The following is a 57,004-nucleotide window of genomic DNA, read 5'->3' as shown; positions in this document are numbered from 1 at the left end:
GCGACTGGCAGGCCGGCGGCAGGCTTGTCGATCGCGCTCTATCGCATCGACGGCGACATGCGGACGCATCTGAAAACGGCGGTCACCAATGTCGACGGCCGCTGTGACGCGCCGCTGTTGGCCGGCGCGGAATTCCGCATCGGCGAATACGAGCTGGTCTTCGCCGCCGGCGATTATCTGCGCCGGCAGGGGACAAAGTTGCCGGAACCGGCCTTCCTCGACAGGGTGCCGATCCGCTTCGGCATGGCCGAGCCGGTGCACTATCACGTGCCGCTGCTTGTCTCGCCCTACGGCTATTCGACCTATCGGGGGAGCTGAGACATGGCCAGGTCCAACACACGCAGCGAAATCCGCTTCATCCTCAATGGCGAGGATGTTGTCCTGACCACGGTGGCGCCCGACGAGACCCTGCTCGACTGGCTGCGGCTCACGCGCTCACTGCGCGGCACCAAGGAAGGCTGCGCCGAGGGCGATTGCGGCGCCTGCACCGTGCTGGTCGGAAGGCTCTCAGGCGGCCGGCTGGTCTATGAAAGCGTCAATGCCTGCATTCGTTTCCTCGGCTCACTCGACGGCACCCATGTCGTGACCGTCGAGCATCTGCGCGGCGACGGCGAAAAGCTGCATCCGGTGCAGCAGGCGATGGTCGACTTCCACGGCTCGCAATGCGGCTTCTGCACGCCGGGTTTCGTCATGTCGCTTTATGCCCTGTGGATGCGGTCGCCGGACCCGTCGGACGCCTCCATCGAGAAGGCGCTGCAGGGCAATCTCTGCCGCTGCACCGGCTACGAGGCGATCGTCCGCGCCGCTCGCGCCATTTCCAGCTACGGCAAGGCCGCAAAGGATCCGCTGGCGGCGGAGCGCAAGACGATTATGGCGAAGCTTGCGGCCATGAAAGACGGTTCGCGCATCGAGATCGGCTCGGGCAAGCAGCGGCTGGTCGTGCCTGCCGATGCCGATGATCTGGCTAGCGTGCTCGACAAGGAGCCGGGCGCCACCATCGTTGCCGGGTCGACCGATGTCGGCCTGTGGGTGACCAAGCATATGCGCGATATTGCGCCGGCGATTTTCATCGGTAATCTCGACGGGCTGTCGACGATCTCCGAAGACAACGGCATCCTCTCGATCGGCGCCGGCGTCACCTATACCGAAGCCTTCTCGACGCTGGCCAAACGCATCCCTGCGCTAGGGCCGCTGTTCGATCGCATCGGCGGCGAGCAGGTGCGCAATATGGGCACGATCGGCGGCAACATCGCCAATGGCTCGCCGATCGGCGACACGCCGCCGCCGCTGATCGCACTCGGCGCGCGGTTGACGCTGCGCCGGGGCAACAAGCGGCGGACGATCCCGCTGGAAGACTTCTTCATCGCCTATGGCAAGCAGGACCGGCGGCCGGGCGAGTTCGTCGAGGCCATGCATGTCCCGGTGCCGGGCAGGGACACCAAATTCGCTGTCTACAAGATCACCAAGCGCCGTGACGAGGACATCACCGCAGCACTCGGCGCGTTCCTGCTGACCCTGGCCAGGAACGGCACGGTGGCGGAGGTGCGCGTCGCTTATGGCGGCATGGCTGCAACGCCCAAGCGGGCTTTCAGCGTGGAAAAGGCGTTGCTTGGCAAACCTTGGATGGAAGAGACGGTGCAGGCGGCAATGGCCGAGTACGCCAAAGATTTCACCCCGCTGACCGACATGCGCGCTTCGGCCGAATACCGGGCGCTGGCGGCGCGTAACCTCCTGCTGCGCTTCTTTGCCGAGACCAGCGGCACCAAGGCGCCGATCCAGGTATCGCGGCACGAGGCGGCTTGATGACCAAGCACGCTCCCAACCTCAAGGCGCAGAAGATAGCCGGTGGCGTTGCCACCGACCAGCGCCATGATTCCGCGCACAAGCATGTCAGCGGAACGGCCGTCTATATCGACGATATGCCTGAACCATCAGGCACGCTGCATGGCTGCCTCGGACTTTCGACGGCCACCCACGCCACCATCGCCAGCATGGATCTGTCGGCGGTGCGCGCTGCACCCGGTGTCGTCGACGTGCTGACGGCCAGCGATGTGCCGGGCGAAAACGACATTTCGCCGACCGGCCGCCACGACGAGCCGGTGCTGGCCGACGGCAAGGTGCAATTCTTCGGCCAGCCGATCTTCTGCGTCATTGCCGAAACGCGCGAGCAGGCGCGCCGCGCCACAAGGCTGGCCAAGGTCGAATACAAGGAATTGCCCTTCGTCGCCGACATCGGCGTCCTTGATCCCCGCAAGGACAAGCTGGTCACGCCGCCGCTGACCCTGAGGCGCGGCGATGCCGCCGCCGCGATCGAAAGGGCGCCGCGCCGGCTCAAAGGGCAGATGCGGGTCGGTGGCCAGGACCATTTCTATCTCGAAGGCCAGATCGCCATGGCCATTCCTGGCGAGGATCAGGACGTCACGATTTATTCCTCGACCCAGCATCCGAGCGAAGTCCAGCACATGGTCAGCCATGCGCTGGGCGTGCCGAGCCATGCCGTCACGGTCGAAATCCGCCGTATGGGCGGTGGCTTCGGCGGCAAGGAGACGCAAGGCAACCAGTTTGCCGCGCTCGCGGCGATAGCTGCCAAGAAGCACCATCGCGCCGTGAAAATCCGGCCCGACCGTGACGACGACATGATCGCCACCGGCAAGCGCCATGACTTCCTCGTCGATTACGAGGTCGGCTTCGATGACGAGGGCAATATCCTCGGCGTCGACTTCATGTTCGCGGCGCGCTGCGGCTTCTCGGCGGACCTGTCAGGCCCGGTCACCGACCGCGCGCTGTTCCACTGCGACAATACCTATTTCTGGCCGGCGGTGCATGCGCAGTCGGCGCCGCTCTACACCAACACCGTGTCTAACACCGCCTTCCGTGGCTTCGGCGGGCCGCAAGGCATGGTCGGTGCCGAACGCGTCATCGACGAGGTCGCCTTTGCTGTCGGCAAGGACCCGCTCGAAATCCGCAAGAAGAACTTTTATGGCACCTCAGATCGCAACATCACGCCCTATCACCAGGTGGTCGAGGACAATATTATCCACCGCATCGTCGCCGAGCTGGAGACGAGTTCGGACTATGCAAGACGCCGCCGCGTCATCGAGGCCTTCAACGCCAACAGCCGCTTCATCAAGCGCGGCCTGGCGCTGACGCCGGTCAAGTTCGGCATCTCCTTCACTGCCACGCACTACAACCAGGCCGGCGCACTGGTGCATGTCTACACCGACGGTTCGGTGCATCTGAACCATGGCGGTACCGAGATGGGGCAGGGCCTTTACGTCAAGGTGGCGCAGGTCGTGGCGGAGGAATTCCAGATCGACCTCGACCAGGTGAAGATCACCGCGACGACAACCGGCAAGGTGCCGAACACCTCGGCCACCGCCGCGTCTTCCGGCTCCGACCTCAACGGCATGGCGGCCCAGAATGCAGCCCGGCAGATCAAGGAGCGGCTGACCAATTTCGCCGCCGAAAAATACCAGGTGCCGCGCGATCAGGTGCTGTTCCTGCCCAACCGGGTGCGCATCGGCAACCAGGAGATCGCCTTCGCCGACCTCGTCAGGCAGGCCTACATGGCCCGCATTCAGCTCTCGGCGGCGGGCTTCTACAAGACGCCGAAAATCCACTGGAACAGGGATAAGGGCGAGGGTCGTCCCTTCTACTATTTCGCCTATGGCGCCTCGTGTTCGGAAGTCTCGGTCGACACGCTGACGGGCGAATACATGGTCGAGCGCACCGATATCCTGCACGAGACCGGCCGCTCGCTGAACCGCGCCATCGATCTCGGCCAGGTCGAGGGTGGCTTCATCCAGGGCATGGGCTGGCTGACGACGGAGGAACTGTGGTGGGACGACAAGGGCCGGCTGCGCACCCATGCGCCGTCGACCTACAAGATCCCGCTCGCCTCGGACCGGCCCAAGATATTCAACGTGACGCTGGCCGACTGGCCGGAAGCGCATGAGCCGACGGTGCACCGTTCCAAGGCGGTCGGCGAGCCGCCGCTCCCGCTGGGCATGTCGGTTCTGCATGCGCTGTCTGACGCGGTGGCGAGCGTTGCCGACCACAAGGTCTGCCCGCGCCTCGATGCCCCCGCAACACCGGAACGCGTGCTGATGGCGATCGAGCGACTGAAAGGCGAGGCCAAGACCGGCGCCTGAATCAGGCCCCAGAGTCGGGACCCAGAGACGGGCAAGCGTGCAATTTCTGCCGGAAAACTCTATATTTCCCACTTGGGAATGCGAATGATGACCTCGAACGTGCAAAGCCTGAAGGACTTCCTTGCTGGCCATGGCCGCCTCGCGCTGGTCGAAGTGGCGGCGACCAAGGGCTCGACGCCGCGCGAGACGGGCGCTTTCATGCTCGTCTCGGGCTCGGCGATTTTTGGTACGATCGGCGGCGGCCAACTCGAATACATGGCGATCGACAAGGCCCGGCAGCTCCTTTTCTCCCCCCTTGAGGGGGAGATGGCCGCGAAGCGGTCAGAGGGGGTCGGTAGAGGAAGCACGCGACCTAAGAAAATGTTGAGCACTGCCGCGGCGACCCCACCCGCCGGCTTCGCCACCACCCTCCCCGCGAGGGGGAGGGATGTCAGCGCCACTCTCGACATTCCGCTCGGGCCAGAGATCGGCCAGTGCTGCGGCGGCAGGGTCGAGGTGCTAATCCGGCTGGTTGATGCGACGCTGGCGCAAGCGTTGGTTGCTGCCGCGGAAGCCGAGGAGGCGCAGCTGCCTCATGTCTACATCTTCGGCGGCGGCCATGTCGGCCAGGCGCTTGCGTCGGCGGTTGCCCTGCTGCCGGTGCATGTCGTCGTCGTCGAGACGCGGGCGGAGGCGCTGGAGGGCATGCCGAACACTGTCGAAACCTGTCTGACGCCGATGCCAGAGGCGGTTGTGCGCAAGGCTCCAGCGGGGGCCGCCTTCGTCATCCTCACCCACGACCACGCGCTGGATTTCCTGATCGTCGCCGAGGCACTGAAACGCCGGGATGCTGCCTATGTCGGCATGATCGGCTCGAAGACGAAAAAGGCGACGTTCAGGAACTGGTTCCTGAAGTCGGCGGGCGGCAGCGAGGCGGAATTTGCTCGCCTCGTCTCACCGATCGGCGGCGATGCCGTCAAGGACAAGCGTCCGCAAGTGATTGCGACCTTGGCGGCGGCCGAGATCATGACGGCGCTGGTCACCAACGCCGTCGCATCAGCCGCTCCGCACCCCGCCCCTCGTGGCAAGGCAATGGCCGGCTGACGGCTAATATGCCGCCGAGTGGCATATTCGTGCAGGCGCTTCCATAGCGTGCTGCTCACATCGGCCGCTTCAGGCCCAGATGTTCGCGCAGCGTGCTGCCTTGATAGTCCGTACGGAACAGGCCGCGCCGCTGCAGGTCCGGGACGACAAGCGCGGCGAAGGTATCGAGTTCGCCAGGAAAATAAGATGGCATGACGTTGAAACCGTCTGCCGCGCCGCCCTCGAACCGTGCTTGGAGTTCGTCGGCGATCTGGGCCGGCGTGCCGACGATCCGCCAGTGGCCGCGCGCGCCGGCGAAGTGGCGCGCAAGCTCGCGAATGGACAGATTGTCGCGGCGTGACTGCTCGATGACGAGAGCTTGCCGGCTCTGCATCCCTTCGCTGGCCGGCAGCTCCGGCAATGGCCCATCGATGGGATAGCGCCACAGATCGGAGATGCTGAGATAGCTCGAAAGCAACGCGACGCCGACATCGTCGGGGATCAGCTCCTGCAGCTCTTCATGTTTTGCCCTAGCTTCCGCTTCGGTTGCCGCCACGATCGGCGCGATGCCCGGCATGATCTTGATGTCGTCCGGCTCGCGCCCATAGGCCGCCAGACGGCCCTTGAGATCATCGTAGAAGGCCTTGGCTTCCTCCAATGTCTGCGCCGCCGTGAACACCACGTCAGCGGTGCGGGCGGCAAGGTCCCGGCCCGCATCGGAGGCCCCTGCCTGAACCATCACCGGTGCGCCTTGCGGCGAACACGGCAGATCGAGCGGATCGCGCACCGAGAAATTCTGGCCGTCGTGGCCGAGCCCGGAAGCCCCATCGAGCTTGCCATGCCAAAGTGCGGTAACCACGGCAGCGAATTCACGTGCGCGCTCGTAGCGGTCTGCATGCGGGCGCAGGCCGGTCGAGCCGAAATTGGCGGCTTCGATGGGGCTGGCGGAGGTGACCAGGTTCCAGCCGGCGCGCCCGTTGCTCAGATGGTCGAGCGACAAGAAGGTTCGCGCCAGCCCGTAAGGTTCGTTGTAGCTCGTCGATGCCGTGGAGACGAGGCCGATGTGGCTGGTCTGGACAGCGAGTGCGGCAAGCAGGCTGATCGGCTCGAAGCCGATCGAGCGTGACGTCTGGCTGGCGATATTGGCATTGGCCTCGCGCACGCCGGCGGCATCCTCGCAGAAAAGCATATCGAACTTCGCAGCTTCTGCCGTCCTCGCCAGATGGACGTAATGGTCGATGTCGACCCCCGCCGTCACATGCGCCTGCGGATGGCGCCAGGCGGCGATGTGATGGCCTGTCGCCCACAGAAAGGCGCCGAGCTTCATCTGACGGGCGCTCATTGTCTCTCCTCCCCGGCCAGTCCGAGATGGGAGCGCAGCGTGGCGTTGCGATAATCAGGGTGAACAAGGCCGCGTCGGCGAAGCTCCGGCAGCACGCGGTCGACGAAATCGTCGAGCACAGACAGCACCGGCGGCATGAGCATGTTGAAGCCGTCGCAGCTCTTCGATCGGAAGGACTCTTCGAGCCTGTCCGCGATCACGTCCGGCCTGGCGGCCATGTCAGCACCCGGTGCGACGTTCATCAGCACCTTTATCGCGCCCGGACCGCGCCCGAACGCAACCGCGCGGCGCTTCACATCGTCAGCCTTCGCGCCCGCCACCGATGGCTCGTCCAGCAGGATGACATCGGCGACGCGGGCGCCGATATCCATGTCGGGCTCCGACAGGCCTGATAGGACGAGCACCGGCGCATCCTGTGGCGAGCGCGCTACGTTCAGCGGGCCACGCACGGAGAAGAACTCGCCCTTGTGGTCGAGCAGGTGCATCTTTTCGGGATCGAAGAAGCGGCCGCCGTGCTGGTCGAACAGCAGGGCATCCGGATCCCAGCCTCGCCACAAGCCTTGCACGATGCCGATGAATTCCTCCGCGTGCCGGCGGAAATCGTCGCGGGAAAAGCCTTCCGGCCGGCTGAAATTGGCCGCCTCGCGCGGATCCTGGGCCATGGTCGCGTTCCAGCCGGCACGGCCATGGCTGATGACGTCGAGCGATGCGAAACGGCGCGCGAGATTGTAAGGCTGGTGGGCGACCGTCGATGCCGCGGCGACGAGGCCGATCTTGTTGGTCACCGTCGCCAGCGCTGCCAGCAGGGTCGTCGCTTCGAAGGGCACCTGCCGGTTCGATGCGCCGCCGCCCGGTGCTGAATCGGCAAGCAGCACCATATCCAGCCCGGCTGCTTCGGCTTTTTGCACGAACCGGGCCAGAAGGCTGAAATCCGGACGGGCGGACATAGGCACTTCGAAAGGAGCCTCTCCCGGAAACAACGAAACGGCGAGACACATCGTGGCACCGTTGCGGCGGTCGTTTGAGCCACGCATCATTTGCCTGCCAGAATATCCTTGATCAGCCGTTGGCAACGCTCGGCCATGAAATCGAGCAGCAGCCGCACCTTGGGATCCTGCAGCTTCTTGTGCGGGTAGACGGCAGCGAACTGCACCGGCGTTGGCGGCGTGTCGGACAGGATCACCTTCAGCCGCCGGTCGCGGATGAACGGCTCGACCTCGAATCGCGGCTTGTTGATGATGCCGCGGCCGGATAGCGCCCAGCCGGTCAGCACGTCGCCATCGTCGGTGTCATAGGGTCCGTGCACCTCGAATTTCCGCGGGCCGTCGGCCGTCTGCAGCGTCCACACATATTCGCGCGCGCCGGCATAGCGCAGCATCAGGCAGTCGTGCTTCTTGCCGATCAGTTCCTGCGGTTCACTCGGTTCGCCGCGCGTCTCCAGATATTTCGGCGCTGCCACCAGCACCCGTTCGCACTCCATGATGCCGCGCATCCTGAGGCTGGAGTCCTCGATGATGCCCAGCCGGAAGGCGACGTCGATGCCTTCCTTCATGATGTCGACATTGTGGTCTGAAAGCCTTAGCCGCACCTCGATATCAGGATATCTGTCGTGGAAATCCGGGATTCCGGATGCCACCAGCCGCCGGCCGAGGCCGAGCGGCGCCGTCACCTTGATGGTGCCGCGCGGCTGGCCGGACAAAGCGCTGACCGCGGCTTCCGCCTCGGTGACCGCCTCAAGCACCTGCTTGGCGCCGGAATAAAACACCGTGCCATGCTCGGTCGGCATCAGCTGCCGGGTCGTGCGATTGAACAGCCTGACACCAAGGTGTTTCTCGAGCTCCTTGATGCGGTTGGAGGCGACCGCCGGCGAGATGCGCATGTCGCGCCCTGCCGCCGACAGGTTGCCAAGCTCGACGACGCGGACGAAAACGGCGATGTTGTCGAGATAGGCCATGCGGGTTCGTGGCTCTCATGCGGCTGCGTGAGATGACCTTAGTATTTTCCATTTTTTTTTGAAAGTCATCGTGCGCCTCGGCCCTTTCCGTTTGCGCGCCAGCCCGTAAAGTCACTCAATCGGCAGGGACGACTTTTCAATGATGGATTTCGCGATTTTCTGGGATTGGCTGAGCTTCGCCATGCGCTGGCTGCATGTCGTCACCGGCATCGCCTGGATCGGCTCGTCCTTCTATTTCGTCGCGCTCGATCTCGGCTTGCGCCAGCGCCCGGGCATGCCTGCCGGCGCCTTTGGCGAGGAATGGCAGGTGCATGGCGGCGGCTTCTACCACATCCAGAAATATCTGGTGGCGCCGGCCGAAATGCCCGAGCACCTGACCTGGTTCAAATGGGAATCCTACGCCACCTGGCTGTCTGGCTTCGCCATGCTGTGGATCGTCTACTATGCCGGGGCGGACCTGTTCCTGATCGATCCCAATGTGCTTGCCATGTCGGTGCCGGTCGGCATCTTGCTGTCGCTGGCGACGATCGGCGTCGGCTGGGTGGTCTACGATCTCTTATGCCGTTCGCCACTCGGCAAGAGCGACACCGGCCTGATGCTGGTGCTCTATGGCGTGCTGGTGTTCATCGCCTGGGGCCTCACCCATCTGTTCACCGGTCGCGCCGCCTTTCTGCATCTTGGCGCCATCACCGCGACGATCATGTCGGCCAATGTCTTCATGGTCATCATCCCGAACCAGAAGATTGTCGTTGCCGACCTGATCGCCGGCCGCAAGCCCGATCCCAAATACGGGAAGATCGCCAAGCAGCGCTCGCTCCACAACAACTACCTGACGCTGCCGGTGTTGTTCCTGATGCTGTCGAACCACTATCCGCTGGCCTTCGGCACCGAGTTCAACTGGGTCATTGCCTCGCTGGTGTTCATCATCGGCGTGCTGATCCGGCACTATTTCAACACCGTTCACGCGCGCAAGGGCAATCCGACCTGGACCTGGCTGGCCGCCGCCGTCCTGTTCGTTGTCATCATCTGGCTGTCGACCGTGCCCAAGGTGCTGACCGGGGAGGTTAGAGCGTCCTCGATGGCACAGGTCTACGCCGCTTCCGCGCATTTTCCGGCGGTGCGCGACACGGTACTTGGCCGTTGCTCTATGTGTCACGCGCAGGAGCCGTCCTACGAGGGCATCTATCACGCACCGAAAGGTGTGATGCTCGACACGGACGCCGGCATCGCCCAGCAAGCCCGCGAGATCTACCTGCAGGCCGGCCGCAGCCACGCGATGCCGCCCGCCAACATCACGGAGATTACCGGCGAGGAACGGGCGCTGCTGGTGGCATGGTTCGAGGAGGCGCGGAAATAGCATGACCAGCATACTCTTGCGCGGCCGCACGCTGTCCTTCCTGCGCTGGCCTGAAACCGTCGACGACCATTCCGCCTGGCGCTACGAGGACGACGGCGGCCTGCTGATCCGCGATGGCAAGATCGTTGCATCAGGCGCCTATGCCGATGTCGAGGGAAAGGCGGGCGAAGGTGCAAAAAAGATCGACCACCGCCCGCATCTGCTGCTGGCGGGCTTCATCGACGCTCATGCGCATTTTCCGCAGATGCAGGTGATCGCATCCTATGGCGCGGAACTGCTCGACTGGCTGAACACCTACACTTTTCCGGAGGAAACCAAATTCCGGAACGCGCAGCATGGCCGCCGCATCGCCAGGCTGTTCCTCGACGAGGTGGTGCGTCACGGCACCACGACGGTCGCAGCCTATTGCTCGGTCCACAAGGAGTCGGCCGAAGCGTTCTTCGCCGAGTCGCATGACCGCAACATGCTCAACATCGCCGGCAAGGTGATGATGGACCGCAACGCACCGGAGGGCGTGCTCGACACGCCGCAATCGGCCTATGACGACAGCAAGGCACTGATCAAGGAATGGCACGGCAAGGGGCGCCAGCACTATGCCATCACGCCGCGCTTCGCCATCACCTCGTCGCCCGAGCAGTTGGAGATGGCTGGTGCGCTCTGCCGTGAACATCCCGATCTGCACATGCAGACGCATCTGTCGGAAAACCACGCCGAGATCGCTTATACGCTGCAACTCTACCCGCAGGCGCGCGACTATACCGACGTCTACGAGCACTATGGGCTGCTGGGACGCAAAAGCTTGTTTGGCCACTGCATCCATCTGTCGGAACGCGAGACGGATGCGCTGTCGGGTACGGGCTCGGTGGCGGTGTTCTGCCCGACCTCGAACCTGTTCCTCGGTTCGGGCCTGTTCGACTACCAGCGCTACCGCACGCGTGACAAAGCCCTCCGGATCGCCGCCGCCACCGATGTCGGCGGCGGCACCAATTACTCGATGCTGCGGACCATGGACGAGGGTTATAAAGCGATCGCGCTGAATGGCGAGAAGCTCAACCCGTTCCAGTCGTTCTGGCAGATCACCCGCGGCAATGCCGAGGCACTGTCCGTCGCGGAAAAGATCGGCACGCTGGACGAAGGCAGCGATGCCGATATCGTCGTGCTCGACGCCCGCGCCACACCGGCGATGCGGCTGCGGATGGAGACAGCCGACACGCTGGCGGAGGAATTGTTTCTGCTGCAGACGCTCGGCGACGACCGTGCCGTGCGCGAGGTCTACATTGCCGGGCGGGCGGCCAAGACGGATATGGCGGTTTAGTTATCCCACACGTCCCGGCTTGACCGCGCGGCAGCCATCGGTCAAAGCGTGCGGCAACGTTTGACAGGGGAACGACATGGCCGTTGCGGACGATATCGCTCTGATCGAGAAACAGGAAGCCACGCTTGTCTTCCCGGCCTTCGACGAGGCCGTCGCCTTCAAGATTGGTTCGGCGATCCGCGACCGGGCGCTGGCCGAGAGCCTGCCAATTATCGTCGACATCCGCACTTTCGACCGGCCTTTGTTCTACGCGGCCATGCCGGGCTCGAACGCCTCCAACCCGGACTGGGCGCGGCGCAAGATCAACGTGGTGCGGCGGTTCCTGAAAAGCACCTATCGCATGGTGCAGGAGCAGCAGCGCCCTGACCGCAGCTTCAAGGTTGGCGAGGGGCTGGACATATCAGACTATGTGCTGGCCGGCGGCGGCTTTCCCATAGCGGTCAAGGGCGCCGGCGTCATCGGCGTGATCGCGGTTTCGGGGCTGCCGGAGCGCGAGGACCACGGCGTCGTTGTCGATGCGCTTTGTCAGCATCTGGGTGTCGACGGGCGCGAACTTGTATTGCCGCCGGAAGAAAAATGACAGAGATCGATCCCAAGACCTTCCTCGCCGCTATCTTCAATGCCGCTGTCGCCGCCGCCGATCCGGAAAGGACCATCAGGGATCATTTGCCGGCAAAACCAAAGGGCCGCACCATCGTCATCGGCGCCGGCAAGGGCTCGGCGCAGATGGCGGCGGCCTTCGAAAAGGTGTGGGACGGGCCGATCGAAGGGCTGGTCGTCACCCGCTACGGCTATGGCGCGAAGTGTGAGCGCATCGAGATCATCGAAGCCGCACATCCGGTTCCGGATGCCGCCGGCCTCGAAGCTTCGCGCCGGCTGCTCGAAAAGGTGCAGGGGCTGACGGCGGACGATCTGGTCGTGGCGCTCATCTCCGGCGGTGGCTCGGCGCTGCTGCCGTCGCCTGCCGACGGTCTGACGCTGGCCGACGAGATCGCCGTCAACGAGGCGCTGCTCGCTTCCGGCGCGCCCATCGCGGCGATGAACGCCATCCGCAAGCATGTCTCCACGATCAAGGGCGGCAGGCTGGCCGCAGCCGCCTATCCCGCCAAGGTGGTCTCGCTGGTTGTGTCAGACATTCCGGGCGACAATCCGGCGCTGGTTGCCTCCGGCCCGACCGTTCCGGATGCCGGCAGCCGTCAAGAGGCGCTGGCGTCGATCGCCGCTTATGGCATGAAGCTGCCGGCCACTGTCATGGCGCATATCAATTCGCCGGCCGCAGATGCGCCGCGCGCCGACGATCCGCGTTTTTCCCGCAACGAAGTGCATCTGATCGCATCGGCCGGCGTGTCGCTGGAAGCGGCGGCGATTGAAGCCAGGCGCCATGGTATCGAGGCGGTTATCCTTTCCGATTCCATCGAGGGCGAGGCACGCGAGGTCGGCAGCGTCCACGCCGCGATCGCCCGCGAAGTGGCGACGCGCAACCGGCCATTCCGGAAGCCGGTGCTGATCCTGTCGGGCGGCGAAACCACGGTGACCTTGCGAACAAAAGGCAAGGGCGGCCGCAACAGCGAATTCCTGCTTGCCTTCGCCATCGGCATCAGCGGCGCGCAAGGCATCCATGCGCTGGCCGCCGACACCGACGGCATCGACGGTTCGCAAGACAATGCCGGCGCCTTTGCCGATGGTTCGACGGTTTCGCGGATGCGGGCGGCAGGCGTCGATGCCAAGGCGATGCTTGCCGGCAACAATGCCTGGACGGCGTTCAATGCCGTCGGAGATCTTTTCGTGCCCGGCCCGACCGGGACGAATGTCAATGATCTCCGGGCCATATTGATCCGGTGAGCAGTTTGCAGCCAAGTGGAATCACTCGGCGTCGCAGAAATGCGGTTAAAACAAACACCCAGAGCGGGATGCCCGATGCATTTGAACGCATTCCGCTCTGGGTTCAGGCCACCATCAGCTCCTTCACCGTCTTCATGTCCCGCAGGAACCGCTCGCGTTCGGCCTGCTTGTCCGCCGGCTCGCGAATACGCAGAATGAAGGACGGGTGGATGGTGACGAATACACGCAAGCCATCGTCGCGCTCCACGACCGCGCCGCGCATCTTCATGATCGGCACGACCTTGCCGAGCAGCGACTGCGCCGCCGTTGCGCCGAGCGCCACCGCCAGATTGGGCTTGATCAGGTCGAGTTCCTTGTCGAGCCACCAGCGGCAGGCCTGAACCTCGCCGGCATTCGGCTTGGAGTGGATGCGCCGCTTGCCGCGCGGCTCGAACTTGAAATGCTTGACCGCGTTGGTGACATAGACGTTCAGCCGATCGACGCCGGCATCGTCCAGAATCGCGTCGAAGACCTTGCCGGCCGGACCGATGAACGGCTTGCCCGCCAGATCCTCCTGGTCGCCAGGCTGTTCACCGACGAAGATCACCTTGGCCCTGTCAGGCCCTTCGCCGAACACGGTCTGCGTCGCGTTGCGCCACAGCGTACAGCGGCGGCAGGCCTTCGCCGCTTCGCTGAGCTCGGGAATGGTGCTTGCGTCGTCACCTTCCGCCGTCTCAGGCAATTCACACTTGGACCAGCGTCTTGCCTGCACCTTGGCGTGGCGTGGCGGGGGATCTCTCGTCATCCTGGTGATCATGGCTGATGCGGCCTTGTCCGCTGCTGCGATCAGATGCGCAATGAGCGAAGCCGCCGGGAGGTTCCGTCGAAATTGGACCTTGATCCCGAAAAATGGAAAACCGGTTTTCGGAAAAGACCATGGTCGGCAAGGGTGGCCCGCTCGGCCTCCTCCAGGCGAACAGCCGGCGATGCGCTGCCTCACACCTCGTGCAGATAGAGGTGGTAATCCAACTCGCCGACCGTGCGCGCCACCCGAAGATATTCGGATTGCTTGATCGCCACGAATGTCCGGTGCAGGTCTTCGCCCAGTGCTTCTTTGAGGAACGTCGACGCCTTTGCCGCCTCGATCGCGGCGCGCCAGTCCACCGGCATCGTCGTGCGCGTGATTGCCGATTCGTAGCCGTTGCCGGTGGTCTCGGGTCCAGGATCGAGGCCTTCGTCGAGACCCCTGGTGATGCCGGCCAGCACCGTCGCCGCGACCAGATAGGGGTTGGCGTCGACGCCCGACGGCCGGTGCTCGATGCGCCGGTTTTTCGCATCGCCCGCCGGCACGCGCAGCGCCACCGAGCGGTTGTTGACGCCCCAGGTCGGCGCCACCGGGGCATAGGATTGCGAGACGAAGCGCCGCCATGAATTGGCATGCGGCGCAAACACCAGCATCGATTCCGCCATGGTCTGGATGAGACCACCGAGACCGCGTAGCAACGGCAAGGACCAGGTCTCGCCGTTGGCCTCGGTGAAGACGTTCTTGCCGGCATCGTCCAGCAACGAGACATGGAAGTGCATGCCGGAGCCGGCATATTTCTCGATCGGCTTGGCCATGAAGCAGGCGGTGACGCCATGGCGGCGCGCCTGCGCCCGCACCAGCCGCTTCAGCATGACGAGATCGTCGGCCGCCCGCATCACATCCTTGCGGTAGTTCAGCGTCAGTTCGTACTGGCCGGGCGCATATTCGGAAATGACCGTCTCGGCCGGGATGCCCTGCATCTTGGCCGCGGCGTAGATGTCGGAAAACAGCGGCTCCATGCCATGCAGATGGTCGACGGAATAGACCTCGGTCTTGGCCGAGCGGCGACCGTCGAGCACGGCATTGGCGGGCTGCACCTTGCCGTCGGCGTCGCGCTCGTTGGCAAGCAAAAAGAACTCGAGCTCGAAGGCGCCGGCCGGATGCAGGCCCTTCGCGGCCAGGATGTCAACTTGCCTCGCCAGCGCCAGCCGCGGATCGGAGGACATCGCCTGGCCGTCGAGATGGTACATCGCCATCAGCACCTGGCCGCGCGGCGGCTGCGTGCCGAACAGCGGAACCAGCGTACCGGGAATCGGCCATGCCCGCAGGTCGCCGTCGCCGGTCGTCCAGATCAGCCCGGTTTCGTGCACGTCCTCGCCCGTGATGTCGAGGCCAAGGATCGAGATCGGCATATGCCGGCCGCCCTGGAAGATGCTCATCAATTCGTGCCGGCGCACGATCTTGCCGCGCCCGACGCCGTTGGCGTCGGTCAGCACGATATCAAAGGCCTCGATTTCGGGATGGGCGTCGAGAAAGGCTTGCGCCTCGGCGGGCGTCGAGCCGGAAGGGGAGGCGATGATGGCGTTCAAAGTGTGCTTGGGCGCTTCTCTCATGCGCAAGCTTGTCTCATGCCGCGAGCCTCGCCGCAACCGCACCGAAGGCGTTGATCAGGCGGTTGACCTGGGCGGCACTGGTCGCCGGCGAGATCAGCATCATGTTGTGGAACGGCGCGATCAGCACGCCGCGATTGACCAGCGCGACATGGATCGCTGCTTCGAGCTCCGGCGCATGCGCTGCCTCCGCCTCGCCGCCATTCCTCAGCGGGCCGGGTGCGCAGATGAACTCGACGCGGGCACCGACGCGGGCGACATGCCAGGGCAGGCGGTAACGGTCGATGGCGGCGGTCAGCCCGGCGTCGAGCCGTCGCGCCAGATGGTCCATTCGGGCATAGTTCTCATCAGTCATCACCTCTTCGAGCGTGGCGCGCATCGCCGCGAATTGTAGCGGATTGGCCGACAGCGTCGTGCCCATGCCGGAATAGCCGGGCTCTTTGCTGCTGTTGTAGGTGGCATAGCGCGCGGCGGTGTCTTCACTCATGCCCCAGACGCTGGCCGGCACACCGCCGGCAATCGGCTTGCCGAGCACAAACAGGTCCGGCTCCAACCCATATTTCTTCGTATAGCCGCCGGGGCCGGTCGAGATCGTATGCGTCTCGTCGATCAGAAGCAGGGTGCCGGCCGCGCGGGTAAGGCTTCGCAGCGCGTCGTGGAAGCCAGGGTCAGGCAGCACCATACAGGAATTGGTCAGCACCGGCTCGGTGATGACACAGGCGATATCCTTATCCCGTAGGGCCGCCTCGAGCGCCGGCAGATCATTGAATTCGACGATCTTCGTTGCCTGCGTCAGATCGCGGAATTCGCCGGCCAATCCCGGCCGGTTGGCCGGTCTGCCACCGACCAGCCGCACCATCGTCTCGTCGACCGAGCCGTGATAGCAGCCGTTGAAGACCAGGATCTTTTCCCGGCCGGTGATGGCGCGGGCGACGCGCAGCGCAAAGCGGTTGGCATCGGTGGCCGTCGTTGCGATCTGCCAATACGGCAGGCCGAAGCGCTGTTGCAGCAGCAGGCCGATGGCAAGTGCATCTTCGGAAGGCAGCATGTAGGTCAATCCGCGTCCGGCCTGCCGGCGGATGGCGCGGGCGACCGGCGGCGGCGAATGGCCGAACATCGAGCCCGTATCGCCGAGGCAGAAATCGTCGAGCCGGTTGCCGTCTATATCGATGATGGTGGCGCCCTTTGCGCTGTCGACCAGAATCGGAAAGGGCGTCGGCCAGTCGTTCATCCAGTGCATCGGCACGCCGCCGAGGAAGCCGGGCAGGCCATTGCCGACCTTCGCCGCCGATTTCGGCCGCGCCTTGCGGAAGATTGCAGCTTCGGTTTCGCGCAAATCGGCGACGCGGGCAGTGCTGATACCACCGATGGACGTCTTTGAATGGTTGATTGTATGCATGAGGGCCCTCTCATGCGTCACTCTAGCCAATCGGCATCCGGAACCGCAATTGGCCGCGCGGCTGCCCTGCATTGGCTCAGCGGTCGCAGTGAAGAGGCCTGGCGCTTGACCTGACGACATCATCCAGCATCAATGCGCGTAGGGTTTGTGGCTTGGGGGAAGAAGGATGCGGACAATCTTCTGTGTAACGACGCTGCTGTTGTCGGCCGGCTCGGCCTTCGCAACCGGTGGCATCTGGTGCTCGGCCGAGGATGCGGCGGTGAAATTCCAGGTCGAAGCCGGTGTCACCAGAGGCATGGGCGGTCCAACATTCAATTTCCGCGGCGACCTCGAAATTCTCGGCAGGCCCGTTGGCGACGATATGCGCAAGACAGTGTTCGAGGACTCCAACCTCACGCAATACTGGCTCGACGACAAGGAACTGCGGCTGCTCGTCTATCGCGAGCACGAAGTCGCAAACACCTACAGCTCTGTCGAGCTGACGATCGTGACCGAGGCCGTCGAGGAAGGCGACGAAGGCACCTACGACGGGCGCTATTCGCTCGCCATCTATGAGGGCACGGCTGACACGGGCGGCGATGGCATGCCTCCAGCGTTGACCGGCAAAGTATCCTGCGGGGCCGAGTAGGCCTTTCGATCTTGCATGTCAGTCCGCCTGCATCGAGGCGATGGCGCGCCGCATCAGGTCGAGAAACACCAGCCGCTCGTCCTCGCTAAAGCTGGCCAGCGCAGTCTCATTCTGAGAACGCGCCGCCTGTGTCGCCGGCTCGCGCAGAGCGGTGGCTTTCGCGGTGAGATGGATCGACTGGGAGCGCCCGTCGTCGGGATGCGAGCGCCTTTCGATCAGCCCGTCCCGCTCCATGCGGATCAGCGTGTTGGCCATGGTCGCCTGTTCCACGTCGAGCCGCTGCACGAGTTCGCGCTGCGTCAGGCCGTCTTCCTCCCACAAAGCAAGCAGCGTCATGAACTGGGCCGGCGCCAGTCCGAGTGGCCGGATGCGCTGTTGCAGCCCGTTGGCGAACAGCCGCGCCATGTGGTTCGCCAGGAATCCGGCGGACCGTTCCTTCTGAAATTTCATAGCGCCGAAATAGCAGTTGAATAGCATGCTATGCAATGATATATAGCTTGCTATGGAGATGCGGATGAAAACGAGGATTCACGCAGCCACCGGCGCCATTGCGCTCATCACGGTATCGGCCTTCTGGCTGTCGACGGTGACGGCCGAGCTGTTCGGCGATGCGGCGACGATCGCAACGGTCAAGACCTGTGTGCTGGCCGGAATGGCCGTCCTCATCCCGGCAATGATCGGTGCCGGGGCATCCGGTTTCTCGCTAGGCAAAGGCTGGAAGAGTCCCGTCGTCGCGCGCAAGAAGCGGCGCATGTGCATCATTGCGGCAAATGGGCTGCTCGTGCTCGTGCCCTCGGCGTTCCTGCTCAGCAATTTTGCCGGTTCGGGACGCTTCGACACCATATTCATGATCTTCCAGGCGATCGAACTGGCGGCCGGCGCCGTGAACATCGCGCTCCTGTCGCTCAATATGCGCGATGGGCTGTCGCTGCGGCGAAAGGCTATTCCGGCCGCCTTGCGGGCGAGGTGAGCTCAGGCCGAAATATCGATGACGCCGCAGTCGCCTGCAGCGCTGCCGAAGGCGACGCGCCGCTCTTGCCTGTCCCACATCATGGAGGTGATGGCGCCCTTGCCCGGTCGGCGCAACAGCACTTCCTTGGCGTCGGTGAAGCGCACCGCCATCACCATGCCGTCGTCATAGCCGACGGCGACGACATCCTGGCTCGGATGACAGGCGACCGAGGTCACCATGGCGTTGCCGCGGGTGCCGAGCTCCAACGGCGCCTTGCCCATCGGTCCGTCCTTGCCCGAAAACGGCCAGACGATCGCCGCCGGCGCGCCGGAACTCGCCAGCCATTTGCCTTTGGCGCTCCACGACAGGCTTTTGACTTTGCCGGGATAGCCGGTCATGCGCATATGCTTGCCGTCGGCGAGCTTCCAGCCGTGCAGCGCATTCTCCTGCATGGTGGTGACGACAAAGGCGCCGTCCGGCGAGAAGGTGATGCCGGTGTGGGCGCCGGCCCATTCGAGCTCGACCGGCTTGCCGTCGGCGGCCGGGAAATGCAGCGTCGCGCCATTGTAACGGGCGACGCCAAAGCGCATGCCCTTGGGCGAGAACGCCAGCCCCTCGACCGAACGCGGATGCGAAAATTCCCTGGTCTTGCCGTCGGCGAAACGCACGAAGGCAATCTTGCCCGAGGCATAGGCGACAGCGCCTTGTGGTCCGGCAGCGACGCTGGTGATCCATTTCTTGCCGGCGCTTGCCAGTTCCGCGGCATTGCCGCCGGCGGTAACGGAAAACACTTTGCCGTCCTCGCCGCCGGTGATCAGCCGGTCGTTGGCCGCATCATGGAACGCGGCGAGCAGCCCGTCATTGGCCTGCACCGTCTTGTGGCCATGATCGAGCCGGTGAACGGCGCCGTCGGCCAGCGCAAAGTGCGGCACGTCGTCGAGAAAGACGGCGGCGATGCAATGTCCCTGGAGATCAAGCGGGGCGACGGTCGGCATGAGAGACTATTCCATTCGAGATCGTTGTGGTCGCCTTGCCGCCGCAGAGGAATCATTAGCGTGGTTAGGTGCGACGCGGCCTTCTCCCCTTGTGGGAGAAGGTGGATTGGCGCGTAGCGCCAAGACGGTTGAGAGGTGCTGGACGGAGCGCGGCCGGTGCCACGCTGGAACACCCCTCATCCGACCGAGCGTCGCTCGGCCACCTTCTCCCACAAGGGGAGAAGGAAAGAAGGGGCAGCGCTAACGTTATAAGGTTTGGAAATCAAGCTGCCTGGCAGGCGTCGAAGCTCTTCTTCAGCCGCTCGGCGTCGAGCTCGCGGCCGATGAAGACCAGCCGGCTCTCGTGCTTCTCGCCGTCCTTCCAGGCGCGCTGGTGGTCGCCCTCGATGATCATGTGCACACCCTGGATGACGTAGCGGTCGGCATCGCCCTTGAGGGCGATGATGCCCTTCAGCCGCAGGATGTTCGGGCCTTCCATCTGGGTGATCTTCTCGATCCACGGGAAGAACTTCTTCGGGTCCATCTCGCCACCGCGCAGCGACACAGATTGCACCGTCACGTCATGGATATCCGAAGGGTGCGCGTGATGATGGTGGTCATGCCCGTCATGATCATGGTGATGATGGCCGTCATGGTCATGATGGTCGTGATCATGATGATCATGATCGTCATGCGCCTCGAGGAAATGCGGATCGTTCTCCAGAGCCCGGGAAAGATCGAAGGCGCCGCGGTCCAGCACCTCGGACAGAGCCAGGCCGGCGCGCGTGGTGCGATGGATCCTGGCCGCCGGGTTGATCGCGCGGATCGTCGCCTCGACTTTGCTCAGTTCCTCCGGCGTGACGAGATCGGTCTTGTTGAGCACGACGACATCGGCGAATGCGATCTGATCCTCGGCTTCACGGGAATCCTTCAGCCGCAACGGCAGGTGTTTGGCGTCGACCAGCACCACCACCGCGTCGAGCCTGGTCTTGGAGCGCACGTCGTCGTCCATGAAGAAGGTCTGCGCTACCGGCACTGGATCGGCCAGGCCGGTCGTCTCGACCACGATGGCGTCGAAGCGGCCCGGCCGGCGCATCAGGCCTTCGACGACGCGGATCAGGTCGCCGCGCACCGTGCAGCAGACGCAACCATTGTTCATCTCGTAGATTTCCTCGTCGGATTCCACGATCAGCTCGTTGTCGATGCCGATTTCGCCGAATTCATTGACGATGACGGCATAGCGCTTGCCGTGGTTTTCCGAAAGGATGCGGTTGAGCAGCGTCGTCTTGCCGGCACCGAGATAGCCGGTGAGAACGGTTACGGGAATCTGCGTCTGTGCGTCGCTCATGGCATTGGTCATGTTGGGCCTCGAAAAGGATTGTTGGGCTCCATATAGGATGCGCGCCCTGCTTTTGCACGTGGCAAACCGATGGGCCAAAACAGGTCACCAACATTGCCGAACTTTCATTTGGCGCTGGCTGGTCTCACTGCCTAGATAAGAACAAGGCAGCTTGCTCGAAAGAACCAGAAGAGGCGCCGGATGTCCGACGAATCGTCCTTCTTGCCGTTGAGCCGGCGTCAGGCGCTCGGCTTCATCGCCGTAACCGCGGGCGGCGGCGTCTTTCTGCCGGGCATCGCGCTGGGCCAGCAGGCTTCGTCCTATGCGGGGCTTGCCCTGTTCAACGATGGCGCCGGTGTCTGCGCCATCACGCCGCAAGTGACCGAGGGTCCGTTCTATTTCGATCCGAAGCTGGAACGTGCCGATGTCACCGAAGGCAAGGCGGGCATTGCCCTCAATGTGCGGCTGCAGGTGGTCGACGCGGCCTGCCGGCCGCTCGCCGGCGCGCGCGTCGACATCTGGCATTGCGACGCGCAAGGGCATTATTCGGGCTATCCGGGACAAGGCGACGGGCAGGACGTTGATACCTCCGGCGAGAGTTTTCTGCGCGGCTGGCAGAGGGCGGACGACACCGGCATCGTCTCCTTCGCCACCATCTATCCCGGCTGGTATCGCGGCCGCACCACACACATCCACTTCAAGGTCTTCCCCGATGACAATTCGGTGATGACCGGCCAGATGTTTTTCCCCGACAGCCTCAGCGAGCAGATATTCACCACTGTCGCGCCCTACACCGACCGGTCCGGCAGGCGCGACACGTCGAACGCCAGGGACGGTATCGCGCGGCGGGCCGGGCCGTTGTCCCAGGCGGCGCTGCGCGAGGTGGCGGACGCCTACCAGGCCTTGATGATCGTCGCTCTGAAGGCTGATTGAGCCACACTGAAAAAGTCCTTTGTCATCTAACTGAAATAAACATCTGGCATTAGCCACGGCGGACATCGCATTGCTTGCCGGCAAAGCTGTTTTGCAAAGCCGGATATTTTGATCGTCGATTGCCAATCGGGTGGCCGCCTCTATGCTGTCCGCACCGGTTCGGCCGAAGAGGGGTGACCATGGCCAAGGCGGACAAGACTGCGACAATAAGCCGGCTGCATTCGGCGGCGCGGCTGGCACGTACGGCACTCGCGGCGCGGCTCCTGGCGCACGGATTCTACGCCGGCCAGGATCAGATCATGCTGGCGCTCGACCGTGAGGACGGCCAGACGCCCGGCAATCTTGCCGGCCGCCTCGGTGTTCGCCCGCCGACCATCACCAAGACCATCAACCGGCTGCAGGCGCAGGGCTTCCTGGAAAAGCGCGCCTCGGCGGCCGATGCCCGCCAGGCCCATATCTTCCTCACCGACACTGGCCGCGACATCATTCACGCTATTGAGAAATCGGTGAAGAAGACCGAGAAACAGGCGCTGAAGGGTCTCGACAAAAAGGACCAGAAGGCGCTGTTCAAGCTGCTCGCCCGCGTCGAGGCGAACCTCTCGAATGGGGAGATGGTTCTCATCGATGATGAGATCGACGCCGACGAATGACCGGCGGCTGACGCCATCAGGCAGCCGCTGCTGCCGACCCATGGACCAATGCCGACCAGCGGCCCGGCGTGACACCGAACGCCTTCTTGAAGTGCCTGATAAAATGGCTTTGGTCGCTGAAGCCGGCCGCTATCGCGATCTGCGCCAGTGGCTCGCTCGCCTCGATCATTCGGCGAGCCCGTTGAAGCCGGCGCATCAAGAGAAAGCGATGCGGGCTGGTGGAGAAGGCGGCACGGAAATGCCGCGATAAGGCGTAGCGATCCAGCCCGGTGACCGCCTCCAGCTCCTCGGAACGGACGGTACGGAAAGCATTTTCTTCGAGGTAGTCGCGCGCCAGGCTGGCTGCCCGCCATGCTGTCCTTGGGATCGGTCTCGCCGGCAGGCTCGCGTGCCGCGCCAGGCTTTGCATCAGTTGCGCAATGAAGTCGGCGACAAAGAGATCGTCCAGCTTCTGGTCCAGTGGCTCCAGGGCCGAAAGCAGCCTCGTGCGAAAGACGGGGTCCGTCACCACGGCGTCCCTGACGAAGGGCAGCGATGCGCCGACCGTGCCGAGGCAGTCGAGCAAAAGAGACGGCTCCAGATAGAGCATCCTGTAACACAAACCGTCTTCGGTGCCGGCGCCCCCGTCATGCAATTCGTCGGGATGGAGCACGATGATCTGACCGGGCAGGCTGTGATGCGACGCGCCGCGATAACGGAAACTCTGCACACCTTGCAGCGTCACGCCGATGGCGTAGGTGTCGTGGCGATGGAGATCGAAGGCGCTGCCGTGGAACCGTGCCTCGATACGCTCCATGCCGACGGAATCGGGAGCCGAGACGACGCAGTTTTCAGCCACGTTAGCGCACAAACGTCCAAGACCCTGAAGGGCCTCGCCATCTAGACCGTGTGACATCGCTTCATTCACAAACCTCGAACGGTAAATGTCTCATGTTCGACACGAAATTTGCAATCGTGCTGCAAGACGACCTTCCCGTCTGGCAAAAGCTCAATGTCACCGCCTTCCTGACCAGTGGCATCGTCGCGCAGTATACCGAAATCATCGGCGAACCCTATCGCGACCGCGCCGGCAACATCTACAATCCGCTCTCGATCCAGCCGGTCATCGTGCTTTCGGCCGACCGCCCGACGCTCAGTGCGATCCACCGGCGGGCGCTGGAGCGCGGTGTGACAACCTCGCTCTACGTCGACGAAATGTTTTCGACCGGCCACGACGCGGCGAACCGCGCCGTCTTTGCCGAATTTGCACCCGATGACGCCAAGGTCGTCGGCATCGCGCTGCGCGCCGAAAAGAAGCTTGTCGACAAGATCACCAAGGGCGCCCGCATGCATCCCTAGCGCACGTCGTCAGCTCTGTTGTGCCAGCCTCTTTTGGCTTGCCGGCAGGTGACAATTGCCTCAAAGGTAGAGGCCTGTCCTGCTTCCCATCCGGCCTGAAGATTGAGTGCTCCCCCAAGACAAGACGAAAGCGCTACGCCTCCGACGGCGATCCTTTGTATGCTTGCCGTCTATGTGTTTTTCACCCTCCTCGACACCAGCAGCAAATATCTTGTCCTGGCCGGCGTCTCGGCGCTGATCGTCGCTTGGGCTCGCTTTGCCGTCCATGTCGTGCTTGTCGGTATCTTTCTGCGCGGCTGGCGCGAGCCGGCGCGGTTTCGCGCCAAGAACCTGTCGGCGCATATCCTGCGCGGCGCCTTCCTGTTCGGATCGACCATTTGCAACGTCATGGCGCTGCGGACCTTGCAACTGGCCGAAACCACTTCGATCTATTTCTTCGCGCCGATGGTGATCACGGCACTCGCTGGCCCTTTGCTCGGTGAATGGGCGGGCTGGCGGCGCTGGCTTGCGATCCTGAGCGGCTTCGTCGGCGTCCTCATCATCACCCGGCCGGGGGTCGGCGCCTTTGGCGTCGGCCACCTCTTCGCGCTCGGCTCGATGCTGTCGAATTGTTTCTACGTCATCATGACGCGGCGCATGTCGGCGACCGAAACCTCCGAGAGCCTCATCCTCTTTTCGGCGCTCGCACCGGCCGTGCTGCTCCTGCCCATGCTGCCGTTTGCACTTTCCCTGCCACAGGATGGCTGGCAGTGGTTCATCCTGCTGATGCTTGGCGTCTTCGGCGCCATCGGCCACTGGCTCCTGGTGCAGGCCTATCGGCTCGCGACCACCACGGCGCTGGCTCCCTATCCCTACTCGCAGATGATCTGGATGATCATTGCCGGGTGGCTGGTCTTCAACCAGTTTCCCGACCACTGGACGCTCGTCGGCGCGGCCGTCATCGTCGCCAGCGGCCTTTATATCGTCCATCGCGAGCACCGGCTTCGCGTGCGCAACCGCGCGGCCCTCGATGTCGAGATGGAAGCGGTGGCAAAAAAACTTTGATTTGTTCCGGAAGGGTGGCATAAGGCCGCGTTTAAACTGTTTAGATCATGATCCCGAAAAGCGGAATCCGGTTTTCGGAAAAGATCATGGATCAGCTCTAGATCGTCGGGGGAGCGCAAGGCGCTGGCACAGAAGATCAAGCTTTCGACGATCGCGGATGCGCTCGGAGTGTCCACGGCCACGGTTTCGCTGGCCTTGCGCGACAGCCCGCTGGTCGCTGGAACCACCCGCGACCGCATCAAGGAACACGCCCGCACCATCGGCTATATCTACAACCGCCGCGCCGCCAGCCTGCGCACCTCGCGCTCAGGCATCGTTGGCGTCGTCGTCCACGACATCATGAATCCCTTCTTCGCCGAGATACTGCGTTCGATCGAAAGCGAGCTCGACCGCAGCCGGCAGACCTTCATCCTGTCGAACCATTACGACCAGCTCGAAAAGCAGCGCACCTTCATCGACACGCTTTTGCAGCTCGGCGCCGACGGCGTCATCATGTCGCCGGCCATCGGCACGCCGCCCGAAGACATTATCATGGCCGAGGAAAACGGCCTGCCGGCGGTGCTGATCGCGCGCACGGTCGAAGGGGCTGACGTCCCCGTTTTTCGCGGCGACGACGCCTATGGCACCGGACTCGCCACCAACCACCTGATCTCGCTCGGCCACAAGCGCATCGCCATGATCGGCGGCACCGACCAGACCTCGACCGGTCGCGACCGCTACCAGGGCTACGTCAATGCCATGGAGACGGCCGGGCTGGAGGTCAGGCCGTCCTGGCGCATTGCCGGCCCGCGCACCAAGCAGGCCGGTTTCGAAGCCGCCGGGCAGTTCCTGGCGCTGAAGGACAAGCCGACCGCGGCCTGCTGCTGGAACGACCTCGTCGCCATCGGCCTGATGAACGGCATTGCGCGCGCCGGGCTGGTGCCGGGCATTGACATCTCCGTCACCGGCTATGACGACCTCGAGGAGGCGGCGATCGCGACGCCGGCGCTGACCACCGTCTGGAACGGCCAGCGTGAGGTCGGTCGCCGGGCCGCCAGCGCACTGCTCGACAAGCTCAACGGCCAGATGGTGCGACCGTCGCAGGAACTTATCAAGCCGGAACTGCATGTGCGTCAGTCGACCGGCAAGCCGGTGGAACGTGCATGACGAAAGCCGAACAGCAGCAAGCCGTCGCCATTCTGGTGGCGGGCCAGATCAACGATCATGCGGTCAGCCGCATCGACCGGACGTTCAACCGCGTGTGGATCGAACGGCCGGATGCGTCGCAGGTCACCGATGAGCTGCGCCGGACGGTGCGCGGCATTGCCGCCTTCGGAGGTGTCGACGCGGCGCTCATTGATGCGCTGCCGAACCTTGAGATCATCGCTAATTTCGGCGTCGGTTACGATTCGGTCGATGCCCGCCACGCGGCACAGCGCGGCGTCATGGTCACCAACACGCCCGACGTGCTGACCGAGGAGGTCGCCGACACGGCGATCGGGCTTTTGATCAACACCATCCGCGAGTTGCCGCGCGCCGAGACCTGGCTGCGCGACGGCAGCTGGGCGCGCAACGGCAATTATCCGCTAAGCCGGCTGACCTTGCGCGGCCGCAGCGTTGGCATTTTCGGCATGGGCCGCATCGGTCTCGCCATTGCCCGGCGGCTGGAGGCCTTCGGCCTGCCGATCGCCTATCACAACCGGCGCCGGGTCGAAGGCCTGTCCTACGACTATCACCAGACACTGAAAGGCCTGGCCGAGGTGGTCGATACGCTGATCTCGGTGGCGCCCGGCGGCGCCTCGACCGAAAAGGCGGTCAATGCCGAGATCCTGTCAGCCTTGGGCGCCAATGGCGTCTTCGTCAACATCGGCCGCGGCAGCACGGTGGACGAGGCGGCACTTGCCGCGGCACTTGCCGACGGCACCATCGCCGCTGCCGGGCTCGACGTCTTCGCCAACGAGCCGAATGTGCCGCCGGCGCTGCTTGCCGCCCCCAACACCTCGCTTTTACCGCATGTCGGCTCGGCTTCGGAGCATACCCGCCGCGCCATGGCCGATCTGTGTGTCGACAATCTGGTTTCCTGGTTTTCGCAGGGAAAGGCGCTGACGCCGGTGCCGGAGACGGAAAAGATCAAGGCGCGGAGCTGAGCGGCGATCTGCCACATCTATTAACGGCGACTTAACGCTTTGGAATCATTCTGCATCTATCGCCAGACACGCGGAGAACACAGGATGAAAGCACTTCCCGCATTGATGGCGGTGACCGCGCTGTTCGGCAGCATCCAACTGTTTCACGGCGGCAGCGGCGAACACAACGCAGCCAATGACCCAATAGCACCGTCCGGCGACTACAGGCTGGTGGCCAATGGCGACGAAGCGTCCTGCGCGGTCAAGCGTGGTACGGAGGTTTCGCATAGCCTCTCGTTGTTGACGGTCGCCGCGAATTGCCGCCGGGTTTTGCCTGGCATCGAGCATGCGAAATTCTGGCGCGAGCAGGATGACGGTACGGTCACCTTCAGCGCGAACGGCATCGACCCGATCGTCACTTTCGCCGTCGCCGACGGCGACGGCTATGAATCCTACGTGCCAGTCCTGCCGCTGCTGTCGCTGGCGGTCATCGATCCTTGAACTCTCGACCTTGATTACTCAGCGGCGGCGCGTGCGCCGGATCTCGCCGCAGCGTGCAGGCGCACCGCGTCACCGAAGGCGCGGAATATCCTTGCCGAAACGCTGTCGGACGCGACCCAGTACTCGGGATGCCACTGGACGCCGACAGCGAAGGCGTGGGCGTCCCGCACCGAAACCGCCTCGACCGTGCCATCGGCGGCGACCGCCTCTATTTGTAGCTTTGGGCTGAGCCGGTCGACCGCCTGGCGATGCACCGAGTTGACCATGATCTCGCCCGCCCCGAACACGCCGGCGAGGCAGCTTCCGGGCTTGATCGAAATGGTCTGGCGGATAGCGAAGCGTTCGTCCTGATTGTCGCTTGCCGGCGCGCGATGGTCCAGCGACCCCTCGCGCTCATGGATTTCCGCGGCCAGCGTGCCGCCCAGCGCCACATTCATCTCCTGGATGCCACGGCAGATGGCGAGCAGCGGCACGCCGCGCTCCACCGCCTTGCGGATCAGCGGCAGCGTGGTGGCGTCGCGGGCCGGATCGTAGGGGCCGTTGGCCTCGCTGGCATCGCCGCCATAGAGCGAGGGATGCACGTTGGACTTCGAGCCGGTGACCATGACGCCGTCGACGGAGGAAAGCAGTTCATCGAAATCGAGCCGGTCGCCGAAGGACGGCACCAGCACCGGGAACACGCCGGCGCCCGAAAGCGCCGCCTCCAGATATTGCTGCGGGGCGGCATGCCAAGTGTAGTTGTCGAACTGGCGGACGTCGGTCGATATGGCGACGAGCGGCTGCTGCATTTTTGATCCGGTTCCATTCAGCGCAGGGATGTATTCTGCCTTTAAAATAGGCGATCCGAAGGCGCTTTGCCATGACAAGTTTCGGCATGTCGCATGGTCCACGGAAAGGGCTTTAGACTTAAGTTGCAAGAGGTGCGTTTGCGTCGCGAATTTCGCGGAAACGCCGCCAGCAAAACCGGCTGCCATGCTGGACTCGACTTCTTGCCCGTGTATTGTTTGCCGCGAAGCCGATCCGGGCACAGAGCATTCCCGAACATCGGTCTGTTGATCCAATAGGGAGGACTTCATGGATCGTCGATCATTCATCCGCAAGGCCGGCGTGACCGGTGTGGGCGCCGCGGCCGCTGCCGCAACGCTTGCCGCGCCGGCCATCGCTCAATCCAATCCGAAAGTGACATGGCGCCTGGCGTCGTCCTTCCCGAAATCGCTCGACACGATCTATGGCGGCGCCGAGGTCTTTTCCAAGATGCTTTCGGATGCAACCGACGGCAACTTCCAGGTCCAGGTCTTCGCTGCCGGTGAGCTGGTGCCCGGCCTGCAGGTCGCGGACGCCACCACCGCCGGCACCGTCGAGGCCTGCCATACGGTGGCATATTATTATTGGGGCAAGGACCCCACATGGGCATTGGGTGCCGCGGTTCCGTTCTCGCTCAACGCGCGCGGCATCAATGCATGGCACTACCACGGTGGCGGCATCGACCTGTTCAACGAGTTCCTGGCCACGCAGGGCCTTTTTGGCTTGCCGGGCGGCAATACCGGCGTGCAGATGGGCGGATGGTTCCGCAAGGAAATCAACACCGTCGCCGACCTTTCGGGCCTCAAGATGCGCATCGGTGGCTTTGCCGGCAAAGTGGTGCAAAGGCTCGGCGTCGTGCCGCAGCAGATCGCCGGTGGCGACATCTACCCAGCGCTGGAAAAAGGCACCATCGACGCTGCCGAATGGGTCGGCCCTTATGACGACGAGAAGCTCGGCTTCTACAAGGTCGCGCCCAACTATTATTACCCAGGCTGGTGGGAAGGCGGGCCGACCGTCCATTTGATGTTCAACAAGGCGAAATACGAGGAGCTTCCGCCGGCCTACAAGGCGCTGGTGCATAGCGCCGCGCAGGCGACCGACGCCAACATGCTGCAGAAATACGACTATCTCAATCCGGCAGCGGTGAGGCGGCTGGTGGCCGGCGGCGCGAAACTGCGCCCGTTCAGCCAGGAGATCATGGCGGCCTGTTTCGAAAAGGCAAACGAGGTCTATGCCGAGATGGAGGCCTCGAACGCGCCGTTCAAGAAGATCTGGGACTCGATCAAGGCCTTCCGCAAGGAGCACTATCTCTGGGCGCAGGTGGCCGAATACAATTACGACACCTTCATGATGGTCCAGCAGCGCAACGGCAAGCTCTGACAACAGTTACGGCGCCTCGCGTTCTTCGGACGCGTGGCGCCGTAACACTTCGATTGATCAGCGCGGCACCACCAGCACCTTGACTTCACCTGGCGCAGGCGGATTGGCGATCACTTCGGCCGCGTCTTCGAGCGGGACCTGCCGTGAGATGAGCTTGTCGATCTCGATCGCACCCGAGGCGATGAGATCGGCGGCCCGGCGATGCGTAAACGGATTGAGGAAAGAGCCCAGAACCTTCAATTCCCGGAACAACAGGTCGAAAGGTTCGAATTCTGCCTTCATACCTTGAGGCATCACGCCGACGACGACAACGGTGCCGCCGGCCTTGGCGAGCCGCATCGATTGCTCAACCGTCTCTCTTACGCCAGCACATTCGAACACCACATCGACACCGCCCGGCAGCAGACCCGACGGACCGACAATTGCGTCGATGATATCGTAAGCTCTGGGGTCGACCGTCGCCGTCGCGCCCAATTCCTCGGCGAGGGCACGCCGCGAGGCCTGGCGCGTCGACAGGATAATCGTGGTCGCGCCGGCAAGCCTTGCCAGTTGCACGGTGAGCAGGCCGATCACGCCGCCGCCAAGCACGGCGACCGAGGAGCCGGGCTTGATCTGCGCCAGATCCAAGCCATGCAGGCAGCAGCCGAGCGGCTCGCAAAGCGCGCCATGCGTTGGCTTCAGGTCTTTCGGAAGGAGGAAGGCCTGCTTCTGAGGCAGCACGACATATTCGGCGAAGCCGCCGTCGCGATGAATGCCGATGGCAATCAGATTATGGCAGAGATTGATGCGACCGGCATGGCAGTGCGGACAGCGCCCGCAGGCGATGTTGGGATCGCCGGTGACGCGATCGCCGACCGAAAAGCCGGACACAGCGGTTCCAATCGCCTCCACGATCCCGGAGAATTCATGCCCGAGCGTCACCGGTGGCGTACAGGGAAATTCGCCATGGAAAAGATGCCGGTCGGTGCCGCAGACGCCGCACGCCTCGATCCACACCAGGAGATCGTCCGGCCCGGCGGACGGTTTGCCGATCTCGCGCAGGGCGATGCCACCCACGCCCTCCAGCCGAACCGCTTTCATGATTGTTAAGCCTCCGGCATCAATTGAAACTCGGCGGTTGGGACAGATCGGTCGCTGGGGCCGCCGGCTTGGCAGGTGGTGTTTCACCGAAATTCGGCGGCTGCGACAGGTCCTGGGCTCCGGGCGCCGCAGGCGCGGCCGGTGCGGTGCCGTCGGCTGGTGGTGCGCCGAGCGATGGCAGGCCGAAACCAGGCGCTTCCGGCACTTGGTAATCGATCGTGCCCGGGTCGACCGCCGTGCCCTTGTAGTGCATCACCATCTGCGGGAAGGCGATGGTCAACCCGATCATGATGACCTGGATGCAAACGAAGGGAACCGCGCCCCAATAGATCTGGCCGGTGGTCACCGGTGCGATCTGCTTGCCGGTGAGGCGATCCAGATAAGGCACTCGCGCGGCGACAGAGCGCAGGTAGAACAGCGCGAAGCCAAAGGGTGGATGCATGAAGCTGGTCTGCATGTTGACGCCGAGCAGCACGCCGAACCAGATCAGGTCGATGCCGAGCTTGTCGGCGGCCGGCGCCAAAAGCGGCACAATGATGAAGGCGAGCTCGAAGAAATCGAGGAAAAAGGCGAGCAAGAAGACGAGGATGTTCACGCCGATCAGGAAGCCGACTTCACCGCCCGGCAGCGATGTCAGGAGGTGTTCGACCCAGATATGGCCGTTGACGCCGTAGAAGGTCAGTGAAAACACCCGCGCACCGATCAGGATGAACAGCACGAAGGATGACAGCCGCGTCGTCGACGCCAGTGCCTGCTTGATCACGTCCAACGACAGCCGCCCCTTCATCGCCGCCATGATCAGCGCGCCGACAGCGCCCATGGCGCCGCCCTCGGTCGGTGTGGCGATGCCGAGGAAGATGGTGCCCAACACCAGGAAGATCAGCGCCAGCGGCGGGATCAGCACGATGATCACCTGCTGCGCCAGCCGCGACATCATGTTGATCTTCAGGCGCTGGTCGGCGATTGCCACGACGTAGATAAAGATTACGCCGATGGTGGCGCCGAGGATGTCGGCGTTTTGGCCGTGCGAGGGCGCAAGATAGCGATACGCCGCGTAGGAAATCACCACTGCCGCCAGCACCGCGACCAGCAGCGACAGGACACCGTGGCCGAGCGTGCGGGCCTCAAGCGGCAGGGCCGGCATCGACTTCGGCCGGACGATCGACATGATCACGATATACATCGTGTAGAGGCTGGTCAGAACCAGCCCCGGGATCAGCGCGCCCGCATACATGTCGCCGACCGAGCGGCCGAGCTGGTCGGCCAAAACGATCAGCACCAGCGAGGGCGGAATGATCTGGGCGAGCGTGCCCGATGCGGCAATGACGCCGGACGCCACGCGGCGGTCATAGCCGTAGCGCAACATGATTGGCAGCGAGATAAGGCCCATGGCGATGACGGAGGCAGCCACCACACCGGTGGTTGCGGCAAGCAGCGCGCCGACAAAGATCACGGCATAGGCGAGGCCGCCGCGGATCGGCCCGAACAATTGGCCGATCGTGTCGAGAAGGTCCTCGGCCATGCCCGATCGTTCGAGCACGATGCCCATGAAGGTGAAAAACGGGATGGCCAGCAGCGTGTCGTTGGACATCACCCGGCTGCCGTAGAAATTATCCGGCAGCGCGTGCAGCAGCGGCCAGGCGAGGTTAATCGATCCGCCCGAATAAGGCGACAGAAGCACGCCGATGAAGAAGAACAGCAGGCCGTTGGCGGCGAGCGAAAAGGCGACCGGATAGCCGATCAGCAGGAAGAGGACCAGCGAGGCGAACATGATCGGTGCCATGTTCTGGGCGATGAACTCCATCACGAGCGCACCTCTTCGGCGAGCGCTTTGGCTTCGAGTTCGGCCTGCTCATGTACCGATATGAACGGGGTGGGATCGTCCATGTCGCCGCGCATGATGGCGATCTTCTTGATGATCTCGGAGATCCCCTGGAGCGCGAGCAGGAAAAAGCCGGCCAGCAGGATCGCCTTTGCCGGCCAGATGATCAGCCCGCCGGAATTGTTCGACATTTCGCCGCTGTGAAACGACAGCGACACATAGGGTACGAAATAGATCACCATCAGCGTCACGAACGGCATCAGGAAGAAGACATGGCCGAAAAGGTCGATCCAGTGCTGCACGCGGCGCGAGAACATGCCGTAGACGATGTCGATGCGGATATGGTCGTTCTGCTTCAGCGTGTAGGCGGCGGCCAGCATGAAGGCGGCGCCGAACAAATACCACTGCAGTTCCAGCCAGGCGTTCGACGACATGTCGAACGTCTTGCGGATGACCGCATTGGCGGCGCTGACCAGGATTGCCAGCAGGATCAGCCACGATACCCATCTGCCGATGAATTCGTTCACACGATCGATGGTTCTGGATAGAGCGAGAAGCCCTGCCATGCATTCCTCCCTTATGTCAGAGGCGCGCCGATTCCCGTGTGTTTTCCGTCGCCTCGCTGTGGCCCAACGGTATGCCGTGCGTGGCCCGGCGGGTCAACACAGTGCAGACCGAGTAAAGCAATCTTGTGAGGTTAGGAAGAGGCGAGACAGCCGCCTGACGCAGCGCATGACCCCGAAAATCGGAATCGAATTTCGGAAAGGATCATGCGCAAAATCAAAGTGCTACAGCGTCCGCCGCGCGTCCGAGAGGACGCGCGGCGCTGTAGACGTCATGCAACCAAAGTCTACCCAAGTCTGATGCGGGTCAGGCAATCTTGCCCTGGTCGCGGCCGGCGCCGATCAGCACCAGCATGGCGACGAGGAACAGATACATCCAGGCGTCGCGCCATTCGACCGGGAAATAGCCGGCCCACAGCGATTCGGCCATGCCGAAGGCCGCGGCACCAAGCGCCGCCCGCAACGGCGAGAGATAGCCGCCCACCGCCGTCACGAACAGGATTTTCAATCCGTAGACCAGGCCGGAGCCGAAGCTGACGTTGCCATAGTAAAGGCCGGCGAGCACACCGGCCAGCGCCGCGCAAAGGCCGCCGGCGAGCACCGCGTGCCGAAACATGGCGCGCACGTCGACGCCGCACATGGCCGCGGCTTTAGGGTCGTCGGACACGGCGCGCCAGCGCCGGCCGAAGCTCGAGCGGGCGAGCGCCCAGGCGGCGAGCGCGATGGTTGCCGCGACGACCGCGCAGTCGAGCAGCTGGATGAGCGTCAGTGTCACCTTGAAACGGGCGTCCTGCGCGAAGACGACGGGCTCGGCCAGCATCGGCGGCAGCCACAGGTCGTGGGTGTCGGCGGCAATACGGCTTGCCTCCGACAGGAGCAGCAATATGCCCAGCGTCGTCACCACGATCGCGTTGGGCGTGCGGTCGGCCAGCGGCTCGAAGATGCTGCGAGACAGGACATGACTGATCAGCGCCGCATACAGGAATGCCGCGACAATGCCGAGTGCGACGGCAGCGAACAGGGTCAGCCACAGGGCCTGATAGCCGAAGGCTGCGGTGAGGATCATCGTCTGCCCGCAAAAGGCGAACAGCGCGCCATAGGCGAGGTTCGTCCGGTGCAGGACGCCATTGGTTAGCACATAGCCGAAGGCGAGCAGCGCATAGAGAGCGCCGGAATGCAGCCCGTTGAGGACCTGCTGGGAGAAATAGAGCATGCGCATTTCCTTGGATCGCGGAAAACCGCGTCCCCGCGCAGATTTGCATCGGGTAATCTAACTTGTCAAATGCCAGTTATCGGTTAGAAATAGGGCTCATGACGGTTTCCTGGACCCCGCACCGCTTCACCGGCGGCCTTCTTGCGCTCGACACGGCGAACACAGTCGTGCTGCGGGGCGATCCCCGGAAAACCTTCGACCGTTTCGACAATCCGGCGGAGATCGCCCGTTTTGCTGACGCGGCAAGTGGCTTTCGCGCCGCCGAGCTTGGTGGCCGGCGGCTCGACGCGCCGCTGCCCGACAGAATCGCGCCGGTCGTGCTGTCGATCCGCGAGACGACCGACCGGCTGTTTCGAGGCGCGGTGTCGAAAGGCACGGTCGCCACAGGCGATCTGCCCCCGTTTCTGAAAGCCTGCGCCGAAGGTCTCGCGCACAGCCGCACCGAGATCGGTGCGCCGGGACGGCCATTCGGCGATCCGGCGACGCCCATCGCCTTCGAGGCGGCCCTGGCGGTTTCCGCACTGTCTCTGCTGCAGGGCGACGCGATCGCAAGGCTGAGGATCTGCCCCAATTGCAATTGGCTGTTCCTCGACAGAAGCCGCAATTCCAGCCGCCTTTGGTGCGACATGGCGGTGTGCGGCAACCGCCAGAAGGCAAGCCGCCATTATCGCCGCCGTCGAGCGGCCGCCAGAGGAACCACCAATGTCTAGGAAACCCTTGCGCTTGATCGTTGTCGCGCTCGTGGCAGCGACAACGCTTGGCGCCTGCCGCGATACCGGCACGGACGGCGAAGGCAGATTGTTCGAGATCTCCGGCAAGGTCTTCGTCTTTAACTACCGACTCGCAAGGGCGACCTATGTCGTGACGCTGAGACCCTTGCGGCCGATGCAGGAAGGACAGGTCGCGGTCGCCAGCTTCCAGGATCCGGCCGGCGGCGAGCCACTGGTCGTTGAACAGAAAATCTGGCCAAAGCTCGGCAAGGTATCCCTGGAGAGCCCGGCACTTTTCTGCATCGTCAAGGATAAGCCCTATGCGATTGCGATCAGCATCAAGGATGTCGAGGGTACGGTCCTCCAGACGATCGACACCACGCTGATGTCGACGCAGGACCAGTCGGTCCTGCCCGACCGGCCACTGGTCATCGACCAGCTTTACACGCCCAATCCCGACCTTGTCGGTCATCCGGACGGCAAACTGCCGGGCGAACCCAAGCCCGACTGTTCGAAGGCTACCTGACGCATTACCACCGGCATCGGCTGCAGCCTGAATTTTCGTGCGCTGACGGAGCAGCCGATGTGCGGTTTCTTACGCCACCGGGCGCGGAGCGGATCGTTTGTTGCGCTTCGCCTGGCATCTTCGATTTTGTTTGACCTGCCCGGCAAGGGGAGAAACACTGCAGCATCCGACTCCGACGTTGGCTGCGCTCGACGTGCGGCCTCCGCAGAGGAAATGCCTGATGACGCTGCATGATGTCGCGCTCGACGACAAGTTCGACTTGGGAAAGGAGCGCATCTTCCTTTCCGGCGCGCAGGCGGTCATCCGCATGCTTTTGATGCAGCGCGAGCGCGACCGCCGGGCTGGCCTGAATACCGCCGGCTTCGTCTCCGGCTATCGCGGCTCGCCGCTCGGCGGCCTCGACATGCAGCTTTGGAAGGCGAGGAAGCAGCTCGCCCAATCGGACATCGTCTTCCAGCCCGGCCTCAACGAGGAACTCGCGGCCACCGCCTGCTGGGGGTCGCAGCAGGCCGAATTGCTGGGCGAAGGCACGCGCGACGGCGTCTTTTCGGTCTGGTACGGCAAGGGGCCGGGCGTCGACCGCTCCGGCGACGTGTTTCGCCATGCCAATCTCGCCGGCTCGTCCAGACATGGCGGCGTGCTTGCCCTGATGGGCGACGACCACATGGCCGAATCCTCGACCAACGCGCACGCCACCGAATTCCTGTTCGTCGACACGATGATCCCGATCCTCAATCCGGCCGGTGTCCAGGAGATCATCGACTACGGGCTCTACGGCTTTGCCATGTCGCGTTTCGCCGGCACCTGGGCGGCGATCAAATGCGTCAAGGACAACATCGAATCGACGGCTTCGGTCGATGCCGCGCTCGAACGGCTTGATATCGTCGTCCCCGACTTCGACATGCCGCCCGGCGGGCTCAACATCCGCAACGAGATCGACATGCTCGGTCAGGAGGAGCGGCTGCATGAATACAAGCGCGCCGCCGCTTCGGCCTTTATCCATGCCAACGGGCTGAACCGGATCGTCTATTCCGGTGGCCGCAGCCCGAAGCTGGGCATCGTCACCATTGGCAAGAGCTATCTCGACGTTCGCCAGGCGCTGGAAGACATCGGCATCGACGAGGTTGCCGCCAATCGCATCGGCATCAGGCTGTTCAAGGTCGGCTGCCCGTGGCCGCTCGACCTGCAGCACATCGCCGACTTCGCGCGCGGCCTCGACACCATCGTCGTCGTCGAGGAGAAACGCTCGCTGATCGAGGTGCAGCTGCGCGAGAACCTTTACGGCACCGCCACGCAGCCGGTCATCGTTGGCAAGAAGGACGAGCGCGGCGACGGGCTGTTCCCGGCCAAGGGCGCGCTCGATCCCAACGACATCGCCATCGCGCTCGGCGAAAGAATCTTGCGAACGATCGGTCCATCGGACGAGATTGCGGCGCGGGTGGCGAAACTGCGCCAGTTCCAGGCGATGCTCGCCGACACGTCGGACATCGCCTCGCGCACGCCCTTCTTCTGCTCCGGCTGCCCGCATAACTCTTCGACCAAGGTGCCGGACGGTTCGCTCGCCGCCGCCGGCATCGGCTGCCATTTCATGGCGCTGTGGATGGACCGTAACACCGTGGGTTTCACCGCCATGGGCGGCGAGGGCGCGCAATGGGTCGGCCAGGCGCCGTTCTCGAAGCGCGACCACATCTTCCAAAATCTCGGCGACGGCACCTACAACCACTCTGGTGCGCTGGCGATCCGCTTTGCGCTGTCGACCGACGCCAACATCACTTACAAGATCCTCTACAACGACGCAGTCGCCATGACCGGCGGCCAGCCGCACGAGGGTGGCCTGACCGTGGACATGATCGCCAGGCAGGTGCGGGCCGAGGGTGTCGAGCGTATCGCCATCGTCACCGACGAACCGCGCAAATATGCCGCCAAGGTCGAATTCCCCGCCGGCGCCACCATTCATCACCGCGACGACCTCGACCTCGTCCAACGCGAATTGCGCGCGGTCAAGGGTGTATCCGTGCTGCTTTACGACCAGACCTGCGCCGCCGAAAAGCGCCGCCGCCGCAAGCGCGGCACCTTCCCCGATCCCGACAAGCGCGTCTTCATCAACGAGCTGGTCTGCGAAGGCTGCGGCGATTGCGGGGTGCAGTCGAACTGCGTGTCGATCCAGCCGGTCGAGACCGAATTCGGCCGCAAGCGCAGGATCGACCAGTCGAGCTGCAACAAGGATTTCTCCTGCATCAATGGCTTCTGCCCGTCCTTCGTCACCGTGCATGGTGCCAAGATCAGGAAGGTCGAGGGTATTGCCGGCACGACCGATCCGCTCGACGGCGTGCCCGTGCCCGCCGAATTCCCGCTTGGCGAGCAAGGCTGGGCGGCGATCATCGACGGCGTCGGCGGCACCGGCGTCGTCACCATCGGCGCGGTGCTCGGCATGGCCGCCCATCTCGAAGACAAGGGCTGCGGCATGATCGACATGGCCGGCCTTGCCCAAAAGGGCGGCTCGGTGTTCACCCATGTCCGCATCGCCCGCAGCCCGGACGATATCCATGCCATCCGCGTTTCGGCGGGGAAGGCCGACCTCGTGCTTGGCTGTGATCTCGTCGTGTCGGGCGCCCAAAAGGTGCTTGCCGCGGTGCGCGAAGGCCACACGATCTTCCTCGCCAACACCGCCGAGATCATGCCCGGTGAGTTTACCCGTTCGGCGGACTTCTCGCTGCCTGTCGAGCGGCTGAAAAAGGCGATCCGTACTGCCGCCGGCGACGACAAGGCGCATTTCTTCGACGCCACCCGCACCGCCACCGCGCTGTTCGGCAGTTCGCTCGGCGCCAACATGTTCATGCTCGGCTTCGCCTTCCAGCATGGTGGCTTGCCGCTTTCGGCCGAGGCGGTGGAAAAGGCGATCGAGCTCAACGGCCAGGCCGTGGCGATGAACGTCGCCGCGTTCCGCTGGGGCCGCCGCGCCGCTCACCAGCCGGATTTCGTGCGCGGCCTCGTTGCCCAGCCGGGCAAGGCCGCACAGACTGCCGCTGTCGCGGAGACGCTGGATGATATCATCGCCCGCCGCGTCGCTTTCCTCACCGCCTATCAGAACGCTGCCTATGGCAAGCGCTATGCCGACAGGCTGGCCGCGCTGCGCAAGGCCGAAGCAAGGGCGGTGCCCGGTTCGACTGATGTGACCGAGGCTGCCGCGAGGAACCTGTTCAAGCTGATGGCGATCAAGGACGAATACGAGGTGGCGAGGCTCTACACCGACGGCTCCTTCGCCGCCGAGCTGGGAAAGCAGTTTCAGAGCTACGACAAACTCGAATTCCATCTCGCGCCGCCGATCATGGGCAGGCGCGGCAGGGACGGTAAGCCGAGGAAATCGAGCTTCGGTCCCTGGATGATGAAGGGGTTTCGCCTGCTGGCAGCGATGAAAGGCTTGCGCGGCACGGTTTTCGATGTGTTCGGCTACAGCACCGAAAGGCGTATGGAACGGCAGCTTCTTGCGCAGTACGAGGCCGATCTGGAGCTTGTCTCCAGTACGCTGGCGCCGGGTAAGGTCGAGGCCGCGGCAGCGCTTGCCTCGGTGCCGGCGCTCATTCGCGGCTATGGTCACGTCAGGCAGGCCAGTGCCGAAAAGGCCGCCGGCGAGCGCCAGAGGCTGCTCGACCGCCTGGAAAAGACGCCCGTACGACCGAAGCTCCAGGCCGCCGAGTGATCCGATACGCCTTGTTTACCTGAAGAAGAGTTCCCCTACGTCAACCGGCTTGGCGGAGAGGCCCGAAACGGCCCCTCTAAACCTTTCTTAAGGCGAATGTGACACAGCTTGGCTCCCCAGGGTTGGGATTCAGGCGTGAGTCTAAAAAGAAAAAACGAGATTCCGGTCGACGTCTATATCCCGTTCGTGGAAACACTGTTTCGCGACGGCCTGACGCTTTCGATTGGATTCTTTGCCCAAACCCTACTGGTCATGCTGGTCTACTGGAAGACCAGGGATCCGACCTACATTGCGGTGGCTGTCGGATTGCTGACCGTCGCCTTCTTGCGCCTGCGCAACATCAGGAAATATCGCAACGCCCCATCACCCAGGAATTGGGCGGAGGCGCGTCGTCGCGAGAACGATTACATTCTCTACGGCTCCATGCATGGTTTCATGCTGGGCGCTTTCTGTTTCGTCGGCATCTATCTGGCGCATGACAACTATGCCGAAATAGCCGCTGTCTGTGTTACGCTGGCGTCCGCCACTTCGATCGCCGGTCGCAATTACGGCTCCCCGAGGATGGTCATGATCTTCATCATGACCATGACGTGGCCGATCTCGCTGGGCTTCATCCTGCGTGGTGATGTCTACCATGTGATACTCGGCCTGATGTCGGCTCCCTTCCTGTTCGCGATCAAACGCTTCGCCGATCTGGTCAGGGAGGTGCTTTTCACAGCTTTGTCCGAGGAAAAAAAAGCGAACCGCATCGCCCAGCGCTTCAATCGGGCGCTGAACACCATGTCGCATGGCCTCGTCATGCTCGGCCCCGACGGCCGGGTGGCGGTGGCCAATGCCGAAGCCGCGCATCTGATGTCGCTCAAGTCGCCCGACGCGCTGCTCGGGCGGTCGATCCACGGTCTGCTGATGCGTGGCGTTGCCGGCGGCATGCTGGCGCCGAAGGACTGCCGCTACATCGAAGCCCAGCTTACGCGTGCTTTGCGCGAGGGCCGCGACCGCAAGGTTCTCGTCTCGCTCGCGAATGGGCAGCACTATGAGTTTTCGGCGCGTGAAGGCAGCCAGGAACTGGGCGTCATTACCTTCGAGGATGTGACGGCCCGCGTCGAGGCGGAAGACAAGATACGCTTCATGGCGCGTTACGACAGCCTCACCGGCCTGCCCAATCGCGCCTATTTCCACGAGCTGATCGGAGAGGCCATGGCGTCCGGCGATCTCGATCGTCTTTGCGGGCTCGCCGTGCTCGACCTCGACGATTTCAAGAGCGTCAACGACACGCTTGGCCATCCGGTCGGCGACGGGTTGATCTACGCCGTCGCGGAGCGGCTGGCGGCGGTCGCTGGCCCAGGCATCACCGTCAGCCGTTTCGGCGGCGACGAGTTCATGATCTTCTTCGACCGCGTCGAGGACGAAAGCCATCTGATCGGCCAACTCGACGAGATTTTCGTCGAGTTGCAGGGCGAGGTCGACGTCGCCGGCCACGGATTGCGTATCCAGGCCAGCGGTGGCGCCGTGCTGTCGCGGGTCAAGGATACCGATGTCGATGCCATGATCGTCAAGGCGGATCTCGCGCTCTATAAGGCCAAGGAACTCGGCAAGAACACGTGGCGGCTGTTCGAGGCATCGATAGACGCCGCTTTCCGCAACCGCCAGCTGATGAAGGCGGACCTGCGCACCGCTGTGGAAAGCAAGCGGTTGCGGGTGGTCTATCAGCCGATCGTGTCAATGAGCACGATGCGCATCGCCAGTTGCGAGGCGCTGTGCCGTTGGGACCACCCCGATCTCGGGCCGATCTCGCCCAGCATCTTCATTCCGCTGGCTGAAGAAATGGGTATCATTTCCGAGATCAGCACCTTTGTCCTGCATGCAGCGTGCACCGAATGCGCCAAATGGCCCGTACAGACCAGTGTCTCGGTCAATCTCTCGGCCAAGGACTTCCGCAATCGTGACGTCGTCCAGAAGGTCAGCGATGCGCTCGCCAGTTCCGGTCTCGCCGCCGGCCGCCTGGAGATCGAGGTCACCGAGACGGCGCTGCTCGACGACAAGTCGCTGACGCGTCAGTATATCGAGGAATTGAAGCGGCTTGGCGTGCGCATCGCGCTCGACGATTTCGGCACCGGCTATTCGAGCCTGAGTTATCTTCACAAACTGCCGCTCGACAAGATCAAGATCGATCGATCGTTCCTGATGGACGTCACCCAAAGCAGCCGCTCGCTCGAGTTGCTCAAGGGCATCGTCAATCTGTCTCGGCCGCTGGGGCTTTCGGTGACCGTCGAGGGCGTCGAGACCTTTGAACAGCTCAAGATCCTGGCCTTGCAGGTCAAGCCGGACCTAGTCCAGGGGTTCCTGTTCGGCTCAGCGCTCAGCGCGTCCGGCATCGAGACCATGTCGAGCACGGTTTGGCCCTTCGCCAAGGACATCAAGACGGTCAGAAAGGCGGGGCATCGCTGATTTCTGCCAAAAAATCTCACATTTTAGTACAATTTTACCAATTATTAACCTTAACACCTGGTAAATTACCTCTATCTTATTTTCATCTTTACATCTCACGACCCTGCCGTAGTGTCCATCGCGGCGGCAGTTTACGGGGATTTGAGTTCATGGGTGTTGAGTTGATTTCGCCTCGTCAGGCGGCGAGCGCGGACGGGATTGATGCGTCCGATACCATGTCCAGCTTTGCCAGAAATGTCTCGGCAATGCTCGAACGGACGGAATATCGTCGCTGCGACAAGGGCGAAGACCTCGAAGACATCTACAGGTTGCGCTACAAATCTTATCGTTTGAGCGATATGGTCTCGGAGAATCCCGACCATATTGTGCATGACGAGCTCGACGAAGCGGCCAATTGCTCCAAGTTCGGAATCTATATCGACGGCGTTCTGGTCAGCACGCTGCGCATTCACCATGCCTGCAGCGCTACGCCGCAGTCGCCTTCCACGACAGTCTATGGCGACATATTGCGCCCCATGCTGGCATCTGGTGCGCATTTTGCCGACCCCAGCCGCTTTGCCGCCGATCCGGACTGGTCGCGGGTCTATCCGCAGATTCCGTATCTGACGCTGCGCCTCGCTGGCATGGCATGCTTCTACTTCGACGCGCCTTACTGCCTCTCCACCATCCGCCCGGAACATGCAGGCTTCTACCGTCGCATTTACTGTTCCGAGCAGATTGGCGAGTTGCGCGATTATCCGGGCCTAAATTACAAGGTCGTGCTCTACCGCGCCAACGTCAGCGCCATCCGCGAACGGTCTTTCTCCCGTTTTCCGTTCTTCCGGTCGACGCCGATGGAGCAGCGCATGCTGTTCGAGGCGCCCAGTGCCGGTGAACTCGCGCCGCTGACCATCCTGCCCACCGCCAAATACTACCGCGAAGCCGCTTGACGGATCGCGATTTTAAAGCGCGGCCGGAGCTTTCTGGTCGCTTCGGCGTTCTGGCAAGGGCGCGGTAGCGCTTGAACGACGTCGACCTGCATCGCGTTGACGGCAATCCCTTCGAAAGGAACCGACATGACCATTTCCACGCTCGCGCTCACGCCGCTGATCTCGCTGATTGCCGGCGTGCTGATCCTGGTGATGCCGCGACTCCTGAACTACATCGTCGCGCTCTATCTGATCGTCGTCGGTCTGCTTGGGCTGTTTCCGCAGCTCGCCGGCTGATGTGACAAGCCTCAGCCGGCAAGGAAGCGCAGGCGGCAGCCCTTCGCAACATCCTCCTGCATCCGGCAGCTTCAACTTTCCCTTGAGGCTGTTGTCGGCCGCGATGCGGCAATAGCGCCATTGCCCTCGGCCCGGCTTTTCGCTATGTGCCTGAAAGATGTCTTCGAAGGGGTATTCCTATGGCTGATCACACGCCGACCGGTCCTGTCGAACTGGGCGCGAAGATGGACTATGCCGAGCATGACCGCACCTATGCCGGCTTTGTCAGGCTCGCCAAATACGGATCGCTCTTTTGCCTCGCCGTGCTTTTGTCGATGGCCTTCGGTTTCTTTGCGGGCGGCTTCTTCTCGGCGTTCATCCTGTTCGTTCTGATCCTCGCCGTCGGCGCCTTCATTCTCCGGTAGATTTTTCAAAAAACCCTTGCGCGTGACGTCGCCGGAAGTCCGGCCTGCGTCCTGCGCATCAAGGTTCCAGCCGAAAGGATCATGCGGTGGGACAGACGGTTTTCATCCCTCGTGAGCTCGGTGCGAACGAGCCGCGCGTTGCTGCCTCGCCCGACACGGTGAAGCGGCTGGCGGGGCTGGGGTTCGACGTCATCGTCGAAAGCGGCGCCGGCACGGCGTCGCGCATTCCCGACGAAGAGTTCGCCAAGGCCGGTGCTGCGATCGGCAAGGTCGGCGATGTCGCCAAGGCCGATGTGGTGCTGAAGGTGCGCCGGCCTGATGAGGCGGAGCTGAAGGCCTATCGCCCGGGCACTGCCGTCATCGCCATCATGGATCCCTACGGCAACGATGCTGGCGTCGATGCGCTGGCCAGGGCCGGGGTCACCGCCTTCTCCATGGAATTCATGCCGCGCATCACCCGCGCCCAATCCATGGATGTCCTGTCCAGCCAGGCGAACCTCGCTGGCTACCAGGCGGTGATCGACGGCGCCGCGGAATATGACCGGGCGCTGCCGATGATGATGACGGCGGCCGGCACCGTGCCGGCGGCGAAAGTCTTCGTCATGGGCGTCGGCGTCGCTGGCCTGCAGGCCATTGCAACGGCAAGGCGGCTTGGCGCTGTGGTCACCGCCACCGACGTGCGCCCCGCCGCCAAGGAACAGGTTGCCTCGCTGGGAGCAAAGTTCCTGGCGGTCGAGGACGAGGAGTTCAAGGCGGCCGAGACGGCGGGCGGCTACGCCAAGGAAATGTCCAGGGAATACCAGGCCAAGCAGGCGGCGCTGACCGCCGAGCACATCGCCAAGCAGGACATCGTCATCACCACAGCGCTGATCCCCGGCCGGCCGGCACCGAAACTGGTATCGGCAGCCATGGTCGCCTCGATGAAGCCGGGTTCGGTGATCGTCGACCTCGCGGTCGAGCGCGGCGGCAATGTCGAAGGCGCTGTGCCGGGGCAGGTGGTGACCACGGCCAACGGGGTGAAGATCGTCGGCCATCTCAATGTGCCGGGCCGCGTCGCGGCATCCGCCTCGCTGCTCTATGCCAGGAACCTCTTTGCGTTCCTCGAGACGCTGGTCGACAAGACCACCAAGACGCTTGCCATCAACCGTGACGACGATCTGGTGAAGGCGACGATGCTGACCGATGGTGGCCACGTCGTGCATCCGGCCTTCGCCGGCAAGCCGGCGGTGATGATCGCCTCGGCTGAGCCTGCGAAGCCCGCAACTGCAAGGAAGCCCGCCGCTGCGAAGAAACCAGCCGCGCCCAAGCAAACTGCCGCACCCAAGTCGCCCTCGTCTAAGTCGCCCTCGTCTAAGTCGAAAGGGATCGCGTGATGGACCAGACCTTGCAGAAAGCCCTCGATCAGCTCGACCAGGCGACCGCCGCTGTCCGGCTTGCGGTGCAGGATCTGGCCACCGCTCCCGGCGGCACTGAGGCGGCCGGCGACGCCGCGCACGCGCTGTCCGGCGGGGCGATCGATCCCTTCGTCTTCCGCTTCGCCATTTTCGTGCTGGCGATCTTCGTCGGCTATTACGTCGTCTGGTCCGTCACGCCGGCGCTGCACACGCCGCTGATGGCCGTCACCAACGCCATTTCCTCGGTCATCGTCGTCGGCGCGCTGCTTGCCGTCGGCATCTCGGCGTCCGGCATCGCCACCGGCTTCGGCTTCGTCGCGCTGATGCTGGTCTCGGTCAACATCTTCGGCGGCTTCCTCGTCACCCAGCGCATGCTGGCCATGTACAAGAAGAAGGACAAGTAGAGCGACATGAACGCCAACTTCGCCTCCTTCCTCTATCTGGTCTCCGGCATCCTGTTCATCCTGGCATTGCGCGGTCTGTCGCATCCGACCACCAGCCGCCAGGGCAATATGTACGGCATGATCGGTATGGCCATCGCCATTGCCACCACGCTGGCGCTGGCGACCCCTTCGGCGGGAGGCTTCGGCCTCATCGTGCTCGGCCTTCTGATCGGTGGCTCCGTCGGTGCGGTCACTGCACGGCGCATCGCCATGACCTCGATGCCGCAGCTGGTCGCCGCCTTCCACTCGCTGGTCGGTCTTGCCGCAGTCATGGTGGCGGCTGCCGCCATCTATGCGCCGGAAAGCTTCGGTATCGGCACGGTCGCCGACATCCACGCCCAGGCGCTGGTCGAGATGAGCCTCGGCGTCGCCATCGGCGCCATCACTTTCACCGGCTCGGTCATCGCCTTCCTCAAGCTTGACGGCCGCATGTCGGGCAAGCCGATCATGATCGGCGGCCGCCACTTCATCAACGCGGCGCTGGGCATCGCCCTGATCGTGCTGATCGTGCTGCTCGTCACCAGCGAATCCAAGCTAGTGTTCTGGCTGATCGTGGCGGCATCGCTTGTTCTTGGCGTCCTTCTCATCATCCCGATCGGCGGCGCCGACATGCCGGTGGTCGTGTCGATGCTGAATTCCTACTCGGGCTGGGCTGCGGCGGCGCTTGGCTTCACACTCGGCAATCTGGCGCTGATCATCACCGGCGCGCTGGTCGGCTCGTCCGGCGCGATCCTGTCCTACATCATGTGCAAGGGCATGAACCGGTCGTTCATCTCGGTGATCCTCGGCGGCTTCGGCGGCGAGACGTCCGCCGCTGCCGACGACGGCATCGAGCGCACGGTCAAGCAGGGCTCGGCCGACGATGCCGCCTACCTGATGATGAACGCGCAGAAGGTCATCATCGTGCCCGGCTACGGCATGGCGGTCGCCCAGGCGCAGCATGCGCTGCGCGAGATGGCCGACAAGCTCAAGGCCAACGGCGTCGACGTGAAGTACGCCATCCATCCGGTTGCTGGCCGCATGCCCGGCCACATGAACGTGCTCCTGGCCGAAGCCAACGTGCCTTACGACGAAGTGTTCGAACTGGAGGACATCAACTCCGAATTCGCCCAGGCCGACGTCGCCTATGTCATCGGCGCCAACGACGTCACCAACCCGTCCGCCCGCGACGACAAGTCGTCGCCGATCTACGGCATGCCGATCCTCGATGTCGACAAGGCCCGCACCTGCCTGTTCGTCAAACGCTCGCTCGGTTCCGGCTATGCCGGCATCGACAACACGCTGTTCTACAAGGACGGCACCATGATGCTGCTCGGCGACGCCAAGAAGATGACGGAAGAGATCGTCAAAGCCATGGATCACTGATCCGGGTCCGTGGCCCCAATACACCGCTAGTTGCTCGAAGAAAGCCCGGCTCCGCGCCGGGTTTTTCTTGGCCCTGAGCATTCGACCTTGAAGGTCCTTTGCCCTCATGCCGGTTTCAGAGCTACGATGGACAAATTCTGTTCCAATGGACGGGATTTGTCGCCAACGGAGGCACTGGTGTCCGAACCTGTTGCGTCGCCGGCCAAGACCACTTCGCCAGGTTCCGGGAAGGCGCCGCGCAAACCCAGCCAGGCAGTGGTGATCGTGCATGGCATGGGTGAGCAGCGGCCCATGGACACGCTGAGGGGATTTGTTCAGGCTGTTTGGAGCCATGATCCCGCCCGCGCGCCGTTTTATGCCCGTGTGGTCGATCCGGCCGACCCCGCCGGTGAGAAGATCAATCAGAGCTGGATCACGCCCGACAGCCGGACGAACTCGCACGAGCTTCGCCGGATCACCACCCCTTACGATGTCGATGGCCGCCGCACCGATTTCTACGAGCTTTACTGGGCCGACATCACGCAAGGCACGACGCGGGGCCGGCTTGCGGCCTGGGTGACAAATCTGCTCTGGCGCAAGCCCGCCGATATTCCGCGCGATGCCCGTGGGCTGTATGTCGTCACGCTTCTGGCCGTCATAGCAGTCCTGTGCGCGGCGCTCGTGCTGGCGACGTCGGCCTCGCAAGGATATATTTCCTGGACCACGGGCATGCTCGTGACGATCCTGGCTTCATTCGTCATCTGGCTGGTGGATCGGTTTGGCCTCCCTTATTTCGGCGATGTGGCTGCCTATGTGCGTGCCGAAGCGGCAACGGTCGAGAAGCGCGCGCTTGTCCGTGACCGTGGCCTGGTGCTGTTGAAGCGTCTCATGATGGACGATTCCTACGACCGCATCGTGCTGGTTTCGCACAGCCTCGGATCGATCATCGCCTATGATCTGCTGCAGATATTGTGGGCCGATTTCAGGCCCCGAAAGCTGGAAGCCGTCCGCGACAGGGCGAGACTGAAAGCGATCCGCGCCATCGACAAGGCCACGCTCAACGCCGAGGGCTCTGCGTGGCCCGACAGATTGGATGATTTTTCCGGATTCCGTCGCGCCCAATGGGAACTCTATCGGCAGCTCCGCACCCGGGACGCCGAACATCCGTTGCCGTGGAAGATCAGCGATTTCGTCACGCTTGGCAGCCCGCTGACCCACAGCGAATTTCTGGTGACCTACAATCTCGCCGAATTCAGGCGCGGCATCGCTGAGCGGCTGTTCTCGGCATGCCCGCCGATCGCCGAGGCGGCGGCCGGCGGAACCATCCTCTATCAGGAAGGGCGCAGCCGTTCGGGCAAGCCGCAGCGGGCGGTGCATCATGGTGCGGTGTTTGCCGCGACGCGTTGGACCAACATCTTCGACAAGGGCAATGGCTGGCTGACGGGCGACCCGATCTCCGGACCGATGGCGGAAAATTTCGGCCCCGGCGTAGAGAACATCCAGGTCGAGCTGCGCGGTTCGCTTGGCCGCACCTTCACCCACACGCTGTATTGGTCAATGACGGCAGGCGGCGTCGAGGTCAACGCGCCTATAGACACACCGCCGCGCTCGCATCTTGCCGTGCTGCGCGATGCGATCGACCTCGGCCGCAAACTGGAGCCAAGCCAAGCGGCCCAAGCATAGAAACGACCCAAAGCATAGAACGAGTTGGCGCGCCGGAGCACGCCAACACCTCAGATATCCAGATTGGCCACCGACAGCGCGTTTTCCTGGATGAATTCGCGCCTGGGTTCGACCTCGTCGCCCATCAACCGCGAGAACAGCGAGTCGGCATCCGTTGCGTCATTGACTTTGACCTGTAAGAGCGAACGCACATTCGGGTCGAGCGTGGTCTCCCAGAGCTGCTCGGCGTTCATCTCGCCAAGGCCCTTGTAGCGCTGCATGGTCAGGCCCTTGCGGCCGGTGGCAAACACGGCGTTGAGCAGAGCCAGCGGTCCCGAGATGGTTTCGGACACATCCTTGCGGCGCAGCACCGGCGGCTCGCCATAGACTTCCGCGAGGCGCGGCGCATAGCGGTCGAGCTGGCGGGCGTCGGCCGAATTGATCAGCGCGAGGTCGAGATGCGCGAACTCCTTGACGCTGCGCACCGTGCGCTCGAATACATAGCCGCCGATTCCTTCGTTCGAGGTCGACATGCGGCCGGTCCAGCCGCGTTCGGTATCCTCGGCGATGATGTCGAGTCGCCCGGCGACACGCTCGGCCATGGCGTTGGCGCGGCCGAGATCGGTGAAAACCTCCGGGTTGAGTGCGCCGGCGATCGCCGCCTGTTCGACCACGCCGCGGTTGTAACGCGTATGCAGCCCGTTGATGAGCTGGCGCACCGCCAGCGCGTCGTCGATGGCGCTGCGCAGGTCCTGTCCGGCCCGCACCTCGCCGGTGCTCAGCGCAAGCGACGCCTCCTCCAGCCCCGAGCCGATCAGGAATTCCTCGAAGGCGCTTTCGTCCTTGAGGTATTGCGAGCTCTTGCCGCGCGTCACTTTGTAGAGCGGCGGCTGGGCGATATAGAGATGGCCGCGCTCGATCAGTTCCGGCATCTGCCGGAAGAAGAAGGTGAGCAGCAAGGTGCGGATGTGGGCGCCGTCGACGTCGGCGTCCGTCATCAGGATGATCTTGTGATAGCGCAGCTTGTCGGCGTTGAACTCGTCCTTGCCGATCGAGGTGCCGAGCGCGGTGATCAACGTGCCAATCATGTCGGAGCCGAGCATGCGGTCGAAGCGGGCCCGTTCGACATTGAGGATCTTGCCGCGCAGGGGAAGGATGGCTTGGTTCTGACGTGAACGGCCGCCCTTGGCAGAGCCGCCGGCGCTGTCGCCCTCGACGATGAAGATCTCGGACTTCGCCGGATCGCGTTCCTGGCAGTCGGCCAGCTTGCCGGGCAGCGAGGTGACGCCGAGCGAGCTCTTGCGGGTGATGTCGCGCGCCTTGCGTGCGGCTTCACGCGCCGCTGCCGCCTGGATGACCTTATCGATGACCACCTTGCCCTCGGCAGGATGCTCTTCCAGCCAGGTGCCGAGCGCCTCGTTGACGAGCCCTTCCACCACGGGACGAACTTCGGACGAGACCAGCTTGTCCTTGGTCTGCGAGGAGAATTTCGGGTCGGGAACCTTGACCGACAGCACCGCCGTCAGCCCCTCGCGGCAATCGTCGCCGATCAGCGCCACCTTCTCCTTCTTGGTGAGGCCCGAAGAGTCGCCATAGCCGGTTATCTGGCGCGTCAGCGCGCCGCGGAAACCGGCAAGATGCGTGCCGCCGTCGCGCTGCGGAATGTTGTTGGTGAAGGCCAGCACGTTCTCGTGGTAGCTGTCGTTCCACCACATGGCGACTTCGACGGTGATGCCGTCGCGCTCAGCCTTGATGGCAATCGGCTTTTCGATCAGCGGTTTCTTGACGCGGTCGAGATATTTGACGAATTCCTCGAGCCCTCCGTCATAGTGCAGCTCATGGCGCACGACGTCGGCATGGCGGGCATCGGTCAAAAGAATACGCACGCCGGAATTCAGGAAGGCAAGTTCGCGCAACCGGTGCTCCAGCGTGCCGAAGTCGAACTCGACCATGGTGAACGTTTCGGTCGACGGGAAAAAGGTGATCTCGCTGCCGCTGCGCCCCTCATAGGTGCCGGCGACCTTGTGCTGTTCGTAACTGCCGGTGACTTTCAGCGGCGCGTCGGCGTTGCCATGCGTGAAGCTCATCTCGAAGATCTGGCCGTTGCGGCGGATCTTCAGCTTCAGCCAGGCCGACAGCGCGTTGACCACCGAGACGCCGACGCCGTGCAGGCCACCTGATACCTTGTACGAGTTTTGGTCGAACTTGCCGCCGGCATGCAGCTGCGTCATGATCACTTCGGCCGCCGAAATGCCTTCGCCGGTGTGGATATCGGTCGGAATGCCGCGGCCATTGTCGATGACCGTCACCGAACCATCGGGGTTGAGGGTCACCGTGACGAGGTCGGCATGGCCGGCCAGCGCCTCGTCGATGGCGTTGTCGACCACCTCGTAGACCATGTGATGCAGGCCCGAGCCGTCGTCTGTATCGCCGATATACATGCCCGGCCGCTTGCGGACGGCGTCCAAGCCCTTCAAAACCTTGATGGAATCGGCGCCGTATTCGGCCTCAGCGCCGTTGGCGTTGTCGATCTGATCGCTCATGAAAACCTGTCTGATTGATGCCGCACGTCCAGCGCGAAAAATCGGCTCCGAATCGCGCGTCCTTGATGTCCTAGATATAGGCGCAAAAGGCGGTTTTTCCAAGGTTTGCAGGCATTTCCGAATGGAAGAGAAGCACGCCCGGCCGGCCGGACCATCGGACCCAAAAAGTGGAGCCGGTTTTGGCAACATCCGATACTCAAACAAAAGCCGAAGCGGCGGCAACAAGGGCAGGTCGGGAGGGCGCTTCGCCTTGGTCGTCCGGTACCTACATGGACGCCTGCCTTGCCAGTCACTACATTGAGGTCGCTAGCGGAGCATGCCATGGACAGTCAGCCCGCCCCCTTCGTCCCGCCGGCGCCGAAGCCGCGTACGTCACCGCCTTCGACGCTGGAGATGATTCGTATCGTCTACCGCAACCCGCTCGAACTGTGGGGCGAGCCGACTTACAACGAACCCTGGATATCGGTGAACGGCATCGGCGGGCCACTGGTCATCGCCAATGATCCCGGCCTCATCCGCCACGTGCTGGTCGACAACGCCAGGAACTACAAGATGGCGACTGTGCGCCAGAAGATCCTGCGCCCGATCCTGCGTGACGGCCTGCTGACCGCCGAGGGCGAGGTGTGGAGGCGCTCGCGCAAGGCGATGGCGCCGGTGTTCACGCCGCGCCACATCTTCGGCTTTGCCGAGCCTATGCTGAGGCGCACGCAAGAGTTCGTCACGCGCTATGAGGAGGGCGGCACGTCGGATATCGCCCATGATATGACGCTGCTCACTTACGATATCCTGGCCGAGACGCTGTTTACCGGCGAGATATCAGGCGAGCCGGGCAGCTTCGCCAAGGAGATCGACCATTTGTTCGAGACCATGGGCCGGGTCGATCCGCTCGACCTGTTGCGGGCGCCCGACTGGCTGCCGCGCCTGACCCGCATCCGCGGCCGCAAGACCATGGCCTATTTCCGCAAGATCGTCACCGACACCGTCAAGATGCGCGAAGAGCGGCTTAGGCGCGATCCGGACAAAGTGCCACAGGATTTTCTCACGCTTTTGCTCAAGGCGGAGAGACCGGATGGGCTGACGCGAGCCGAGGTCGAGGACAACATCATCACCTTCATCGGCGCCGGCCATGAAACCACGGCGCGTGCGCTCGGCTGGACGCTCTATTGCCTGGCCGAAGCGCCTTGGGAGCGCGAAAAGGTTGAGCGCGAGATCGACGCCGTGCTGGCGCGAGAGCCCGACCCGACAAAATGGCTCGACGCCATGCCGTTCACCCGCGCCGCCTTCGACGAGGCGCTCAGGCTCTACCCCCCGGCGCCGTCGATCAACCGCGAGCCGATCGAGCCCGAAACCTGGAATGGCCTCTACATACCGAGGCGCGCCGCGGTGCTGGTCATGCCCTGGGTCGTCCATCGCCATCGCAAGCTGTGGGACAGGCCCGACGCCTTCATGCCGGAACGCTTCCATCCGGGGAATCGCGAAAAGATCGACCGCTTCCAGTATTTGCCGTTCGGCGCCGGTCCTCGCGTCTGCATCGGCGCCAGCTTTGCCATGCAGGAGGCGATCATCGCTTTGGCCATCATGCTGTCGCGCTTCCGCTTCGACACCACCGCCGAGACCAGGCCATGGCCGGTGCAGAAACTGACGACGCAACCGCAGGGCGGCCTGCCGATGCAGGTCACGCGGCGCCTTTAGCAAGCGCCTGATTTGGCTGGTATCAGGCCGCCGTCTTGCGCTGGAACTGGCCCGCGGGGCGGTAGCTCCAGAGATAGCTCGGCAGGATGCTGCCGATCGACCGCGGCTGGATGCCGAGGCCGGCGAGCGTCCTGTTGTCCCTGGCGGCCGCGTCCGACACGATGTTGTCCCCGCGCAGCTGCAGGACCTGATCCTTGGTCAGCAACGGATTGGGCAAAAGACCGAGGATCGATGCCTGCATGTTGGCCAGCCACCACGGAACCGGCACCAGAAGCCGCTTGCGGTTGATGACGGCAAGCATTTCTTCCATGCATTCCTTGAAAGTGAACACCTTCGGCCCGCCGAGCTCGTAGATCTGGCCACCCCCGACCTTGCCTTCGACCGAGCGCGCCACCGCTTCGGCGACATCGCCGACATAGACCGGCTGGAATTTGGTCTGCCCGCCGCCGATCAGCGGCAGCACCGGCGAAAGGCGTGCCATGCCGGCGAAGCGGTTGAAGAAACTGTCCTCCGGTCCGAAAATGATCGATGGCCGGAAGATGACGGCATCCTCGATCGTCTCGAAAACCGCCTTTTCACCGAGCGCCTTGGTGCGCGCGTAGTCCGATTGCGCGTTCAGATCGGCACCCAGTGCCGAGATATGGGTGAAGCCGGCGCCGACGGCACGCGCCGCTTCGGCGATGGCGCGCGCACCGAACTCATGAACGGACGTGAATTTCTGCCGGCCGCTCTCATGCAGGATGGCCACCAGGTTGACGACATGGTCGGCACCCTGCACGGCGCGGTCGACCGACCAGCGCACCCGAACGTTGGCCTGCACCGGCTGGATCTGGCCGACATTGCCGAGCGGCTGCAGATGGCCGGCGAGATCGGGTCGGCGGCAGGCGACCCTGATGCGGTAGCCGCGCCTGGCCAGCGCCCGCACGACGTGACGGCCGACAAAGCCGGAGCCGCCGAACACGACGACGAGCTTTGGGGTCTGCAGGATTTCGGTCATGTCTGGCTCCGGCGCTCGAAAGCTTGGCTGAAGCCGTTTCTTAATCCGTTTCGCGCCAAAGGCAAAGGGCGACGAGTCGTCGCCGATGCGCTTGGTTTAGCCGGTTCAGAACGCCTTGCCGATGCGTGCGTCGACCGAATGGCGATTGCCGCCGCGGATGACGAAGAAGAACAGGATCGCCGCCCACAGCAGCGATTTTTCGGCGCCTGAAAAGCCCTGGCCCATGGTGACCCAGTGGAACCAGATCGTGACCAGAAGCACGAACATCCCGGCGAAGGCGGCTGGGCGGGTCAGCAGGCCGATGGCGATGAAAATGCCGCCGAAGAATTCGGTGCAGGCCAAAAGCAGCGACCAAAACGCGCCGGGATAGAAGCCGAGCCCCTCGACCATCTCGGCAGCGCCGAAAGGATTGGTGATCTTACCCGAGCCGTGGATGGCGAGGAAGATGCCGGCCACAGCGCGCAGGATGGTTTCCGCGGCGGTGTTCAGCGCCGAATAGAGGCCGCCAAGGGCTGGGACGAAAAGGCTTCTGCTGGAATTGTCGGTGCTTGCGGACACGGTGGCTCCCCTTTTGCTGCTCCGCGCAAACGCCTGACCAAGTCGGTCAAAGTCAAATGAACAAAAGTTGACTGGAAAAGGCATATTCTGTTCGCCGCCGGCGAAACGCAGAAAACCCCGCCGAAGCGGGGTTTTCCGGGTGACGCCCATATCCATTATCAGGGTCCGACGAGGCGGCCTGACCTGAGACGGTATCAGGACGGCGTCAAACGCCCGCCCCAGCCCTGAGCAGACCGGACGACACCGGCCGGGCAAACCCCACCCCGGCAGGCATTGGTCGCCGCAACGTGCAAAAAGGTTCAGCGAGCGCCGGAAAAGACGGCCCTTCGCCGCACTGTCGAGCGAGCAAGGATCAGCTGACTGTCTGAAAAGTGTGGATTTCAGGAAGAGTAGCGCGAGGCGAATTCGGAAATGCGCTGCACCACGGCTTTGGGAGCCGTTATGCCCCGTGCCGCCGCCTTCTCCGCCGCTTCGGCCCGGGCGCGGCCGGGCACATGCACGCCGTAGCGGCGGCGCAACCGTTCGAGCTGGTCCTTCATGCGTTTCTCGAAATCCGGATCGAGCAGCTTGGGCTCGACGGCCAGCACGAAAAGGCCGGTTCCGGGACTGTCCGGCCCGCCGGTGAACCATGGTGCATCGAGCGACCAGTTGGCGCCCGACAGGCCCGCCGCCAGCACTTCGACCATCAGCGCGATGTTGGCGCCGCGCTGGCCGCCAAAGGCAAGCATGGCGCCTTTCATGGCCGCCGCCGGATCGGTGGTAGGGTTGCCGCTTGCGTCCAGCGCCCAGCCTTCCGGAATTTGCCTGCCGTCCTCGGCCGCCTTGCGGATGTTGACGAAAGCGGTGGCGCTCGACGACTGGTCGATCACCAGCGGCGCTCCGTCGGCGGCGGGCGCGGCGAAGGACATCGGGTTGGTGCAGTAGACCGGCTTGACCGAGCCCGAGCCGGCAAGCACGGCCGGCCCGTTGGTCGCGGCGAAGGACACCAGCCCTTGCGCGGCCAGCCGTCCGGTGAAATAGCCGAGCGCGCCGCATGTATAGGCGTTCTTCTGCGAAAAGATGGCGACGCCGAACAGGCGCGCCGCCTTGGCGAGATCGTCGATCGTGCGGTCGAAGCCGGTATGCGCCAGACCGCCGCGCGCGTCGGAGAGATAGACCGCCAAAGCCGGCCTGGTGATGACCGGCTCGGCCTTGCCGTCGATGCGGCCGGCCTCCAGCGCTTCGAGATAGTCGATGAAATGCGACAGGCCGACCGTGGACAGCCCTTCCGCCTCGGCCGCAACGATGGAGGCTGCGAGCGACTGTGCCGCTTCTTCATTGGCGCCGGCGCCAAGCGCCGCCATCCGGCACAGCCCTGTCGCCTGGTCGAGACTGAGTTGCATTTCGTAAGTCCTGAATTCGTGAAACTGTCCCGATATCAGCCGAGCCGGTTTGGAATCCGCGCCTCGAGCCGGCGGAAGCCGAACACCAGGATACCGGTGATGGCCATATAGACCAATGCCAGAAGCAGCAAGGGTTCGTAGGTGATGAAGAGGTCCTGGCGCACCCGCGAGGCTACGGCATAGATGTCGACCATGGTTATGGTCGCCACCAGCGGTGTTGCCTTCAGCTGGAGAACGGTTTCGCCGGCCAGCGTCGGCAGCGCCCGGTGGATCGCCTGCGGCAGCCATATTCGCCTGAACATTTTCCAACGGCTCATGCCGAAAGCGCGGGCCGCCTCGAGTTGACCGCGCGGCACGCCGGCGAAGGCGCCACGCATCACTTCGCCTTCGTAGCCGGCATAGGAAATCGTCAGCGAGAGAACGGCGTAGGGCCATGCCTGTCTGAGAATGGGCCAGAGGAACGACTCGCGTATCCACGGAAATTGCGGAAACAGCGAACCGAGTCCGAAGTAGAGCAGCCAGAGCTGGAGCAGCAGCGGCGTGCCGCGAATAACCGTGCAGAAGACCTTGGCCGGAACGCTCAAAATCGGCGGCCCAATCACCTGCGCGAGACCGAGGGGGATCGCGATCGCGATGCCCAGAGCCGACGTTACCACCAGCAGCCATATGGTCCGCCAAATGCCTTGCAAAGCCAGCGGCAGATAGGTGGGCAGCCAATCCCAGCGCATCAGGAAAATCGACGCCACGACGATAGCCAGTGCGACCAGGATCAGCGCTATCCGATGTGGCTGCATCCAGAGCGAGGCCCGGGCGGCGGCGTGAATGACCGGGATTTCGGCCGCCATCAGTGCGCCCCCGCGATCGAAGGCATGCCGCGCCGCGCCCAGCGCTCAATGCGCCCGATGACGACGTTGGAGACGAGGGTCAGGACAAGATAGAGCGCGCCCGCCGCCATGAAGAAGGTGAAGTAGGCCTTCGTGGCGCCGGCCGCCGTCCGTGTGGTTTGCGTCAGTTCGTTGACGCCGACGATTGCGAGAAGTGCGGTGTCCTTGGTGGCGATCAGCCACAGGTTCGCCAGCCCCGGGATGGCGAAGGGCAGCATCGCCGGTAGCGTGATACGCCTGAGAAGCAGACCGGGGGGCATTCCATACGCCCGCCCGGCTTCGATCTGGCCCTGCGGAATGCCGAGAATCGCGCCGCGCAAGACCTCGGTGGAATAGGCGCCCTGCACCACCCCGAGCACGCCTATGCCGGCGACAACCCCGTTGATATCGATTGCGGCATGGCCGAGCGCGGTGAGCAACTGGTTGATGAGGTCGGTACCAGCGAAATAAAGCAGCAGGATCAGCACCAGTTCGGGCACGGCGCGGACCACGGTGGTATAGACTTCCAGCAGGTCACGAACCACCGGCCCGCCATAAAGCTTGCCATAAGCGCCGCCGATGCCGATCACAAGACCGACTCCAAAGGAACCGAAAGCAATTCCGACGGAGTTTGCCAGCCCATGCAGAAGGCTGAGACCTCTGCCGTTCGGCGGTTCGAAGGACAGCAGTTCCAACGAACTGGCTCCGAAGACCGTGACGAGAATGTCGCTCAGCTTATGTCCCCTCGACTTCCGGGTTGAGGCGCCGATGATGTATCAAGCCGGACATGCCACGCGGTGATGGCCGCAAGGCATGCCTGGCTCGATCGCGCTGCCGTCAGTTGGATTGCGACTCGTCGCCGAAGATGTCGAAGTCGAAGTACTTCTTCGTGATTTCGGCATACTTGCCATTGGCCCTTATGGCCTTGATGGCGGCATTAATCTTGTTCTTGAGCTCGGTGTCGCCTTGGCGTACGCCGGCGCCGACGCCA

52 protein-coding genes (2 of these 52 only partly in view) are annotated in these 57,004 nt (G+C 63.5%); 30 read left to right on the top strand and 22 right to left on the bottom strand.

Annotated elements, in window-relative coordinates; translation table 11 throughout:
- The 4 genes from uraH to xdhC form a co-directional block, all read left to right on the top strand.
- A protein-coding gene (gene uraH, locus E5X88_RS21385) for a hydroxyisourate hydrolase (protein ID WP_292164810.1) crosses the window boundary here: on the top strand, nt 1–318 show its 3' portion. Its footprint begins 57 nt before the window's first position; the window shows 318 of its 375 coding nt (coding positions 58–375); its start codon lies off the left edge, out of view; its stop codon occupies nt 316–318.
- 3 nt (nt 319–321) lie between these two features.
- Nucleotides 322–1,803, top strand: coding sequence for a xanthine dehydrogenase small subunit (xdhA, locus tag E5X88_RS21380; protein ID WP_292164808.1), 1,482 nt, complete (start codon nt 322–324; stop codon nt 1,801–1,803).
- Nucleotides 1,803–4,151: a xanthine dehydrogenase molybdopterin binding subunit gene (xdhB, locus tag E5X88_RS21375; RefSeq protein WP_292164805.1), complete on the top strand. Its 2,349-nt coding sequence runs from the start codon at nt 1,803–1,805 to the stop codon at nt 4,149–4,151. The genes xdhA and xdhB overlap by 1 nt, the downstream gene beginning before the upstream one ends.
- Nucleotides 4,152–4,238: 87 nt before the next feature.
- Nucleotides 4,239–5,234: a xanthine dehydrogenase accessory protein XdhC gene (gene xdhC, locus E5X88_RS21370; protein WP_292164853.1), complete on the top strand. Its 996-nt coding sequence runs from the start codon at nt 4,239–4,241 to the stop codon at nt 5,232–5,234.
- Between the two features lie 55 nt (nt 5,235–5,289).
- On the opposite strand, the gene E5X88_RS21365 is transcribed toward xdhC, so the two are convergent.
- The 3 genes from E5X88_RS21365 to E5X88_RS21355 all read right to left on the bottom strand — a co-directional run bounded on the left by E5X88_RS21365 (nt 5,290) and on the right by E5X88_RS21355 (nt 8,509).
- The gene (locus E5X88_RS21365) at nt 5,290–6,555 is read right to left on the bottom strand and encodes an LLM class flavin-dependent oxidoreductase (protein ID WP_292164803.1); all 1,266 of its coding nucleotides are present in this window, start codon (nt 6,553–6,555) and stop codon (nt 5,290–5,292) included.
- Nucleotides 6,552–7,502, bottom strand: coding sequence for an LLM class flavin-dependent oxidoreductase (locus tag E5X88_RS21360; RefSeq protein ID WP_292164800.1), 951 nt, complete (start codon nt 7,500–7,502; stop codon nt 6,552–6,554). Before E5X88_RS21360 ends, E5X88_RS21365 begins: the two co-directional genes overlap by 4 nt.
- Nucleotides 7,503–7,588: 86 nt before the next feature.
- Nucleotides 7,589–8,509 carry a LysR family transcriptional regulator gene (locus E5X88_RS21355; RefSeq protein WP_292164798.1) on the bottom strand — a complete coding sequence of 307 codons (921 nt, stop codon included), beginning with the start codon at nt 8,507–8,509 and terminating at the stop codon, nt 7,589–7,591.
- 139 nt (nt 8,510–8,648) lie between these two features.
- On the opposite strand from E5X88_RS21355, the gene E5X88_RS21350 reads away from it, so the two are divergent.
- The 4 genes from E5X88_RS21350 to E5X88_RS21335 all read left to right on the top strand — a co-directional run bounded on the left by E5X88_RS21350 (nt 8,649) and on the right by E5X88_RS21335 (nt 13,023).
- Entirely contained in the window at nt 8,649–9,866 is a 1,218-nt protein-coding gene (locus E5X88_RS21350; RefSeq protein WP_292164796.1) for a urate hydroxylase PuuD, read from the top strand.
- A gap of 1 nt (nt 9,867) precedes the next feature.
- Nucleotides 9,868–11,181 (top strand): guanine deaminase, encoded by a 1,314-nt coding sequence (gene guaD / locus E5X88_RS21345; RefSeq protein ID WP_292164792.1) that lies wholly within the window; start codon nt 9,868–9,870, stop codon nt 11,179–11,181.
- Between the two features lie 76 nt (nt 11,182–11,257).
- Entirely contained in the window at nt 11,258–11,761 is a 504-nt protein-coding gene (locus tag E5X88_RS21340) for a heme-degrading domain-containing protein (RefSeq protein WP_292164790.1), read from the top strand.
- Nucleotides 11,758–13,023 carry a glycerate kinase gene (locus tag E5X88_RS21335; RefSeq protein WP_292164788.1) on the top strand — a complete coding sequence of 422 codons (1,266 nt, stop codon included), beginning with the start codon at nt 11,758–11,760 and terminating at the stop codon, nt 13,021–13,023. Before E5X88_RS21340 ends, E5X88_RS21335 begins: the two co-directional genes overlap by 4 nt.
- 103 nt (nt 13,024–13,126) lie before the next feature.
- Here the strand turns inward: E5X88_RS21335 and E5X88_RS21330 are convergent, their stop codons facing one another.
- From E5X88_RS21330 to E5X88_RS21320, 3 genes are read right to left on the bottom strand one after another with little or no spacing between them, the layout of a single operon-like run.
- On the bottom strand, nt 13,127–14,002 hold the full coding sequence (locus E5X88_RS21330; RefSeq protein WP_292164786.1) for a UdgX family uracil-DNA binding protein: 876 nt from the start codon (nt 14,000–14,002) through the stop codon (nt 13,127–13,129).
- Complete coding sequence (locus E5X88_RS21325) at nt 13,999–15,420, bottom strand: glutamine synthetase family protein (RefSeq protein WP_292164783.1); 1,422 nt, start codon at nt 15,418–15,420, stop codon at nt 13,999–14,001. The genes E5X88_RS21330 and E5X88_RS21325 overlap by 4 nt, the downstream gene beginning before the upstream one ends.
- 13 nt (nt 15,421–15,433) lie before the next feature.
- On the bottom strand, nt 15,434–16,816 hold the full coding sequence (locus E5X88_RS21320) for an aspartate aminotransferase family protein (protein WP_292164781.1): 1,383 nt from the start codon (nt 16,814–16,816) through the stop codon (nt 15,434–15,436).
- Between the two features lie 166 nt (nt 16,817–16,982).
- On the opposite strand from E5X88_RS21320, the gene E5X88_RS21315 reads away from it, so the two are divergent.
- Nucleotides 16,983–17,444: a hypothetical protein gene (locus tag E5X88_RS21315; RefSeq protein WP_292164779.1), complete on the top strand. Its 462-nt coding sequence runs from the start codon at nt 16,983–16,985 to the stop codon at nt 17,442–17,444.
- Between the two features lie 18 nt (nt 17,445–17,462).
- On the opposite strand, the gene E5X88_RS21310 is transcribed toward E5X88_RS21315, so the two are convergent.
- Nucleotides 17,463–17,894, bottom strand: coding sequence for a MarR family transcriptional regulator (locus E5X88_RS21310; RefSeq protein WP_292164777.1), 432 nt, complete (start codon nt 17,892–17,894; stop codon nt 17,463–17,465).
- A 64-nt stretch (nt 17,895–17,958) separates the two neighbouring features.
- Between E5X88_RS21310 and E5X88_RS21305 the strand changes: the two genes are divergently transcribed.
- Nucleotides 17,959–18,414, top strand: a complete 456-nt coding sequence (locus E5X88_RS21305; protein WP_292164775.1) for a hypothetical protein — start codon at nt 17,959–17,961, stop codon at nt 18,412–18,414.
- A gap of 2 nt (nt 18,415–18,416) precedes the next feature.
- Here the strand turns inward: E5X88_RS21305 and E5X88_RS21300 are convergent, their stop codons facing one another.
- Entirely contained in the window at nt 18,417–19,391 is a 975-nt protein-coding gene (locus tag E5X88_RS21300) for a WD40 repeat domain-containing protein (protein ID WP_292164772.1), read from the bottom strand.
- A 262-nt stretch (nt 19,392–19,653) separates the two neighbouring features.
- On the bottom strand, nt 19,654–20,718 hold the full coding sequence (locus tag E5X88_RS21295) for a GTP-binding protein (RefSeq protein WP_292164851.1): 1,065 nt from the start codon (nt 20,716–20,718) through the stop codon (nt 19,654–19,656).
- Nucleotides 20,719–20,910: 192 nt separating this feature from the next.
- Here E5X88_RS21295 and E5X88_RS21290 point away from each other — a divergent pair, with 192 nt between their 5' ends.
- Complete coding sequence (locus E5X88_RS21290) at nt 20,911–21,642, top strand: intradiol ring-cleavage dioxygenase (protein ID WP_292164768.1); 732 nt, start codon at nt 20,911–20,913, stop codon at nt 21,640–21,642.
- 179 nt (nt 21,643–21,821) lie between these two features.
- Nucleotides 21,822–22,292, top strand: coding sequence for a MarR family winged helix-turn-helix transcriptional regulator (locus E5X88_RS21285; RefSeq protein WP_126037132.1), 471 nt, complete (start codon nt 21,822–21,824; stop codon nt 22,290–22,292).
- Nucleotides 22,293–22,308: 16 nt separating this feature from the next.
- Here the strand turns inward: E5X88_RS21285 and E5X88_RS21280 are convergent, their stop codons facing one another.
- A complete protein-coding gene (locus tag E5X88_RS21280) occupies nt 22,309–23,187 on the bottom strand; it encodes an AraC family transcriptional regulator (protein ID WP_292164765.1) in 879 nt (292 codons plus the stop codon).
- Nucleotides 23,188–23,222: 35 nt separating this feature from the next.
- On the opposite strand from E5X88_RS21280, the gene E5X88_RS21275 reads away from it, so the two are divergent.
- The 5 genes from E5X88_RS21275 to E5X88_RS21255 all read left to right on the top strand — a co-directional run bounded on the left by E5X88_RS21275 (nt 23,223) and on the right by E5X88_RS21255 (nt 27,280).
- The gene (locus E5X88_RS21275; RefSeq protein WP_292164763.1) at nt 23,223–23,630 is read left to right on the top strand and encodes a DUF2000 family protein; all 408 of its coding nucleotides are present in this window, start codon (nt 23,223–23,225) and stop codon (nt 23,628–23,630) included.
- A gap of 159 nt (nt 23,631–23,789) precedes the next feature.
- On the top strand, nt 23,790–24,674 hold the full coding sequence (locus tag E5X88_RS21270; RefSeq protein ID WP_292164761.1) for a DMT family transporter: 885 nt from the start codon (nt 23,790–23,792) through the stop codon (nt 24,672–24,674).
- A 123-nt stretch (nt 24,675–24,797) separates the two neighbouring features.
- Nucleotides 24,798–25,820, top strand: a complete 1,023-nt coding sequence (locus E5X88_RS21265; protein WP_292164848.1) for a LacI family DNA-binding transcriptional regulator — start codon at nt 24,798–24,800, stop codon at nt 25,818–25,820.
- Nucleotides 25,817–26,800 carry a 2-hydroxyacid dehydrogenase gene (locus E5X88_RS21260; protein ID WP_292164758.1) on the top strand — a complete coding sequence of 328 codons (984 nt, stop codon included), beginning with the start codon at nt 25,817–25,819 and terminating at the stop codon, nt 26,798–26,800. Before E5X88_RS21265 ends, E5X88_RS21260 begins: the two co-directional genes overlap by 4 nt.
- Nucleotides 26,801–26,884: 84 nt before the next feature.
- On the top strand, nt 26,885–27,280 hold the full coding sequence (locus E5X88_RS21255) for a hypothetical protein (RefSeq protein ID WP_292164756.1): 396 nt from the start codon (nt 26,885–26,887) through the stop codon (nt 27,278–27,280).
- 14 nt (nt 27,281–27,294) lie between these two features.
- Here the strand turns inward: E5X88_RS21255 and E5X88_RS21250 are convergent, their stop codons facing one another.
- The gene (locus tag E5X88_RS21250; RefSeq protein ID WP_292164754.1) at nt 27,295–28,068 is read right to left on the bottom strand and encodes a gamma-glutamyl-gamma-aminobutyrate hydrolase family protein; all 774 of its coding nucleotides are present in this window, start codon (nt 28,066–28,068) and stop codon (nt 27,295–27,297) included.
- Nucleotides 28,069–28,354: 286 nt separating this feature from the next.
- On the opposite strand from E5X88_RS21250, the gene E5X88_RS21245 reads away from it, so the two are divergent.
- A complete protein-coding gene (locus E5X88_RS21245; RefSeq protein WP_292164752.1) occupies nt 28,355–29,464 on the top strand; it encodes a TRAP transporter substrate-binding protein in 1,110 nt (369 codons plus the stop codon).
- Between the two features lie 57 nt (nt 29,465–29,521).
- Here the strand turns inward: E5X88_RS21245 and E5X88_RS21240 are convergent, their stop codons facing one another.
- The 4 genes from E5X88_RS21240 to E5X88_RS21225 all read right to left on the bottom strand — a co-directional run bounded on the left by E5X88_RS21240 (nt 29,522) and on the right by E5X88_RS21225 (nt 34,142).
- Nucleotides 29,522–30,544, bottom strand: coding sequence for a zinc-dependent alcohol dehydrogenase family protein (locus tag E5X88_RS21240; protein ID WP_292164750.1), 1,023 nt, complete (start codon nt 30,542–30,544; stop codon nt 29,522–29,524).
- A gap of 19 nt (nt 30,545–30,563) precedes the next feature.
- Complete coding sequence (locus tag E5X88_RS21235; RefSeq protein WP_292164846.1) at nt 30,564–32,348, bottom strand: TRAP transporter large permease subunit; 1,785 nt, start codon at nt 32,346–32,348, stop codon at nt 30,564–30,566.
- Complete coding sequence (locus E5X88_RS21230) at nt 32,348–32,932, bottom strand: TRAP transporter small permease subunit (protein WP_292164749.1); 585 nt, start codon at nt 32,930–32,932, stop codon at nt 32,348–32,350. The genes E5X88_RS21235 and E5X88_RS21230 overlap by 1 nt, the downstream gene beginning before the upstream one ends.
- A 304-nt stretch (nt 32,933–33,236) precedes the next feature.
- On the bottom strand, nt 33,237–34,142 hold the full coding sequence (locus tag E5X88_RS21225) for a branched-chain amino acid ABC transporter permease (protein ID WP_292164748.1): 906 nt from the start codon (nt 34,140–34,142) through the stop codon (nt 33,237–33,239).
- Between the two features lie 98 nt (nt 34,143–34,240).
- Here E5X88_RS21225 and E5X88_RS21220 point away from each other — a divergent pair, with 98 nt between their 5' ends.
- The 11 genes from E5X88_RS21220 (at nt 34,241) to E5X88_RS21170 (ending at nt 47,999) form a co-directional block, all read left to right on the top strand.
- Complete coding sequence (locus E5X88_RS21220) at nt 34,241–34,852, top strand: CGNR zinc finger domain-containing protein (RefSeq protein ID WP_292164747.1); 612 nt, start codon at nt 34,241–34,243, stop codon at nt 34,850–34,852.
- Nucleotides 34,845–35,378, top strand: a complete 534-nt coding sequence (locus E5X88_RS21215) for a hypothetical protein (RefSeq protein ID WP_292164746.1) — start codon at nt 34,845–34,847, stop codon at nt 35,376–35,378. Before E5X88_RS21220 ends, E5X88_RS21215 begins: the two co-directional genes overlap by 8 nt.
- A gap of 220 nt (nt 35,379–35,598) precedes the next feature.
- Nucleotides 35,599–39,078 carry an indolepyruvate ferredoxin oxidoreductase family protein gene (locus E5X88_RS21210; protein ID WP_292164745.1) on the top strand — a complete coding sequence of 1,160 codons (3,480 nt, stop codon included), beginning with the start codon at nt 35,599–35,601 and terminating at the stop codon, nt 39,076–39,078.
- 135 nt (nt 39,079–39,213) lie between these two features.
- Nucleotides 39,214–41,526, top strand: coding sequence for an EAL domain-containing protein (locus E5X88_RS21205; RefSeq protein ID WP_292164744.1), 2,313 nt, complete (start codon nt 39,214–39,216; stop codon nt 41,524–41,526).
- A 215-nt stretch (nt 41,527–41,741) separates the two neighbouring features.
- Nucleotides 41,742–42,455: a hypothetical protein gene (locus E5X88_RS21200; protein ID WP_292164844.1), complete on the top strand. Its 714-nt coding sequence runs from the start codon at nt 41,742–41,744 to the stop codon at nt 42,453–42,455.
- Between the two features lie 126 nt (nt 42,456–42,581).
- Nucleotides 42,582–42,731, top strand: a complete 150-nt coding sequence (locus tag E5X88_RS21195) for a DUF3096 domain-containing protein (protein WP_065006071.1) — start codon at nt 42,582–42,584, stop codon at nt 42,729–42,731.
- Between the two features lie 179 nt (nt 42,732–42,910).
- Nucleotides 42,911–43,135, top strand: a complete 225-nt coding sequence (locus E5X88_RS21190; protein WP_292164743.1) for an aa3-type cytochrome c oxidase subunit IV — start codon at nt 42,911–42,913, stop codon at nt 43,133–43,135.
- Between the two features lie 86 nt (nt 43,136–43,221).
- The gene (locus tag E5X88_RS21185; protein ID WP_292164741.1) at nt 43,222–44,508 is read left to right on the top strand and encodes a Re/Si-specific NAD(P)(+) transhydrogenase subunit alpha; all 1,287 of its coding nucleotides are present in this window, start codon (nt 43,222–43,224) and stop codon (nt 44,506–44,508) included.
- The gene (locus E5X88_RS21180) at nt 44,505–44,933 is read left to right on the top strand and encodes an NAD(P) transhydrogenase subunit alpha (RefSeq protein ID WP_189644465.1); all 429 of its coding nucleotides are present in this window, start codon (nt 44,505–44,507) and stop codon (nt 44,931–44,933) included. Before E5X88_RS21185 ends, E5X88_RS21180 begins: the two co-directional genes overlap by 4 nt.
- 6 nt (nt 44,934–44,939) lie before the next feature.
- Entirely contained in the window at nt 44,940–46,337 is a 1,398-nt protein-coding gene (locus E5X88_RS21175) for an NAD(P)(+) transhydrogenase (Re/Si-specific) subunit beta (RefSeq protein WP_292164738.1), read from the top strand.
- Nucleotides 46,338–46,514: 177 nt separating this feature from the next.
- Nucleotides 46,515–47,999: a hypothetical protein gene (locus E5X88_RS21170; RefSeq protein ID WP_292164736.1), complete on the top strand. Its 1,485-nt coding sequence runs from the start codon at nt 46,515–46,517 to the stop codon at nt 47,997–47,999.
- 50 nt (nt 48,000–48,049) lie between these two features.
- On the opposite strand, the gene gyrB is transcribed toward E5X88_RS21170, so the two are convergent.
- On the bottom strand, nt 48,050–50,521 hold the full coding sequence (gene gyrB, locus E5X88_RS21165) for a DNA topoisomerase (ATP-hydrolyzing) subunit B (protein WP_292164735.1): 2,472 nt from the start codon (nt 50,519–50,521) through the stop codon (nt 48,050–48,052).
- A gap of 321 nt (nt 50,522–50,842) precedes the next feature.
- Between gyrB and E5X88_RS21160 the strand changes: the two genes are divergently transcribed.
- The gene (locus E5X88_RS21160) at nt 50,843–52,213 is read left to right on the top strand and encodes a cytochrome P450 (protein WP_292164734.1); all 1,371 of its coding nucleotides are present in this window, start codon (nt 50,843–50,845) and stop codon (nt 52,211–52,213) included.
- A 22-nt stretch (nt 52,214–52,235) separates the two neighbouring features.
- Here E5X88_RS21160 and E5X88_RS21155 read toward each other — a convergent pair whose 3' ends face one another.
- The 6 genes from E5X88_RS21155 to E5X88_RS21130 form a co-directional block, all read right to left on the bottom strand.
- The gene (locus E5X88_RS21155) at nt 52,236–53,210 is read right to left on the bottom strand and encodes a complex I NDUFA9 subunit family protein (RefSeq protein ID WP_292164733.1); all 975 of its coding nucleotides are present in this window, start codon (nt 53,208–53,210) and stop codon (nt 52,236–52,238) included.
- Between the two features lie 105 nt (nt 53,211–53,315).
- A complete protein-coding gene (locus E5X88_RS21150) occupies nt 53,316–53,768 on the bottom strand; it encodes a DoxX family protein (protein WP_292164732.1) in 453 nt (150 codons plus the stop codon).
- A gap of 380 nt (nt 53,769–54,148) precedes the next feature.
- On the bottom strand, nt 54,149–55,150 hold the full coding sequence (locus E5X88_RS21145) for an Ldh family oxidoreductase (RefSeq protein WP_292164731.1): 1,002 nt from the start codon (nt 55,148–55,150) through the stop codon (nt 54,149–54,151).
- A 35-nt stretch (nt 55,151–55,185) separates the two neighbouring features.
- Entirely contained in the window at nt 55,186–55,995 is an 810-nt protein-coding gene (locus tag E5X88_RS21140; protein WP_292164729.1) for an ABC transporter permease, read from the bottom strand.
- On the bottom strand, nt 55,995–56,708 hold the full coding sequence (locus E5X88_RS21135) for an ABC transporter permease (protein ID WP_292164728.1): 714 nt from the start codon (nt 56,706–56,708) through the stop codon (nt 55,995–55,997). The genes E5X88_RS21140 and E5X88_RS21135 overlap by 1 nt, the downstream gene beginning before the upstream one ends.
- A gap of 142 nt (nt 56,709–56,850) precedes the next feature.
- On the bottom strand, nt 56,851–57,004 hold the 3' end of the coding sequence (locus E5X88_RS21130) for a transporter substrate-binding domain-containing protein (RefSeq protein ID WP_292164727.1). The gene runs 641 nt beyond the window's last position; 154 of the gene's 795 nt are visible here — the last part of the coding sequence; the start codon falls outside the window, past its right edge; it ends in the stop codon at nt 56,851–56,853.

The sequence above is a fragment of the Mesorhizobium sp. genome, from assembly GCF_004962245.1.
Classification (GTDB): domain Bacteria; phylum Pseudomonadota; class Alphaproteobacteria; order Rhizobiales; family Rhizobiaceae; genus Mesorhizobium.
This window is presented reverse-complemented; position numbering and strand designations above follow the sequence as displayed.

Excerpts from the sequence above, each read along its gene's own strand:
- E5X88_RS21270 (WP_292164761.1), top strand. The coding sequence starts at position 23,790 with ATGCTTGCCGTCTATGTGTTTTTCACCCTCCTCGACACCAGCAGCAAA.
- E5X88_RS21325 (WP_292164783.1), bottom strand. The coding sequence starts at position 15,420 with ATGAGAGAAGCGCCCAAGCACACTTTGAACGCCATCATCGCCTCCCCT.
- E5X88_RS21320 (WP_292164781.1), bottom strand. The coding sequence starts at position 16,816 with ATGCATACAATCAACCATTCAAAGACGTCCATCGGTGGTATCAGCACT.
- E5X88_RS21200 (WP_292164844.1), top strand. The coding sequence starts at position 41,742 with ATGTCCAGCTTTGCCAGAAATGTCTCGGCAATGCTCGAACGGACGGAA.
- E5X88_RS21355 (WP_292164798.1), bottom strand. The coding sequence starts at position 8,509 with ATGGCCTATCTCGACAACATCGCCGTTTTCGTCCGCGTCGTCGAGCTT.
- xdhB (WP_292164805.1), top strand. The coding sequence starts at position 1,803 with ATGACCAAGCACGCTCCCAACCTCAAGGCGCAGAAGATAGCCGGTGGC.
- E5X88_RS21240 (WP_292164750.1), bottom strand. The coding sequence starts at position 30,544 with ATGAAAGCGGTTCGGCTGGAGGGCGTGGGTGGCATCGCCCTGCGCGAG.
- E5X88_RS21250 (WP_292164754.1), bottom strand. The coding sequence starts at position 28,068 with ATGCAGCAGCCGCTCGTCGCCATATCGACCGACGTCCGCCAGTTCGAC.
- E5X88_RS21220 (WP_292164747.1), top strand. The coding sequence starts at position 34,241 with ATGACGGTTTCCTGGACCCCGCACCGCTTCACCGGCGGCCTTCTTGCG.
- E5X88_RS21155 (WP_292164733.1), bottom strand. The coding sequence starts at position 53,210 with ATGACCGAAATCCTGCAGACCCCAAAGCTCGTCGTCGTGTTCGGCGGC.
- E5X88_RS21190 (WP_292164743.1), top strand. The coding sequence starts at position 42,911 with ATGGCTGATCACACGCCGACCGGTCCTGTCGAACTGGGCGCGAAGATG.
- E5X88_RS21175 (WP_292164738.1), top strand. The coding sequence starts at position 44,940 with ATGAACGCCAACTTCGCCTCCTTCCTCTATCTGGTCTCCGGCATCCTG.
- xdhC (WP_292164853.1), top strand. The coding sequence starts at position 4,239 with ATGACCTCGAACGTGCAAAGCCTGAAGGACTTCCTTGCTGGCCATGGC.
- E5X88_RS21350 (WP_292164796.1), top strand. The coding sequence starts at position 8,649 with ATGATGGATTTCGCGATTTTCTGGGATTGGCTGAGCTTCGCCATGCGC.
- E5X88_RS21280 (WP_292164765.1), bottom strand. The coding sequence starts at position 23,187 with ATGTCACACGGTCTAGATGGCGAGGCCCTTCAGGGTCTTGGACGTTTG.
- E5X88_RS21210 (WP_292164745.1), top strand. The coding sequence starts at position 35,599 with ATGACGCTGCATGATGTCGCGCTCGACGACAAGTTCGACTTGGGAAAG.
- E5X88_RS21275 (WP_292164763.1), top strand. The coding sequence starts at position 23,223 with ATGTTCGACACGAAATTTGCAATCGTGCTGCAAGACGACCTTCCCGTC.
- E5X88_RS21260 (WP_292164758.1), top strand. The coding sequence starts at position 25,817 with ATGACGAAAGCCGAACAGCAGCAAGCCGTCGCCATTCTGGTGGCGGGC.
- E5X88_RS21140 (WP_292164729.1), bottom strand. The coding sequence starts at position 55,995 with ATGGCGGCCGAAATCCCGGTCATTCACGCCGCCGCCCGGGCCTCGCTC.
- E5X88_RS21295 (WP_292164851.1), bottom strand. The coding sequence starts at position 20,718 with ATGAGCGACGCACAGACGCAGATTCCCGTAACCGTTCTCACCGGCTAT.
- E5X88_RS21225 (WP_292164748.1), bottom strand. The coding sequence starts at position 34,142 with ATGCTCTATTTCTCCCAGCAGGTCCTCAACGGGCTGCATTCCGGCGCT.
- E5X88_RS21300 (WP_292164772.1), bottom strand. The coding sequence starts at position 19,391 with ATGCCGACCGTCGCCCCGCTTGATCTCCAGGGACATTGCATCGCCGCC.
- E5X88_RS21310 (WP_292164777.1), bottom strand. The coding sequence starts at position 17,894 with ATGAAATTTCAGAAGGAACGGTCCGCCGGATTCCTGGCGAACCACATG.
- E5X88_RS21245 (WP_292164752.1), top strand. The coding sequence starts at position 28,355 with ATGGATCGTCGATCATTCATCCGCAAGGCCGGCGTGACCGGTGTGGGC.
- E5X88_RS21335 (WP_292164788.1), top strand. The coding sequence starts at position 11,758 with ATGACAGAGATCGATCCCAAGACCTTCCTCGCCGCTATCTTCAATGCC.
- E5X88_RS21235 (WP_292164846.1), bottom strand. The coding sequence starts at position 32,348 with ATGGAGTTCATCGCCCAGAACATGGCACCGATCATGTTCGCCTCGCTG.
- E5X88_RS21315 (WP_292164779.1), top strand. The coding sequence starts at position 16,983 with ATGCGGACAATCTTCTGTGTAACGACGCTGCTGTTGTCGGCCGGCTCG.
- E5X88_RS21195 (WP_065006071.1), top strand. The coding sequence starts at position 42,582 with ATGACCATTTCCACGCTCGCGCTCACGCCGCTGATCTCGCTGATTGCC.
- E5X88_RS21160 (WP_292164734.1), top strand. The coding sequence starts at position 50,843 with ATGGACAGTCAGCCCGCCCCCTTCGTCCCGCCGGCGCCGAAGCCGCGT.
- E5X88_RS21230 (WP_292164749.1), bottom strand. The coding sequence starts at position 32,932 with ATGGCAGGGCTTCTCGCTCTATCCAGAACCATCGATCGTGTGAACGAA.
- E5X88_RS21365 (WP_292164803.1), bottom strand. The coding sequence starts at position 6,555 with ATGAGCGCCCGTCAGATGAAGCTCGGCGCCTTTCTGTGGGCGACAGGC.
- E5X88_RS21360 (WP_292164800.1), bottom strand. The coding sequence starts at position 7,502 with ATGTCCGCCCGTCCGGATTTCAGCCTTCTGGCCCGGTTCGTGCAAAAA.
- xdhA (WP_292164808.1), top strand. The coding sequence starts at position 322 with ATGGCCAGGTCCAACACACGCAGCGAAATCCGCTTCATCCTCAATGGC.
- E5X88_RS21340 (WP_292164790.1), top strand. The coding sequence starts at position 11,258 with ATGGCCGTTGCGGACGATATCGCTCTGATCGAGAAACAGGAAGCCACG.
- gyrB (WP_292164735.1), bottom strand. The coding sequence starts at position 50,521 with ATGAGCGATCAGATCGACAACGCCAACGGCGCTGAGGCCGAATACGGC.
- E5X88_RS21145 (WP_292164731.1), bottom strand. The coding sequence starts at position 55,150 with ATGCAACTCAGTCTCGACCAGGCGACAGGGCTGTGCCGGATGGCGGCG.
- E5X88_RS21290 (WP_292164768.1), top strand. The coding sequence starts at position 20,911 with ATGTCCGACGAATCGTCCTTCTTGCCGTTGAGCCGGCGTCAGGCGCTC.
- E5X88_RS21305 (WP_292164775.1), top strand. The coding sequence starts at position 17,959 with ATGAAAACGAGGATTCACGCAGCCACCGGCGCCATTGCGCTCATCACG.
- E5X88_RS21255 (WP_292164756.1), top strand. The coding sequence starts at position 26,885 with ATGAAAGCACTTCCCGCATTGATGGCGGTGACCGCGCTGTTCGGCAGC.
- E5X88_RS21215 (WP_292164746.1), top strand. The coding sequence starts at position 34,845 with ATGTCTAGGAAACCCTTGCGCTTGATCGTTGTCGCGCTCGTGGCAGCG.
- E5X88_RS21285 (WP_126037132.1), top strand. The coding sequence starts at position 21,822 with ATGGCCAAGGCGGACAAGACTGCGACAATAAGCCGGCTGCATTCGGCG.
- guaD (WP_292164792.1), top strand. The coding sequence starts at position 9,868 with ATGACCAGCATACTCTTGCGCGGCCGCACGCTGTCCTTCCTGCGCTGG.